54 protein-coding genes, 1 tRNA gene and 2 pseudogenes (2 of these 57 cut by a window edge) are annotated in these 56,740 nt (G+C 67.6%); 34 read left to right on the top strand and 23 right to left on the bottom strand.

The genetic code is table 11. The features are described 5' to 3' along the window. The 3 genes from PSR88_RS11935 to PSR88_RS11925 form a co-directional block, all read left to right on the top strand. Positions 1-265, top strand: the final stretch of a protein-coding gene (locus tag PSR88_RS11935) for a GntP family permease (RefSeq protein WP_016882628.1). It extends 1,130 nt beyond the left edge of the window; 265 of the gene's 1,395 nt are visible here — the last part of the coding sequence; its start codon lies off the left edge, out of view; its stop codon occupies positions 263-265. A gap of 34 nt (positions 266-299) precedes the next feature. Next, on the top strand, positions 300-851 hold the full coding sequence (locus PSR88_RS11930; protein ID WP_009475025.1) for a gluconokinase: 552 nt from the start codon (positions 300-302) through the stop codon (positions 849-851). Between the two features lie 172 nt (positions 852-1,023). After that, positions 1,024-1,995: an alpha/beta hydrolase gene (locus tag PSR88_RS11925; RefSeq protein ID WP_009475024.1), complete on the top strand. Its 972-nt coding sequence runs from the start codon at positions 1,024-1,026 to the stop codon at positions 1,993-1,995. A 56-nt stretch (positions 1,996-2,051) separates the two neighbouring features. Here the strand turns inward: PSR88_RS11925 and PSR88_RS11920 are convergent, their stop codons facing one another. Then, on the bottom strand, positions 2,052-3,548 hold the full coding sequence (locus PSR88_RS11920) for an MFS transporter (RefSeq protein ID WP_016882629.1): 1,497 nt from the start codon (positions 3,546-3,548) through the stop codon (positions 2,052-2,054). 64 nt (positions 3,549-3,612) lie between these two features. On the opposite strand from PSR88_RS11920, the gene PSR88_RS11915 reads away from it, so the two are divergent. Beyond that, entirely contained in the window at positions 3,613-3,993 is a 381-nt protein-coding gene (locus tag PSR88_RS11915; RefSeq protein ID WP_009475022.1) for a MarR family winged helix-turn-helix transcriptional regulator, read from the top strand. Between the two features lie 4 nt (positions 3,994-3,997). On the opposite strand, the gene PSR88_RS11910 is transcribed toward PSR88_RS11915, so the two are convergent. The 13 genes and pseudogenes from PSR88_RS11910 to PSR88_RS11850 all read right to left on the bottom strand — a co-directional run bounded on the left by PSR88_RS11910 (position 3,998) and on the right by PSR88_RS11850 (position 14,673). Then, entirely contained in the window at positions 3,998-4,801 is an 804-nt protein-coding gene (locus tag PSR88_RS11910; RefSeq protein WP_016882630.1) for a transglutaminase-like domain-containing protein, read from the bottom strand. 51 nt (positions 4,802-4,852) lie between these two features. Beyond that, positions 4,853-5,692 carry an alpha/beta hydrolase gene (locus PSR88_RS11905; RefSeq protein ID WP_009475020.1) on the bottom strand — a complete coding sequence of 280 codons (840 nt, stop codon included), beginning with the start codon at positions 5,690-5,692 and terminating at the stop codon, positions 4,853-4,855. A 162-nt stretch (positions 5,693-5,854) separates the two neighbouring features. Next, a pseudogene (locus PSR88_RS11900) lies at positions 5,855-6,934 on the bottom strand (phytoene desaturase family protein); the annotation flags it as partial. Positions 6,935-6,967: 33 nt separating this feature from the next. Continuing rightward, entirely contained in the window at positions 6,968-8,191 is a 1,224-nt protein-coding gene (locus PSR88_RS11895; RefSeq protein ID WP_011595113.1) for a cytochrome P450, read from the bottom strand. Between the two features lie 102 nt (positions 8,192-8,293). Beyond that, positions 8,294-8,370, bottom strand: a tRNA-Met gene (locus PSR88_RS11890). Positions 8,371-8,431: 61 nt separating this feature from the next. After that, complete coding sequence (locus PSR88_RS11885) at positions 8,432-9,070, bottom strand: LON peptidase substrate-binding domain-containing protein (protein WP_009475017.1); 639 nt, start codon at positions 9,068-9,070, stop codon at positions 8,432-8,434. Beyond that, positions 9,070-9,543 carry a DUF309 domain-containing protein gene (locus PSR88_RS11880; protein WP_007297214.1) on the bottom strand — a complete coding sequence of 158 codons (474 nt, stop codon included), beginning with the start codon at positions 9,541-9,543 and terminating at the stop codon, positions 9,070-9,072. The genes PSR88_RS11885 and PSR88_RS11880 overlap by 1 nt, the downstream gene beginning before the upstream one ends. A gap of 16 nt (positions 9,544-9,559) precedes the next feature. Further along, positions 9,560-10,309: an ESX secretion-associated protein EspG gene (locus tag PSR88_RS11875; RefSeq protein WP_016882631.1), complete on the bottom strand. Its 750-nt coding sequence runs from the start codon at positions 10,307-10,309 to the stop codon at positions 9,560-9,562. Further along, positions 10,306-11,646 carry a hypothetical protein gene (locus tag PSR88_RS11870; protein WP_016882632.1) on the bottom strand — a complete coding sequence of 447 codons (1,341 nt, stop codon included), beginning with the start codon at positions 11,644-11,646 and terminating at the stop codon, positions 10,306-10,308. Before PSR88_RS11870 ends, PSR88_RS11875 begins: the two co-directional genes overlap by 4 nt. Positions 11,647-11,649: 3 nt before the next feature. Continuing rightward, positions 11,650-12,219 carry a DUF3558 domain-containing protein gene (locus PSR88_RS11865; RefSeq protein ID WP_016882634.1) on the bottom strand — a complete coding sequence of 190 codons (570 nt, stop codon included), beginning with the start codon at positions 12,217-12,219 and terminating at the stop codon, positions 11,650-11,652. Next, the gene (locus PSR88_RS11860) at positions 12,216-12,557 is read right to left on the bottom strand and encodes a hypothetical protein (protein WP_037196998.1); all 342 of its coding nucleotides are present in this window, start codon (positions 12,555-12,557) and stop codon (positions 12,216-12,218) included. The genes PSR88_RS11865 and PSR88_RS11860 overlap by 4 nt, the downstream gene beginning before the upstream one ends. Positions 12,558-12,648: 91 nt before the next feature. Further along, positions 12,649-13,992, bottom strand: coding sequence for an HNH endonuclease (locus PSR88_RS11855; protein ID WP_016882637.1), 1,344 nt, complete (start codon positions 13,990-13,992; stop codon positions 12,649-12,651). An 81-nt stretch (positions 13,993-14,073) separates the two neighbouring features. Then, complete coding sequence (locus tag PSR88_RS11850) at positions 14,074-14,673, bottom strand: TetR/AcrR family transcriptional regulator (RefSeq protein ID WP_009475011.1); 600 nt, start codon at positions 14,671-14,673, stop codon at positions 14,074-14,076. 141 nt (positions 14,674-14,814) lie between these two features. Here PSR88_RS11850 and PSR88_RS11845 point away from each other — a divergent pair, with 141 nt between their 5' ends. From PSR88_RS11845 to PSR88_RS11815, 7 genes are all read left to right on the top strand, one after another. After that, the gene (locus PSR88_RS11845; RefSeq protein ID WP_005251441.1) at positions 14,815-15,960 is read left to right on the top strand and encodes an acyl-CoA dehydrogenase family protein; all 1,146 of its coding nucleotides are present in this window, start codon (positions 14,815-14,817) and stop codon (positions 15,958-15,960) included. Between the two features lie 40 nt (positions 15,961-16,000). Then, complete coding sequence (locus PSR88_RS11840; protein ID WP_016882638.1) at positions 16,001-16,762, top strand: SDR family NAD(P)-dependent oxidoreductase; 762 nt, start codon at positions 16,001-16,003, stop codon at positions 16,760-16,762. A gap of 44 nt (positions 16,763-16,806) precedes the next feature. After that, on the top strand, positions 16,807-17,502 hold the full coding sequence (locus PSR88_RS11835) for a TetR/AcrR family transcriptional regulator (protein WP_005569496.1): 696 nt from the start codon (positions 16,807-16,809) through the stop codon (positions 17,500-17,502). Positions 17,503-17,624: 122 nt separating this feature from the next. Then, positions 17,625-18,434 (top strand): SDR family oxidoreductase, encoded by an 810-nt coding sequence (locus PSR88_RS11830; protein WP_009475010.1) that lies wholly within the window; start codon positions 17,625-17,627, stop codon positions 18,432-18,434. A 22-nt stretch (positions 18,435-18,456) separates the two neighbouring features. After that, on the top strand, positions 18,457-19,698 hold the full coding sequence (locus PSR88_RS11825; RefSeq protein ID WP_011595105.1) for an acyl-CoA dehydrogenase family protein: 1,242 nt from the start codon (positions 18,457-18,459) through the stop codon (positions 19,696-19,698). Then, positions 19,695-20,453, top strand: coding sequence for a 3-oxoacyl-ACP reductase FabG (gene fabG, locus PSR88_RS11820; protein WP_009475008.1), 759 nt, complete (start codon positions 19,695-19,697; stop codon positions 20,451-20,453). The genes PSR88_RS11825 and fabG overlap by 4 nt, the downstream gene beginning before the upstream one ends. A gap of 3 nt (positions 20,454-20,456) precedes the next feature. Then, the gene (locus tag PSR88_RS11815; RefSeq protein WP_016882641.1) at positions 20,457-21,446 is read left to right on the top strand and encodes an NADPH:quinone oxidoreductase family protein; all 990 of its coding nucleotides are present in this window, start codon (positions 20,457-20,459) and stop codon (positions 21,444-21,446) included. Here the strand turns inward: PSR88_RS11815 and PSR88_RS11810 are convergent. Beyond that, on the bottom strand, positions 21,443-21,901 hold the full coding sequence (locus tag PSR88_RS11810; RefSeq protein ID WP_016882642.1) for an SRPBCC family protein: 459 nt from the start codon (positions 21,899-21,901) through the stop codon (positions 21,443-21,445). The two genes, PSR88_RS11815 and PSR88_RS11810, sit on opposite strands and share 4 nt — an antisense overlap. 119 nt (positions 21,902-22,020) lie before the next feature. Here PSR88_RS11810 and PSR88_RS11805 point away from each other — a divergent pair, with 119 nt between their 5' ends. The 4 genes from PSR88_RS11805 (at position 22,021) to PSR88_RS11790 (ending at position 25,708) form a co-directional block, all read left to right on the top strand. After that, positions 22,021-22,641, top strand: coding sequence for a TetR/AcrR family transcriptional regulator (locus PSR88_RS11805; protein ID WP_009475005.1), 621 nt, complete (start codon positions 22,021-22,023; stop codon positions 22,639-22,641). Between the two features lie 99 nt (positions 22,642-22,740). Continuing rightward, entirely contained in the window at positions 22,741-23,952 is a 1,212-nt protein-coding gene (locus tag PSR88_RS11800; RefSeq protein ID WP_011595103.1) for an acyl-CoA dehydrogenase family protein, read from the top strand. After that, the gene (locus PSR88_RS11795) at positions 23,949-24,974 is read left to right on the top strand and encodes a phosphotransferase family protein (protein ID WP_011595102.1); all 1,026 of its coding nucleotides are present in this window, start codon (positions 23,949-23,951) and stop codon (positions 24,972-24,974) included. Before PSR88_RS11800 ends, PSR88_RS11795 begins: the two co-directional genes overlap by 4 nt. Then, positions 24,971-25,708 (top strand): SDR family NAD(P)-dependent oxidoreductase, encoded by a 738-nt coding sequence (locus PSR88_RS11790; RefSeq protein ID WP_011595101.1) that lies wholly within the window; start codon positions 24,971-24,973, stop codon positions 25,706-25,708. Before PSR88_RS11795 ends, PSR88_RS11790 begins: the two co-directional genes overlap by 4 nt. Here PSR88_RS11790 and PSR88_RS11785 read toward each other — a convergent pair. Beyond that, positions 25,696-26,256 (bottom strand): hypothetical protein, encoded by a 561-nt coding sequence (locus PSR88_RS11785; RefSeq protein ID WP_016882643.1) that lies wholly within the window; start codon positions 26,254-26,256, stop codon positions 25,696-25,698. The genes PSR88_RS11790 and PSR88_RS11785 overlap by 13 nt on opposite strands. 94 nt (positions 26,257-26,350) lie before the next feature. Between PSR88_RS11785 and PSR88_RS11780 the strand changes: the two genes are divergently transcribed. From PSR88_RS11780 to PSR88_RS11755, 6 genes are read left to right on the top strand one after another with little or no spacing between them, the layout of a single operon-like run. Further along, positions 26,351-26,857 (top strand): methylated-DNA--[protein]-cysteine S-methyltransferase, encoded by a 507-nt coding sequence (locus PSR88_RS11780; protein ID WP_016882644.1) that lies wholly within the window; start codon positions 26,351-26,353, stop codon positions 26,855-26,857. Beyond that, positions 26,854-27,345: an RNA polymerase sigma factor gene (locus PSR88_RS11775; RefSeq protein ID WP_009474999.1), complete on the top strand. Its 492-nt coding sequence runs from the start codon at positions 26,854-26,856 to the stop codon at positions 27,343-27,345. Before PSR88_RS11780 ends, PSR88_RS11775 begins: the two co-directional genes overlap by 4 nt. Continuing rightward, the gene (locus PSR88_RS11770; protein ID WP_009474998.1) at positions 27,342-27,944 is read left to right on the top strand and encodes a methylated-DNA--[protein]-cysteine S-methyltransferase; all 603 of its coding nucleotides are present in this window, start codon (positions 27,342-27,344) and stop codon (positions 27,942-27,944) included. The genes PSR88_RS11775 and PSR88_RS11770 overlap by 4 nt, the downstream gene beginning before the upstream one ends. Further along, positions 27,941-28,651 carry a 2OG-Fe(II) oxygenase gene (locus PSR88_RS11765; protein WP_009474997.1) on the top strand — a complete coding sequence of 237 codons (711 nt, stop codon included), beginning with the start codon at positions 27,941-27,943 and terminating at the stop codon, positions 28,649-28,651. The genes PSR88_RS11770 and PSR88_RS11765 overlap by 4 nt, the downstream gene beginning before the upstream one ends. 5 nt (positions 28,652-28,656) lie before the next feature. Beyond that, on the top strand, positions 28,657-29,313 hold the full coding sequence (locus tag PSR88_RS11760; RefSeq protein ID WP_011595099.1) for an alpha-ketoglutarate-dependent dioxygenase AlkB family protein: 657 nt from the start codon (positions 28,657-28,659) through the stop codon (positions 29,311-29,313). Further along, on the top strand, positions 29,310-30,161 hold the full coding sequence (locus tag PSR88_RS11755; protein WP_016882645.1) for a DNA-3-methyladenine glycosylase family protein: 852 nt from the start codon (positions 29,310-29,312) through the stop codon (positions 30,159-30,161). Before PSR88_RS11760 ends, PSR88_RS11755 begins: the two co-directional genes overlap by 4 nt. On the opposite strand, the gene PSR88_RS11750 is transcribed toward PSR88_RS11755, so the two are convergent. Beyond that, positions 30,158-32,380, bottom strand: coding sequence for an MMPL family transporter (locus PSR88_RS11750; protein WP_016882646.1), 2,223 nt, complete (start codon positions 32,378-32,380; stop codon positions 30,158-30,160). The two genes, PSR88_RS11755 and PSR88_RS11750, sit on opposite strands and share 4 nt — an antisense overlap. 83 nt (positions 32,381-32,463) lie before the next feature. Continuing rightward, positions 32,464-33,999: a bifunctional 3'-5' exonuclease/DNA polymerase gene (locus tag PSR88_RS11745; protein ID WP_085990440.1), complete on the bottom strand. Its 1,536-nt coding sequence runs from the start codon at positions 33,997-33,999 to the stop codon at positions 32,464-32,466. Between the two features lie 122 nt (positions 34,000-34,121). On the opposite strand from PSR88_RS11745, the gene PSR88_RS11740 reads away from it, so the two are divergent. Further along, on the top strand, positions 34,122-34,331 hold the full coding sequence (locus PSR88_RS11740; RefSeq protein WP_011595096.1) for a hypothetical protein: 210 nt from the start codon (positions 34,122-34,124) through the stop codon (positions 34,329-34,331). Position 34,332: 1 nt separating this feature from the next. On the opposite strand, the gene PSR88_RS11735 is transcribed toward PSR88_RS11740, so the two are convergent. Next, positions 34,333-35,676, bottom strand: a complete 1,344-nt coding sequence (locus tag PSR88_RS11735) for a YhgE/Pip domain-containing protein (RefSeq protein WP_011595095.1) — start codon at positions 35,674-35,676, stop codon at positions 34,333-34,335. A 75-nt stretch (positions 35,677-35,751) separates the two neighbouring features. Then, a complete protein-coding gene (locus tag PSR88_RS11730; RefSeq protein ID WP_020476804.1) occupies positions 35,752-36,000 on the bottom strand; it encodes a phosphopantetheine-binding protein in 249 nt (82 codons plus the stop codon). A 146-nt stretch (positions 36,001-36,146) separates the two neighbouring features. On the opposite strand from PSR88_RS11730, the gene entS reads away from it, so the two are divergent. Then, the gene (entS, locus tag PSR88_RS11725) at positions 36,147-37,412 is read left to right on the top strand and encodes an enterobactin transporter EntS (protein WP_009474989.1); all 1,266 of its coding nucleotides are present in this window, start codon (positions 36,147-36,149) and stop codon (positions 37,410-37,412) included. A 16-nt stretch (positions 37,413-37,428) separates the two neighbouring features. On the opposite strand, the gene PSR88_RS11720 is transcribed toward entS, so the two are convergent. From PSR88_RS11720 to PSR88_RS11710, 3 genes are all read right to left on the bottom strand, one after another. Further along, positions 37,429-38,493 (bottom strand): ABC transporter substrate-binding protein, encoded by a 1,065-nt coding sequence (locus PSR88_RS11720; RefSeq protein WP_016882647.1) that lies wholly within the window; start codon positions 38,491-38,493, stop codon positions 37,429-37,431. Beyond that, on the bottom strand, positions 38,490-45,590 hold the full coding sequence (locus PSR88_RS11715) for an amino acid adenylation domain-containing protein (protein WP_016882648.1): 7,101 nt from the start codon (positions 45,588-45,590) through the stop codon (positions 38,490-38,492). Before PSR88_RS11715 ends, PSR88_RS11720 begins: the two co-directional genes overlap by 4 nt. Before the next feature lie 171 nt (positions 45,591-45,761). Beyond that, the gene (locus tag PSR88_RS11710; RefSeq protein WP_009474986.1) at positions 45,762-46,409 is read right to left on the bottom strand and encodes an isochorismatase family protein; all 648 of its coding nucleotides are present in this window, start codon (positions 46,407-46,409) and stop codon (positions 45,762-45,764) included. 223 nt (positions 46,410-46,632) lie between these two features. Here PSR88_RS11710 and PSR88_RS11705 point away from each other — a divergent pair, with 223 nt between their 5' ends. The 11 genes and pseudogenes from PSR88_RS11705 to PSR88_RS11655 all read left to right on the top strand — a co-directional run. Continuing rightward, positions 46,633-47,229 carry a DUF4178 domain-containing protein gene (locus PSR88_RS11705; protein WP_011595091.1) on the top strand — a complete coding sequence of 199 codons (597 nt, stop codon included), beginning with the start codon at positions 46,633-46,635 and terminating at the stop codon, positions 47,227-47,229. Beyond that, a complete protein-coding gene (locus PSR88_RS11700; RefSeq protein ID WP_011595090.1) occupies positions 47,226-47,729 on the top strand; it encodes a DUF2617 family protein in 504 nt (167 codons plus the stop codon). Before PSR88_RS11705 ends, PSR88_RS11700 begins: the two co-directional genes overlap by 4 nt. Further along, positions 47,717-48,139 carry a DUF4247 domain-containing protein gene (locus PSR88_RS11695; RefSeq protein WP_016882649.1) on the top strand — a complete coding sequence of 141 codons (423 nt, stop codon included), beginning with the start codon at positions 47,717-47,719 and terminating at the stop codon, positions 48,137-48,139. The genes PSR88_RS11700 and PSR88_RS11695 overlap by 13 nt, the downstream gene beginning before the upstream one ends. Positions 48,140-48,167: 28 nt before the next feature. After that, positions 48,168-48,638 carry a DUF350 domain-containing protein gene (locus PSR88_RS11690; protein ID WP_011595088.1) on the top strand — a complete coding sequence of 157 codons (471 nt, stop codon included), beginning with the start codon at positions 48,168-48,170 and terminating at the stop codon, positions 48,636-48,638. A 4-nt stretch (positions 48,639-48,642) separates the two neighbouring features. Further along, positions 48,643-50,214 carry a polyamine aminopropyltransferase gene (locus PSR88_RS11685; protein WP_016882650.1) on the top strand — a complete coding sequence of 524 codons (1,572 nt, stop codon included), beginning with the start codon at positions 48,643-48,645 and terminating at the stop codon, positions 50,212-50,214. Positions 50,215-50,342: 128 nt separating this feature from the next. Beyond that, positions 50,343-51,948 (top strand): annotated as a pseudogene (locus tag PSR88_RS11680) (transposase). A gap of 195 nt (positions 51,949-52,143) precedes the next feature. Further along, positions 52,144-52,698 carry a MarR family winged helix-turn-helix transcriptional regulator gene (locus PSR88_RS11675; protein ID WP_005261372.1) on the top strand — a complete coding sequence of 185 codons (555 nt, stop codon included), beginning with the start codon at positions 52,144-52,146 and terminating at the stop codon, positions 52,696-52,698. 98 nt (positions 52,699-52,796) lie between these two features. Further along, positions 52,797-53,996, top strand: a complete 1,200-nt coding sequence (locus PSR88_RS11670; RefSeq protein ID WP_009474979.1) for a homogentisate 1,2-dioxygenase — start codon at positions 52,797-52,799, stop codon at positions 53,994-53,996. Next, positions 53,993-54,850, top strand: coding sequence for a hypothetical protein (locus PSR88_RS11665; RefSeq protein WP_029539252.1), 858 nt, complete (start codon positions 53,993-53,995; stop codon positions 54,848-54,850). The genes PSR88_RS11670 and PSR88_RS11665 overlap by 4 nt, the downstream gene beginning before the upstream one ends. After that, positions 54,847-56,025 carry a fumarylacetoacetase gene (fahA, locus tag PSR88_RS11660; RefSeq protein WP_016882652.1) on the top strand — a complete coding sequence of 393 codons (1,179 nt, stop codon included), beginning with the start codon at positions 54,847-54,849 and terminating at the stop codon, positions 56,023-56,025. The genes PSR88_RS11665 and fahA overlap by 4 nt, the downstream gene beginning before the upstream one ends. Next, positions 56,018-56,740, top strand: the 5' portion of a protein-coding gene (locus PSR88_RS11655; protein ID WP_011595083.1) for an enoyl-CoA hydratase. Its footprint extends 60 nt past the window's final position; the window shows 723 of its 783 coding nt (coding positions 1-723); its start codon is at positions 56,018-56,020; its stop codon lies off the right edge, out of view. Before fahA ends, PSR88_RS11655 begins: the two co-directional genes overlap by 8 nt.

Raw genomic sequence — 56,740 nt, 5'->3', positions numbered from 1 at the left:
ATCGGCCACCGTCGCGACGGTCACCGCGTCCGGCATCCTCGCGCCCGTCGCCGCCGAACTGACCTCGACGCACGTGTCGCTGATGGTGCTGGCGATCGGCTCCGGCTCGCTGTTCCTGTCGCACGTCAACGACGCGGGATTCTGGCTGGTGAAGGAATACCTCGGCGTCACGGTGGTACAGAACCTGAAGACGTGGACGGTGATGGAATGCATCATCTCCGTCACCGGTCTCGCCGGGGTCCTCGCACTGAGCGTATTCATCTAAAGGGGGCTGAGAAATGTCGAGTGAGGTTGGTGAGATGCACGTGAGTACGCGCGAACCTGCAGGACGCACGCCGCAGACCGTAGACCCGGTCCTGGTGCTCATGGGGGTGTCGGGGTCCGGGAAGTCGACGGTCGCGGGAATCATCGCCGGCGCCATGGGCTGGGACCTGCAGGAGGGAGACGCCCTGCACCCACCCGCGAATGTCGCGAAGATGGCGTCGGGGCAGCCGTTGACCGACGAGGACCGCTGGCCGTGGCTCGATGTCGTCGCGGGGTGGATTCGGGAACACACCGAGAACGGTCTTCCCGGGGTCATCACCTGCTCGGCGCTGAAGCGCAGCTACCGCGACGTGTTGCGGGGCGACAACGTCGTCTTCGTGCATCTCGCCGGGTCGCGGGCGCAGATCGGGGAACGGCTGACCGCCCGGCTCGACCACTTCATGCCCCCGTCGTTGCTGGACACACAGATCTCGACGCTCGAACCGATCGAACCGGACGAGGATGCGATCGTGGTGGACGTGGGCGGATCGCCCACCCAGGTGGCGACCGAGATCATCGCTCGGCTGGAGCAGCGACTGGGTCGGTGAACCTCGGGCAATCGGACGAAATCGGTCGAAGTCGCTCGGCAACGGGCGACTTCGACTTACCGTGGCGGGGGGTCTCGGGGAGCGGACGTGAGGAGTTTCGGGTGCGTTTCTCTCCGGATCGCCCTAGGGTGTCCACTTGGCTGGACAAGCGTCCGATACAACGGAGGGCAGTATGCGAACGCGTGAATCGATCGTGTGGCACTGGGATGTCAGTCGCCGGGCGCGCATGACGTTCTGGTTTGCCAGGGCTTTCGTCAAACCGCTGTTCACGATATGGCCGACTACGGACCGCGGCATCGAACTGCTGGCGACCCTCGACGAGCTCATCGACCGGCTTCCCAAGCCGAAGGGCCTCGACATCGAGGCGATCTCGCTCGGCGGGGTGCCGTGCGAGAAGATCACCCATCCGCGCCCCACGATCATGTCGATGGACGGCGCCACCATCCTCTACTTCCACGGCGGCGGATTCGTGTTCTGCGGGCTCGCCACCCACCGGGCACTATGCGGACTGCTCGCCGCACGTTCGGGTGCGCCCGTCGTCTCGGTCGAGTACCGGCAACTTCCCAAGGGTGCGATCGGTGCGTCGCTGGTGGACGCCATGACCGCGTACACCGAGGTGCTGAAGGTCTGCGACGACCCCAGCAGGGTGATCGTCGCGGGGGACTCGGCGGGCGGATATCTCGCGATGAAGGTCGCGGAAGTGGCAGCGTTGCGGGGCCTCACCCGCCCGGCGGCCGTCATCGGGTACTCCCCGCTGCTCAACCTCGACCTCGAGGATCACGACCCCGATTTCATGAAACGCGACGCGTACCTGCCGATGTCGCAGGTGGCCAAGCTGAAGGATCGCTGGCTGGCCGGGCCCGATCAGATTCCGGGCGCCCAGTCTCCGGTGAACGCGGATCCGGCGCTGTTCCCGCCGGTCTTCCTCACCGCCGCCGAATACGAGATCATGCGGCCCGACGTCGAGATCATCACGGACAGGTTCGATCGGGAGGGGCGGCAGATCGAGACCCACATCTGGAGTGGGCAGATCCACGCGTTCCCGGTGATCGGCAAGGTGCTGCGGGAGAGTCGCACGATTATCGGACTCACCGTCGACTTCGCGTCCCGCGCGCTCACGGACTCGAAGCGGCACTCGGCCTGAACGACGTGAACGGCAGAACGGGTGGGCCTGTGCCCACCCGTTCTGCCGTTCGGGCCTCACGCGGGGTTGAGCACCCTGCGCAGCAGCGGTGACAGCGTGATCAGCAGTCCCAGCAATGCGACTCCCGTGACGAGTACGAGGCCGGAGTGGAACTGGTGGAACCCGGTGCCACTGATACCCGTGGCCGTGTGCGAGCCGGCGGTGACGAGTGCGGTGGTGAGTGCCAGCACGAGTGCGGCACCGACCTGCGCGGACGTCTGCACGAGGCCCGACGCCAACCCCTGCTCGGAGTCGTCGACGCCCGACGTGGCCTGGGCCATGATCGACGTGAAGCCCAGTGCGAAACCGACGCCCAGCAGCAGCACGCTCGGCAGGATCGCGACCGCGTAGTGGGGCTGGTCGCTCCCTGCGAAGAGGAACCACAGGTAGCCCAGGCTCAACGAGGTCAGTGCCGCGATGATCATGCGTGCCGTGCCGAACGCGTCGATCAGGCGCCCGACGAACGGCGATCCGAAGGCCACGATGATGCCGGCGGGCAGGAGGCCCAGCGCCATCTCCAGTGGCGACCATCCGAGCACCGACTGCAGGAAGATGGTCATCATGAACTGGAAGCTCAGGTAGGAGCCGAACAGTGCGACGATGCTGAGGTTCGCCCGCACGATCGAGCCGACGCGGAGGATGCTCAGACGCACCAACGGGTGCGCCACCCGGTTCTCCACGACGAAGAACGACGCCAGCAGGGCCGCGGCCAGTGCGAACGAGCCCAGCGTGAGCGGATCGGCCCAGCCGCGGGCCGGTGCCGACACCACGGTGTAGACGGCGAGCAGCATTCCCGACACCAGCGTGGCGGCGCCCACGATGTCGTGTCCGCCGTTGTCGGCGGCGCGGTCGCGGGGGATCAGGACGGCGCCCGCGACCAGGGCGAGGACCGCGAAAGGCACCGGCATCAGGAAGGTCCAGCGCCACCCGGCGCTGGTCAGCAGTCCGCCCAGGATCAGGCCGGACGAGTAGCCGCTGGCTCCGAAGACGGAGAAGATCGACAGCGCCCGGTTGCGGGCGGGCCCCTCCTTGAACGTGGTGGTGAGGATGGACATCGCGGTCGGTGCGGTGAACGCCGCGGCGAGTCCCTTCACGAAGCGGCTCGCGATCAGCAGCGTGCCGTTGTCGACGAGTCCGCCGACCAGGGACGCGATCGCGAACACGGTGAGTGCGATGAGGAAGACCCGGCGGCGGCCGAGGAGGTCGGCAGTGCGTCCGCCCAGCAGCAGCAGACCACCGAATCCGAGTACGTATCCGTTGATGATCCATTGGAGCGAGGTGGTGGACAGCCCCAGCTCGGTTCCGATGGAGGGCAACGCAACACCCACCATCGAGACGTCGAGACCGTCGAGGAACATGACGAGGCACAGCACGGCCAGGACGCCCCAGAGGCGGGGTGTCCAGGCCTGGTCGGTCGACGGGGTCGCGGTGGCGCCCGACGAGATGGCGAGGTCCGGGGTGGCGTCGCTGATAGTCACAGGGAGAATGTAGATGCACGTGCAATCAATGCGCAAGCACTAATTTCGTTTGCATTTAATTCGCTTGCACCTTTTGCGTACGCGCGCTAGGGTGCGGGACATGAGCTCTGAAGCAGACCTGCGCGGCACGTGGCGGCTGCTCGCGAGCAGATACAACTCCATCGCCTGCGAGTTGGATCGTGAGATGCAACACGCCCACGGCCTGAGCATGAGCGATTTCGAGACGCTCGATCGACTCATGGACGCCACCTGCGAGCGACCCCGGATGCAGGACCTCGCGGCCGAGATGTACCTCAGCCCCAGCGCCCTGTCCCGGAGCGTGGCCCGGCTGGAAAAGGCGGGTCTGGTCGCGAGGGCGCTGTGCGAGGCGGACCGGCGAGGCGTGTTCGTCGACGTCACCGACGCCGGCCGTGAGGTGCACGCCGACGCCAAGAAGATTCAGGTGGGCGTGCTCACCGAAAGGCTTTCGGACGCAACCTGACCCGTCAGGTCAGCGAGGTGGGTGTCGCATAGTCGTCATACGGGAATTCGCCGTCGACGACAGCGGTCACCACGGTGTTCTCGAGCGTGATCGCCCCTCCGTGATTGTCCAGGAACGCGGTGTCCGCGGCGTCGCGACCTGTCGCGATCCGCAGGAGTGCCGAACGCGGAGCCAGTCGGGTCGCGTCGACCACACGCCATTCGTCATCGACGAACGCCTCGACGACAGCATGGAAGTCCATCGGATCGCACCCCGGCGCATACACGGCCACCAGCCTCGCCGGAATGGTGACGGCCCGCAGAAGCGCCACCGTGAGGTGGGCGAAGTCACGGCACACGCCCGCCCCGGACAGCATCGTGTCGACGGCGCTGTCGGTGGATCTGCTCGAACCCGCCTGGTACAGCAGTCGCGATCCCACCCACGAGGTGATGTCCTGCTGTAGTTCCGGCTGCGGCTTGGACAGATTGAATTCGCCGCCGGTGAAACCGAAGAACTTGTCCGCCTCCGCATATCGGCTCGGGCGCAGATACTTCGACAGGTCGTAGTCGGTGACCGGAGGCGAATCGGCCTTACCCACAACCGAAGCCGAGTACTCGACGCGCAGCGAGCCGGGAGCACTGTCCAGGAGGTGGACACGAGTGCCGTGCTCCGCCAGCATCTCTCGTGCCTCGACACGGTTACCGTCGAGGGTGAACGTCAACGATTCCGACAACTCCGAACCCGGGGTCCGGGCCACCGCGATCTTGAATTCGAGACTGGTGGCGTCGGTGACCTCGATATCGAGAGTGGCGCTGACGTGACGTTTCATCAGCCCATCCTGGCATCCATCGTCCACGGGTGCAGAACACCCCCGACGAAGTCAGGCCTGCACGCGCGGCCGCAACCACTCGACGAGGTCGTCGAGTACCTCCTCGTTCTCCGGTTCGTTGAACACCTCGTGGAACAGGTTTTCGTAGATCTCCACCGTGAGATCCTCCGAACCGACGTACTCCGCGATCAGTTCCGTGCCGTGCACACTCGCGAGTCCGTCGTCCTGGCCGTGCTGGAGAAGCAGGGGAATCGTCAGCGACGGCAGACGTTCCGGCAACCGTTCGGCGGCGAGGATCATCCCGCGCGCAATCCCGGCAGGCACCTTCCCGTGGTGGACGAGGGGATCCTCCTCGTAGGCCGACACGACCGCAGGATCGCGGGAGACCAACTTCGCGTCGAGCGACTCGACGGGCACTCCGGGAAGGAAGCGACCCACCAGCTTGCCGATCTCCACCACGATGCGCGGCGTGCCGCTCGTCACGTCGACCGCAGGCCCGGACAGCATGAGTGCCTTCAGGTCCTGCTGGTGGTCGAGTGCGTAGGTCAGCGCGATGGAACCGCCCATGCTGTGCCCGAGGAGAAACCGGTCGGTGCCGGGCCAGTCCGTCGACGCGATGCCGAACAACTGGTGCAGGTCGTCGGTGAACTCGGTCCAGTCCTTCAGATGGACCCGTTTGCCGCCCGACCGCCCGTGCCCACGGTGGTCGGGCGCGTAGATCGCGAGGTCGAGTTCCCCGAGCCGTTCGATCACATGGTCGTACCGCCGGGCATGCTCGCCGAAGCCGTGGCACAGAACCAGCACGCCGCGCGGGCGCCGCTCGGGGAGCCACACGTCGTAGACGATGGGAATTCCGCCGACGCCGGCGAAGGATGATTCTCGATGCTGCATGATGCCCCTTCGTGGTCCGAATTCGACGACTCAGATCATTGCACGGTGAGGTACCCCGACACGCGACAAACTAGGGTATCGGTCCCGTCGACAACAGGTCGATCACGGCGCGCGACGTGCGCCACCGCAGCCACCCGCGCGGTCCGTCCTCGCCGAGCGCGGCGCGGTCTCCGAACGGGACGTGCCCGGCCCCGGGCGGAAGACCAGCTGCTGATGGAATTGCGCCGTCCCGCCGTTGACGGCGCCACCCACGAGATTCGCGTCGGCCGCCTCGAGATCCGACGGGCGCTGGACGACCCGTCCGACGACCCGCTCCGAGAAACCCGGTGCATGCGCCTCGAGGACCTTGTCGACTCGTGCGGCCAGCAGGTCGGCGGACGCGTCGTCGGTGATGTCGCGCGGTAGATGCGTATACGCCCAGGCGCTTTCGGTGCCCTCCGCCGACCTGGGGGATCCGCGGTCGTCATCTGTCCGAACAGCAGGAACGGGCTGGCCTGGACGGTGCCGGTGGTCAGGTCGGCCATCCAGCGGACGAGTCCGTTGTCGTCGGCACCCAGGTAGACGGTGCCCGCACCGCTCAGGCTGGGCGAACGCCACGGAATCTTCTGCGACAAGGCGTAATTGACCTTCAGGACGGGCGTGTCCCACTCGAAGTGCTCGAGGTCGGCCCGTACGCAGGCGGGGACGGCGTGGTCCGGAAGCAGCGACCCGTACAGTGCGGGCGCAGAGACGTCGGCGATCACCGCCCGACGTGCCGTGTAGCGGACACCCGACGCCGTCCGCACCCCCACGGCGCGACCCGATCGAACGTCGATCCCGGTCACGGCGTCGCCGAGTGGAAGTGCGCGCCCGCGTCCTCGGCGCGCCGACCACGCGGCACCGTCACCAGGTTGACGGCGTTCGAGGTCGGCGGCCGTGTCCGCGGGGTCGGGATGGATCACCGGCGCGTCCTCGCCGGCGGCCGAGCGGGCTTGCCCGAGCGCGCGGGGCGCGTGACTCCAGCGCAGTCCGTGCGACTCGAGATCGAGACCGCGGAGCGCCGGCGACACGGTGGACAGGGGATGGAACACGCTGAACAGGTCCGACGTGAATCCGGGGACGAGTTCCGCCGACCTCACCGCACCGCCGGGCGTCGGCTGCGCCTCCACTGACCGCCACATCCCAGCCCGCATCTGCCAGGGTCGCGGCCGCGACGAGTCCGTTGGGACCGGATCCGATGACCACTGCGTCGACGTTGTTCACCCGACCAGGCTGTCAGGAAAGGCGGCGCTCCGCTCAGAGGGACGAGGGCGTGAACGTCACCGGCATGTGCTTGAGCCCGTTGATGAAGTTGGAGCGCAGGCGCTGCGCCGGTGCGGTCTGTTCCATATCGGGCATGCGACGCAGAATCTCGCTCAGCATCACCTTCATCTCCGCGCGAGCAAGGTTGGCGCCGAGGCAGAAATGGTGACCGCCGCCGCCGAACGCAATGTGCTGGGAGTAGTGGCCGGTGGGCCGGTCGATGTCGAACGTGTAGGGGTCGTCGAACACCGCCTCGTCCCGGTTCCCCGACATGTGCCAGATGACCACCCGGTCGCCCTCGGAGATCTCGACGTCGTGCAGCACGGTGTCCGTGGTTGCTGTCCGGCGGAACTGCATGACCGGTGTGGCCCAGCGCAACCCCTCCTCGATCAGAGCGTCGAGCTTGGACGGATCTTCGAGCACCTTCCTGCGCTCCTCGGGATGCTCCATCAGCGCCAACTGGGTGTGTGAGATGGCGTTGCGGGTAGTCTCGTTACCCGCGACCGCGAGGAGCATGAAGAACATGTTGAAATCCAGTTCGCCCAGCTTCTCGCCGTGCACATCGGCCTGGATGAGAGCTGTCGCGATGTCGTCGCGGGGGTGTTTCTTGCGGTCCTCGAACATCTCCAGGCTGTACGCGAACATCTGGGCCGCCGCCGCGCGTTCCTGACCGTCCTCGAGATGGAATTCCGGATCGGACGAGCCGATCATCTGATTCGTCAGGTCGAAGATCAGCTTGCGATCCTCCTGAGGCACGCCCAGGAAATCGGCGATCGCCTGAAGCGGGAGTTCGGACGCGACATCGACGACGAAGTCGCACTCGCCGCGCTCGATCACCGCGTCGACGATGGTCGTGGCCCGCCGCGCGAGAATCTCGTGCAGTTGGCCGATGCGGCGGGGCGTGAAACCTTTGCTCACGATCTTCCGCAGCGCCGTGTGGTCCGGTGGGTCCATGTTCAGCATCATCAACTGCTGGCCCGCCAGGTCGTCCGGGCTCAGGTCGTCGATGTAGGTGGCGCCCCGCCACGACGAATACGTCTCGGCGTCCCGGTTCACCGTCACGATGTCGGCGTGCCGGGTAACGCACCAGAACGGGTCGCCGCGCTCGTCGAGGTGCCGGTAGACCGGGGCCTCCCGCCGCAACACGGCGAACATCTCGTGGGGCACGCCCTTCGCGAAGGTGTCCGGGTTGTAGAGATCGACGTCGGCGAGCTGCACTGTCCCTCCTGAGGCCTCACGTACGAGAATACGTTCTAGTCCTGGAGGATGTGGAACAACGAAAACGGCTCCGGAGAATTGAATCTCCGGAGCCGTTTCCAGTGGTAGCGGGGACAGGATTTGAACCTGCGACCTCTGGGTTATGAGCCCAGCGAGCTACCGAGCTGCTCCACCCCGCGTTGCATTGACAACACTACACCCTTCCCGGAGTGCTCTTGACCAACCCCGGGGAGGGCTGGGTCACATCAGCCGGAACTGGACCATTTCGATGGCGTTCTCGATCGCCTCGGACACCTCCCGCAGGCGTTCGTCCGCGCCCGCAGCCGCGAGGATCTGCAGGCGGTCGGCGTCCCCCATCGGAATGTAGGTGGCGATCTCGTAGAGCCTCGTGCCGAGCGACCCGCGGAAACCGCCGATGACGGGAACGTCGGGCGGAACGTTGCCGGTTTCCGTCGCGAGACGGCGGAGGAGGCCGTACAGGAATTCGAGTCTCTCGATGAGGGAGGGGAATTCGTAGTCCGCTGTCTGGGTGCCGGTGTTCTCGTCCGGCCACACATCGACCTCGGCGATCGGATACGGGTTGTCGGGCAACCACTTCGACACCTTGATCCGTTCCTCCGTGCGGCAGAACAGCTCGTACCGCCCCTCGCCGATCGACGCGTGCGACTCGATCCGCGCGATAGTGCCGACATCGTGGCGGATGTCGCCGCCGCCCACCTCGTTGCCGCGGGCAATGAGAACGACACCGAAGCGGGGACCGTCCGGTGCGTCCAGGCAGTCGCGGACCAGCTCCTGGTAGCGGGGTTCAAAGACGTGGAGGGGGAGCTGCTGACCGGGCAGCATCGTCGAGCCCAGCGGGAACATGGGAAGCAGAGTCATCAGGGGATTCTCAATCGGGGTACGGGCGTCGCCGGCAGCGGGTCGACGCGATCGATCTCGTCCGTGAGGTGTTCCGACCACGTCAGGAGGCCGGCGATGTCGAGGCCGTGCGGCGCCTCCACCTCGTAATGCCGGATCCGGTCGTGGCCTTGGCGCAGCAGTGACCGCGCGCCCGTCTTGTTGCCCCGCATCAGATGGGTGAGACCCACCGCGAGCTGGGCGAGCCCCTGCCACAGTTCCCGCTCGTCCTCGGGGGCGATCTTCCACGTACCCTCGAGGATCTCGTGTGCATGAAACGGCATGCCGTGGTCGAGGAGCCGCTGAGCCTCGGTGATCGCCTCGTCGGGCGGTAACCGCAGGTCGTCGGGGATACGCGGTACACCCTCGGCGTCGTGCGGCAGGGGTCGGCCGAGTTCATCGCGGGGGCGTGCGTTGAGGGGTTTCCCCGTCCCGTCCCTGTCCCGATCGGTCATGGGACAAGGGTAACGCTCAGTCGCGGGTCGGCGAAGGGTTGGCGAGGGCCGCCGACACGCGTTTCGACAGCTCGTCGCGAACCAACCGGACTGTCGCGGACCGCAGGTGAACACGGTCGCCCTGGTGATAGAGGTACCGGCCGTCCGCTTCGACGTCGATCCACGTCAGTTCACCCAGAACGGGCTCGTCGAGCCCGCTGCGAGCACCCCGGATGCAGATGTATCCGATTCCGGTCCGCGGTCGGCCCACGATCCTTCGCAGGAGAGTGCCGTCGGAGGCTCGGGCGTTCTGCAGGACGGAAGTACCGCTGCTTCGGTTCTCGAGGTCGTCGGGGTGCGCGGTCAGGGACGGGGTCCGTCCGGGCGCGCAGCCGGGCAGGTCTTTCAGGAGTTGGGTGGTCAGCCAGTCGACGCCCTCGGTACCTGCGTCGATCCGGATGTCGCCGCGGCCCGGTGCCCCGCGCAGCTGTTCGGCGACGACGGCGACCCGGCCACGGATGCTGCCCCTCCGGCGAAGCCCCGAGTCGAGTACGGGGGAGGGGGCGAACACCGTGACGGACAGGTGCGGGTCCCGGAGCGCCTGGATCGCGGCAATCAGTTTCGGTTCGTCGAGCGCAGTCCGCCACTGCTCCAGCTCGCGTTGCTGGACGGCATACTGGTCTTCCGTCGCGGCCGCGGACCGGTACTGCAGAGGGTACGGCATCCGGTCGAGATCGGTTGCCTCCCAAAGGCACATGAATTGGGCTGACGTCAGCCGCCAGTTCATGCGCCGATCACCGGGGGTGCGACGGGGTCGAGTGTGCCGATCAGTTCGTTGCCGTTGTCGACGGTGATCAGGTAGCTCGGCGTCTGATGCTCCGTGTCACCATCGCCGTTGCCGCTTGCTCGGCCGGGTGCACCCATCATCCCGGGTGCCATACCCATTCCTGGTCGACTCATGCTCGGTTTCACCGGAGTCGCCGCGGCAGCAGCGGCAGCCGCTCCGGCGCCGGCCGCGGCACCACCGGACAGGATCGGGCCACCCGGAACCACACCGCTCGAGGTGGACTCGAAATCGCGCTTGTCATTCTTCCGGCGCGCGCTCGATGCCGAGCCCCCGATGCCCGATCCGCCGGCACCGGACCGTGAACCTCCGACGAGTCCGCCGCCATAACCCGCGGCGCCCGCGCCCGTGCCGGACTGCGAACCCGCGCCGGCCGCATTCTGCGCATTCGCGGCGGCAGTCTGTGCGGCCGAGACGGATCCAGCCCCGGCGCCCTGATTGGCAGCGGCTTCGGCATTCGCCGCCGACGTGGCCGCGGCATCATCCACTGCGGAATCCCCGTCCGCGGGGTTCTCCCCGTCCGCCGACGAATCGCCCTCGCCCGACGCGGAGGAGATATCGCTGTCGGTTGTGCCCCAGGGGTTCGAACCGGGAGGTAACGTTCCATGAGCATTCAGGACACCGTCGGGCCCGGCACCGTCTCCAGAAGGGGCGTAAGGCTCCGGGAGTTGCGGAACGTTCGTGCCGACATCGCGGTAGTTCGGCACGTAGATCGCTTCCAACCTCCGAACCGCCTCGAGGCGTGCGGCTTCCCTCGAAGTCTCGGACGTTTCCGCCGCAAGCGGACTCAGCGGGAGTTGGGACAGGACGCCTTCGGAACTAGCTGGCTGAGGCACAGACGCTTTCACGTCCGCAGCCGCGCTGCTCAGGATATCGAGCTTCACCGCGATTGCCGCGATACTCGATGTGAGCTGACCGCTGGTTGCAGCGAGATTCTCGGTCGCTTGTGCCGCGGCATCCGCCGCGGCACCCTCCCAACGTTCAGAAATCGTATTGCGGAGGATCGCGAATCCGAAGGCGAGTGGGAGTGAGTTCGAGATGCTGTGGCAGGCCTGGGCGAGTTGACCGATGGCGTCGGGAACCATGGTCTGAACTTTTGCGTACATTTCTTCGTGCCCCATACCGTGGAAACTCTCCATGGTGCGGATGTACGGGTCATCTGTTTCTGCGCCCGCAGCGAGCCTGTCCGCCGAGCTCTGGAGGCCTGTGCGTCGTTGCTCGCCTGCGCCATTCGGACTCAGTGAGCCGAGGACCGCTGTCACAGGATCGTTGGGCGGCATGGCTCAGCCCTCCTTCGGAATGTAGCGCTCAAAGATGCGGGCGGTGTCTTCGAGGCCAGCGCACCATTCCGGGTGGGGTGCGGACCCAGCGTAATCGGGGAAGATGCTTCGAGTTAGTCCGAACATGCCGTAGGCGGTTTCCATGCTGAGATCGCACGCATTCCTTACCTCAGGGTTGAACTTCAGAAGTGCCCGGCGACCGTTAATTTCAATCTGCGTGGCGTGGTCCTTGGATTTTTCTTGCTCTTCGGCCCAAGTGATATTTCCGGACAACGCGTTCATCCCGTAGAGGTCGTCGGTGGAATCGTACGAACAGCCCAAGAAGGTGTAACTCCCCGCAGGGAAGTCCGCGTTCTCTTCACTACCCGGGTCGTACCCCGCTTCCAGCAGAGCTTCGTCGGGAATGTCGAGGCACGGATCGAAGGCAACCTGAGGGCGAGTCGATTCGTCTAGGTGGCGCGGAACTCGGGTGGATGAGGTTTGTGGATCCGACTCAGTCGTCGCGCTCGCCGTGCACCCCACCAGCGCTATGGCGGTCGACGCAATGCCGATCCATGAAAGAGAACGCCTCATGCTGGAATGTCCTCCTGGATGGCAGCGAGGGCTTGTCGGATTGCGCTGTCAGCGTTCCCGAAGGCTTCGCCTCCGGCCGCGAAGGTATCGCGCATCAGAATTATTGCGTCACGGAACTGACTAAGGCGTTGATGCACTGACCCAGCGTCACCGGTGAACTTCGATTGATATCCAGCCTGCAGCTCTTGCGCGGAGGTGAATCCTCCGAAGCCGGTGACCATGCGAAGGCTGTCTGCTTCCTTCATCGCATCACGCACCTGCTCCAGCATCGTGTTGCACACGCCGACGCATTTCTCGATTGCGTCATCTTCCAGACGCAGTGTTTTGCTCATCCCCATCCCCCCAGTACTCGACAGGACCCCCACGGCCGCGTGCGGAGATGCTACCGCACAGGTGTGTCACTCGGTCTAGTGCGCAGCGCCCCGATGTTCAGGCCGCGTGGAGGTATTCGATGAGGATGCGTTCCACTGGTGAGCTGATCTGAACCTCACGGAGCGGCAACGGTTTCGGTAGTGGTGGTTCGGTTGATCGGTACCGATGTCCGGTGGGGGTGCAGATCTCGATTTTGTGCAGTCCGCCGGGCAGTTGGTGGGGCTTGGCGTTCCATCCTGCGCCTTGTTTGGCGTAGTTGCAGGCCGCGCACAGGCCGGCGCCGTTGTGTGCGGTGGTCGGGCCCTCGTATTCGCGGGGTTGGATGTGGTCGTGATGCCGGATCGGCGCATCGCACCATGGTGTCCGGCACGTTCGATCGCGCAGATCGATCATCCTCGCCAACCCGGCGGGGAAGCGGCGGGCCTGGGACTCGGTTGCGGTCAGGGCTCCGGAGTGCGGGTTCGCGTACAGGCGGCGCAGAGTCACCCGTGCCTCGTTCCCGGTTTCCGGATCGATCGTGGCCTGGACTGCCTCATGTATCCAGTGCCCTGCCAGTGCCGCGGGGACGGGACCGTACCCCTGCACGTAGGCGGGTTCGGACCCTCGGTCGAGGAGCGCGCGGTCGGAGATCACGAGGTTGACGGTGATCGGAGGTGCCGTCGCGGTGTGGGGCGCGCCGGTCACTCGGGAGACGAGGAGGTCGGCCATGATCTGCGACCGCGTGCGCTCGTCACCGGCGGCGAGGATGGAATCGGCGTCACGGGTGAGAGTCGCGTGCACCGCGACCCCTTGTGCCACCGGCAGTAGGGCGCTGACGTACGCCATGGTGTCCGGTGCGGGACGGGAGGTGACCCTCCTGTCCGATACCGCTTTGCGGGCCCGTCGCACCATGGCCTCGGCGTCGACTTCGGCGGCGGCCGCGCGAACTTTCGCGCACACCGCCTGGTCGCCGAGCCCGTCCAATGTTGCCGGGTCGGCGCACAGCAGGTAATCGAGTGCGGTGCGGTCTTCTCGGGTGAGGCACGCGGTTTCGCGGACGAGGATCGTTGCCCGCCACTCGCTGAGGACCCCTCGTTCGAGCAGTGCCAAGGTGTGGGGCATCTCGTGGACAAGAGCGGTGGCCATGCCGAGATGACGGCCACCTCGAAACGGTGAGTCCCGTCGTGCCAACGCCACCTGGTTGGCGATACCGCGCCCTCGATGTGCGACCGGCACTTGGCGGTCTGCTCGTGCGGTGCGGATGGAGGCGTCGAGGTCTGCGGTCACCCGGGCTTGCACGCCCGCACAGGCGGCTTTCACCTCTTCGAGTGTGCGAAGTACGTCGATGCGCGTCGCATCGTCGATATCCAGGTCGAGTTTCGGTAATTCGGCCAGAAACGCGTTCACCGCTGCTGCATCCACCCCGACCCCCCGGCTGCCGTCGATTCCCCCGAATCGAACGTATGTTCTACATTAGCCGACCCCACGGGACCTTGGCAATACCTAGCCGGCACCCACCATGCGCATGGCGAGGTCGGCGTAGAGGTCTGCGACGGCCTCGGGCTCGGTGTAGGCGCCGGCCGGGAACCAGCGGCAGATGTCGACGCACAGAGACATGAGGGCGAGGGTGACGCCTTCGCCGTCGGGGACCGTGAATTCGCCGGATGCGGCCCCTGCGTCGACGACGGCGCGGACGATGTGGGTGATGTCGCGGCGCAGTTTGACCACGTCGCGGTAGTGCTCGGGCGTGAGGGCGTTGAGTTCGTACTGCACGACGCGAGCCTGTGCGTGGTGCGTGGCCTGCCAGCTCGCGAATGCGCCGATCAGCGCCTGCAGCCTGATGGAGGGCGCCTCGTCGGGGAGGTCTGCACTCACGACAACGTCGAGCGCTGCGGTGTGGCCTTCGTAACTGATCGCGAAGAGCAGCTCTTCCTTGGATCGGTAGTGCGGGTACATCGCGGCGGGGCTCATCTCGAGGCGGGCGGCGATCTCGCGGGTGGTGGTGCCCCCGTAACCGCTGGTCGCGAACGCGTCGACGGCTGCGGCGCGGATGCGGGCGGCAGCCTTGGAAGGGCTGATCACCTGGTTCGGTGATTCGCTCATGTCTTTCTCCATCCTCGGCTGCGCGGCTGTTGACAATACCGCGCCGCACCCTCAGTATAAGCAAGCGCTTAGAAAATAAGCACACGCTTACATGCTGGAAAGCGTGGACACAGTCAGCTGGATTTCGACAAAGGAGCGGTCATGCGACGCACCCTGTACGGCCCCGATCACGAGGCATTCCGCGAATCGGCCCGGGAGTTCGTGAACCGCAACCTCCTGCCGGTGGCCGACAAGCTCATCGAGCAACGCTTCATCGACCGCGAGATCTGGCTCGAAGCGGGCCGCAACGGATTCCTCGGCCTCGAGGTCCCCGAGGCATACGGCGGAAGCGAGGCCGGCGACTACCGGTTCAATGCGGTTCTCGCCGAGGAGCTTTCGCGGGCAAGTGCCGCCGTGTCGTCGAGCTTCGGCATTCACGCCGACGTCGTTGCGCCGTACCTCGTGCAGCTCACGACCGAGGAGCAGAAGCAGCGTTGGCTACCCAAGTTCTGCACCGGTGAACTGCTCACCGCGATCGGCATGACCGAGCCTTCCGGTGGTTCCGACCTCGCCTCGCTCAAGACCACTGCGGTCAAGGACGGCGACGACTGGATCATCAACGGTTCCAAGACGTTCATCACCAACGGCTACAACGCCGACCTGGTGATCGTCGCGGCGCGCACCAGTCCCGAGAAGAAGTCCAAGGGCATCACCCTGTTCGCCGTCGAGACGGGCATGGAGGGCTTCGAGCGCGGCCGCAAGCTCGACAAGGTCGGCCAGCACGAGTCGGACACCGCCGAGCTGTTCTTCGAGAACGTGCGTGTGCCGTCGACGAACATCATCGGTGAGATCGACCGCGGATTCATCCACATGATGGAGATGCTGCCGCAGGAGCGTGTCGGCGCCGCCGTCTCGAACATCGCGCACGCCGCGCCGATCCTCGAGGAGACGATCCAGTACGCCAAGGACCGCAAGGCATTCGGCCAGCCCATCGGCTCGCTCCAGTGGAACAAGTTCCTCCTCGCGGACCTTGTCACCCGTGTCGAGGTCACCCAGGCCTACGTCGACAACTGCGTCGCCGCACACGCCGACGGTGAGCTCACCGCAGTGGACGCCGCCAAGGCGAAGTGGTGGACTGCTCAGGTGCAGAACGAGGTCCTCGACCACTGCGTGCAGCTGCACGGTGGCTACGGATTCATGACCGAGTACCGTGCCGCCCGTGCATGGATGGACGCCCGTGTCACCAAGATCTGGGCCGGTTCCAACGAGATCATGAAGGAACTGATCGGTCGCGACCTCGGCCTCTGAACCCGTACCCCGTAGCCCGACGACAAAGGAGTCGCTTCGTATGTCCGTTCTCGACAAGTTCAGCTTGACCGATCGGGTGGTCGTCGTGACCGGTGCGTCGTCGGGTCTCGGGGTGGCGTTCGCGCAGGCCGCGGCGGAGGCCGGCGCCGATGTGGTGCTGGCGGCGCGCCGCACCGACCGTCTCGAGAAGACCGCCGAACTGGTGCGGGCCGCCGGACGTCAGGCGCTGTGCGTTGCGACGGATATCGCAGACCCGGCTCAGGCGCAGAACATGATCGACGCGGCCATGGAGAAGTTCGGCCGGGTGGACGTGCTCGTCAACAATGCCGGCGTCGGTACGGCAGTCCCCGCGACGCGGGAGACGCCGGAGCAGTTCCGGCAGGTCGTCGACATCAACCTGAACGGTTCCTACTGGGCCGCGCAGGCGGCGGGGAAGGTCATGAAGCCGGGCGGCGCGATCGTGAACATCGCGAGCGTGCTCGGTCTCACCACCGCGGGACTTCCGCAGGCCGCGTACGCCGCGAGCAAGGCCGGGGTCATCGGTCTCACCCGCGACCTGGCGCAGCAGTGGGGTGCCCGCAAGGGCATCCGGGTGAATGCGATCGCTCCCGGATTCTTCGAGACGGAGATGACGGACCAGTACCAGGACGGGTACCTCGAATCGATGAAATCGCGGCTCGTTCTCGGTCGCCTCGGTGACCCGGAGGAGCTCGCCGCGACCGTCGTCTGGCTCGCTTCGGACGCTGCCGCGTACGTCACCGGTCAGACGATCGCGGTGGACGGCGGCATCACCATCACCTGAGCGTCGGGTTGGGCGGGGCTGCGGTGCTGGCGTATAAGTAGGAAATGACCACGCGCACCGTCCATGAAGAGTGGGACGACCAGCCCGCCCCGTCGATGGCGGCCACCGATCTGTTGCGGGAGCCTCCGGCGACACCGCGTGGTGCACGCACGCGCGCGGCGTTGGTGGCGGCCGCGCGGACGGTGTTCGAGCGGTCCGGGTACCTCGATGCCCGGCTCACCGACATCACGAAGGAAGCCAACTGCTCGACGGGGTCGTTCTACACCTACTTCGACAATAAGGAGCAGGTGTTCGCCGCTGTGCTCGAGGTGGCGCAGGAAGACATGATGCACCCGGGCATGAAGCGGGTGCAGGACACCGACGACCCGTACGCCGTCCTGGAGGCGAGTAACCGCGCCTACCTGGAGGCCTACCGGCGTAACGCCAAGCTGATGGGGCTGCTCGAGCAGGTCGCGCACATCGACCCGGCGTTCGCGGACCTGCGGCGTCAGCGGGCCGACGCGTTCATCGCGCGGAACGCGCGGGGCATCGCGGAACTGCAGGCGCGGGGCATCGCCGACAAGGAACTCGACCCGATGCTGGCGTCGCGTGCGTTGTCGGGGATGGTCAGCCGGTTGGCCTACAACGTGTTCGTGGCCAGCGTGAACGGGACCGACGGCACTCCCGTCGACTTCGACGACGTCGTGTTCACCACGACGCGCATCTGGGCAAACGGGCTGAGGTTCCCCGAGCGGAGCTGAGCGCCACCCGACGGCGTGAGGGCGTGGGGCACCCAGGTCAACGAAACTGAATCCGACACCGGATTCAGGTGATTTCTGTGGAAGACTGGGATCACATCCGTGTCCCCTCGAGGAGGAATCTCGTGCAGGTTGCGCAGAAGGTCGCCATCGTCACCGGTGGCGGAGGTGGAATCGGCGGCGCACTCGCGGAGCGGCTCGCCGCCGAGGGGGCCAGGGTCGTCGTCACCGATCTCGATGCCGCATCGGCCCAGGCAGTGTCGGACCGGATCAACGCGACGCGTCCAGGGGCCTCGATCGCCCGCGGTGCCGACGCGTCCGACGACGCACAGATCGGCTCGGTCATCGACGCTGCGGAGAAGGCTTTCGGCGCCGTCGACCTCTACTTCGCCAATGCGGGCGTCGCGGCGGGGGAGGATCTCGAACCCGACGACGCGGTGTGGGACCTCGCCCTCGACGTGAACGTCCGAGCGCACATCCGGGCGGCACGCCGGCTGGTCCCCGGCTGGATCGAGCGCGGCGAGGGGTACTTCGTCAGCACGGCCTCGGCCGCCGGGCTACTCACCCAGATCGGTTCCGCCCCCTACTCGGTGACCAAACATGCGGCCGTCGGATTCGCCGAATGGCTGTCCGTCACGTACGGCGACAAGGGCGTCCGTGTCAGCTGCCTGTGCCCGATGGGCGTCAACACCAAGCTGCTCACCGACGACGCCGCCCTGTCGGCCACTGCCGCACGCGCCGTCACCACCGCGGGTACGGTTCTCGAAGCGTCCGAGGTGGCCGAATGTGTGCTCGCCGCAATGGAAGCCGAACAGTTCCTGATCCTTCCGCACCCCGAAGTGCTGGAGATGTACCGGCACAAGGGCGCCGACTACGACCGATGGATCCGGGGAATGCGCCGCTACCAGGCCTCGCTCCTCGCCCAGCCGTCCTGACCCGACCGCACGAGGAGCCCGCATGTCGCTGTTCGACCTATCCGATCGCGCCCAGCAGTTGCAGACCGATCTGCTGGAGTTCATGGATTCGCATGTGTATCCGGCGGAGGCGGTGTACGAGGAGCAGATGCGGGAGTCGGGGGATCCGCATTTCCAGCCGCCGGTGTTGGAGGAGTTGAAGGCGGAGGCGCGGCGGCGGGGGTTGTGGAATCTGTTTCATCCGCATCCGGGGACGGGTGCGGGGTTGACGAATCTCGAGTATGCGCCGTTGGCGGAGATCATGGGGCGCAGTCATATTGCGTCGGAGGCGTGCAATTGTAATGCGCCGGATACGGGCAATATGGAGGTGCTGGAGTTGTTCGGTACGGCCGAGCACAAGGAGAAGTATCTGACGCCGTTGCTGGAGGGGACGATGGCGTCGGCGTTCGCGATGACGGAGCCGGCGGTGGCGAGTTCGGATGCGACGAATGTGGAGTTGTCGATGGTCCGGGACGGTGACGAGTATGTGCTGAACGGGCGGAAGTGGTTTGCGTCGAATGCGTTGCATCGTAATTGCCGGGTGTTGATCGTGATGGGGAAGACGGATCCGTCGGCGGCGCCGCATCGGCAGCAGTCGATGATGGTGGTGCCGATCGATGCGCCGGGGGTGACGGTGATGCGGGGGTTGCCGGTGTTCGGGTATCAGGATCGTGAGGGGCATGCGGAGATCGATTTCGCGGATGTGCGGGTTCCGGTCGAGGATGTGCTGAAGGGGGAGGGGGAGGGTTTCGCGATTTCGCAGGCGCGCCTGGGTCCGGGTCGGATTCACCATTGCATGCGGGCGATCGGGATGGCGGAGCGGGCGTTGGAGTTGATGTGTCGTCGGGCGTCGTCGCGGGTGACGTTCGGTAAGCCGGTCAGTGAGAATGCGAATGTTCAGGATTGGATTGCGGAGGCGCGGATCGAGATCGAGATGATTCGGTTGTTGACGCTGAAGGCGGCGTATCTGATGGATACGGTGGGGAACAAGGAGGCGCGGACGGAGATCGCGGCGATCAAGGTGGCGGCTCCGAATATTGCGCTCGAGATTGTGGATCGGGCGATTCAGGTGCACGGTGGGGCCGGCGTGACCGACGACTTCCCCCTCGCCATGATGTACGCCCATCTGAGGGCATTGCGTCTCGCGGACGGACCGGACGAGGTCCACAAGATGTCCATCGCGAGAAGAGAACTGCGTAAATACCGCACGAAGACCGAGAACAACCAGCATGGAGGAAACAAGTGAGCCAGGAACGTAGAACCGCCATCGTCACCGGATCGGCCCGGGGAATCGGCGCCGCCGTCGCGAAGCGGCTGGCCGAGGACGGCTACGCGGTCGCCGTCCTCGACCTCGACGAGTCCGCATGTGCCGGCACCGTCGACGCGATCACGTCCGCCGGCGGAAAAGCGCTGGCCGTGGGCGCGAATGTCGCCGACGAGGAGTCGGTCGCTGCGGCAGTCGAGCGGGTGGCGACCGAACTGGGCGCCCCGACGATCCTGATCAACAACGCCGGGATCACCCGCGACAACCTGCTGTTCAAGATGACCGTCGACGACTGGGACGCCGTGATGAACGTGCACCTGCGTGGTGCGTTCCTGATGTCGCGGGCCGTGCAGAAGTACATGGTGGACGCCAAGTTCGGGCGCATCGTGAACCTTTCGAGCACCTCGGCGCTCGGTAACCGCGGGCAGGTCAACTACTCCGCCGCCAAGGCGGGCATGCAGGGCTTCACCAAGACGCTGGCATTCGAGCTCGGCAAGTTCGGTGTCACCGCGAACGCGATCGCGCCCGGCTTCATCGAGACCGAGATGACCGCCGCGACCGCCGAGCGGGTGGGTGTCGGATTCGAGGACTTCAAGAAGGCCGCGGCGTCGCAGATCCCCGTGAACCGCGTCGGGCAGCCCGAGGACATCGCGCACACCGCATCGTTCTTCGTGAGCGAGGGCGCCGGATTCGTGTCGGGTCAGGTCGTCTACGTCGCCGGTGGACCGAAGGACTGATCGATGAAGGCGTGGCGTGTACACGAATTGGGCCAGCCGCGGGACGTTCTGACGTTCGAGGACGTCCCCGACCTCGAACCGAAGCCCGGCGAGTTGCTGGTCAAGGTGCTCTCGGCGGCCGCCAACTTCCCGGATGTGCTGTTGTGCCGCGGCGAGTACCAGATCAAGCCGCCGCTTCCGTTCACTCCCGGTGTGGAGCTGTGCGGCGAGGTGGTGGGCCTGGGTGAGGGTGTCACCGAGTTCGCCGTCGGCGACCGGGTGATCGGCATGCCGAGCCTGCCGAACGGCGGGTTCGCCGAGCTGGCCGTCATGTCCTCGGCCACCGCGTTCCCCGCTCCGGAGGCCCTCGACGACGCCGAGGCGTCGGCGCTGTCGATCGGCTACCAGACGGGATGGTTTGCGCTGCACCGCAGGACGCAGATCCAGCCCGGCGAAACGCTGCTCGTGCATGCTGCGGCAGGTGGTGTGGGCAGCGCGGCCGTGCAGCTGGGTAAGGCGGCAGGCGCCAAGGTGATCGGCGTCGTCGGCGGACCCGAGAAGGCGGCGTATACGCGGGAACTCGGAGCCGACCTCGTGATCGACCGGCACAGCGAGGACTTCGTCCAGGCCGTGAAGGACTTCACGGACGGCCGCGGTGCCGACGTCGTGTTCGATCCGGTGGGCGGCGACTCCTACACGAAGTCGACCAAGTGCATCGCGTTCGAGGGTCGCATCATTGTGATCGGGTTCGCGAGTGGCACCATCCCGTCGCCCGGGCTGAACCATGCGCTGATCAAGAACTACTCGATCATCGGGCTGCACTGGGGGCTGTACAACGCCTACAACCCCGCTGCGATCCGGGAGTGCCACGACGAGCTGACGAGGATGGCCGCGGCAGGCGAGATCAAGCCGATGATCAGCGAGCGGCTCGGACTCACCGACGTCGCGGACGGCATCGCGAGACTCGGCGAGGGGACAACGGTCGGACGGCTGGCTTTCCTGCCCGGACGCTAGCGGTTGCGCTTCGCGTACAGCTCCTCGAGGTTGTGCCGCAAGGTCACCTCGGTGTTCTTCACGGCCGTTTCGACGAACGGTTCGACGATGAGGCCGAGGGCCTTGCCGGCGAGACCGCCGGGGAGTTTGTACGCGAAGTCCACGCTGATCTCGGTCTTGTCCTCACCGTGAGCGGTGAACTCCCAGGTAGAGGAGTTGGCGGCGCCGTCGAGCGACGCCAGGGTGATGACCCGGTCCTGTTCCCACTCGGTGACCTCTAACCGGGACCGCAGCGTGGTGGGGCCGATGTGGATCGCGGCGTCGAATGTCGACTCCATCCCCTGGTCGAATTCCCCGATCGGACGGAACTCCGAGACTCCGAACATCCAGTCGGGGACCGTCCGGTAATCGTCGATGTACGCGAACGCCACATGGATGGGCACGGCTGCGATCGCGGAGTGGCGGACGTGGATCATCAGGTGGTCCCTGGCTCTCTGTCGGAGAAGGCTGTCGATCTGGGCGACCTCGTTCGACTCTAGTCAACTCCCGCGACCGCAGCAGGGGAGCGGCGGGTGCCTGTTCTACCGTAGGACCCATGACGGTAGAGGGCACCCAGCGCGGCAGTTCCTGGCGTGAGTACACCGACCAGGGCTTGTCCAAGGTTCTGGCCGCGGCGCTGGCGGCGTTCGTCGAGAAGGGGTACGACGGCGCGTCGATCCGTGAGATCGCGTCCCGCGCCGGTCTGTCGGTCCCCGGTCTCTATCATCACTACCCCTCCAAGCAGGCGCTGCTGGTGGGGTTGACGAACGCGGTGATGCGCGAACTCCTCGATCGCAGCCACGCGGCGGTGGCCGAGGCGGGCCCGACACCGGGCGAGCGGTTCGACGCGGTCGTCGAGTCGTTGCTGCGGTTCCACATGTACCGGCGCGAGCAGGCGTTCGTCGCGTCCCGGGAGACGCGGAGCATGGAACCGGAGAGCCGGAAGGCGTACATCGCGCTGCGCGACGAGCAGCAGGAGATGCTGGACGACATCGTCCGCGAGGGGGTGGCGGCCGGGCTGTTCCGGACGCCGTTCCCGGAGGACGCGAGCCGCGCCGTCGTCACGATGTGTGTCGCGGTGTCCACCTGGTACCGGGAGGACGGGCCGCTGTCGCCCGACGAACTGGTCGAGCGGTACCTGGCGATCGCGAGGAGCACGGTCGGCGCGTCCGGCTGAGTCTTGACCGGCCTTCGAAGGTGTGGAATTGTCGGGGACGACTTCGACCGAGCGAGTGATCGGTCGGTACCGGAGTCGTCGTACTGACTGGAGGTAGTTGTGGCGATCGATCTGTCCTACGCACCCGAGGTGACCGCGCTCGTCGAGAAGACCGAGGCGTTCATCCGCGAAGTCGTGCTGCCCATCGAGGACGAGCACGGCGGCGACATCACAGCTGCCGGTGGCGACACCCTGCGCGTGGAGCTGCAGAAGGCAGCCAAGGACGCCGGAGTCTTCGCCCCGCACGCACCCGTCGAGTACGGCGGGCACGGCCTGAACATGACCGATCGCGCGCCCGTCTTCGAGGCTGCGGGCTATTCGCTGTTCGGTCCGACGGCCCTGAACATCGGGGCACCTGACGAAGGCAACGTCCACATGCTCGCGCACATCGCCAGCCCGGAGCAGAAGGAGCGGTTCCTCGCCCCGTTGGCGCACGGCGACATGCGGTCGGCGTTCGCCATGACCGAGCCGTCGCCCGGAGCCGGCTCCGACCCCTCGGCGCTGACCACGCGCGCCGAGAAGGTGCCGGGCGGGTGGAAGATCAACGGCCACAAGTACTTCATCACCGGCGCCGACGGCGCGGGATTCTTCATCATCTTCGCCCGCACCTCCGGCGTGCCCGGCGACCGCGGCGGCGCCACGATGTTCCTCACACCGGCCGACGCCGAGGGGCTGAGGGTGGGACGCCACATCGACACCCTCGACCGGGCGATGATCGGTGGGCACTGCGAGGTGTTCTTCGAGGATCTGTTCGTCCCCGACAGCGGGGTTCTCGGCGAGGTGGACCAGGGATTCGCCTACGCCCAGGTCCGGCTCGGGCCCGCCCGGATGACACACGTCATGCGCTGGCTCGGTGCGGCGCGCCGCGGCCACGACGTCGCCGTGGCACACGTCGCGCAACGTGACGGTTTCGGAGGCAAGCTGGGCGATCTGGGCATGGTCCAGAAGATGGTCGCGGACAACGAGATCGACATCGCCGCCAGCCGGGCGCTGTTGACGCGGGCATGCTGGGAACTCGATCAGGGCGGCCACGCGAGCAACTCCACGTCCATCGCCAAGACCTACGCATCGGAGGCCATCTTCCGGATCGTCGACCGCTCCATCCAGATGTGCGGCGGTCTCGGCGTGTCCGGCGACCTGCCCCTCGCCCGGCTGTCCCGCGAGGTGCGACCGTTCCGCGTCTACGACGGACCGTCCGAGGTGCACCGCTGGGCCATCGCCAAGCGTGTCGTGGGTGCCGCGAAGAAGGCCGCGCGGGAGGCGGGCGCATGAGCGAACATCGGGGGCTCGATCTCGTTGCGCTGCGCAAGTTCCTGTCCGAGTCGGGCGTTCCTCTCGACGGTGACTTGCGGGCCGACCTGATCGCCGGCGGCAAGTCCAACCTCACGTACGCCATCTTCGACGACTCCTCGCGGTGGGTGCTGCGAAGGCCGCCCACCGCGGGGCTCACACCGTCGGCGCACGACGTTGCCCGCGAGTTCCGCATCACGTCGGCGCTGCAGGGCACCGACGTCCCGGTGGCCGCCACCGTCGCACTGTGCGAGGACGACAGTGTGATGGGCGCGCCGTTCACGGTGGTGGAACATGTGACGGGTCAGGTGATCCGGACCAAGTCGGATCTCGAGGCGCTGTCCGGCGACGACATCGACTCGTGCACCGACGAACTGGTCCGTGTGCTCGGTGCGTTGCACAACGTCGACTACGACGCCGTCGGCCTGGGCGAGCTCGGCCGCCCGGACGGGTACGTGGCCCGGCAGGTCAAATTGTGGGCGAGTCAGTGGGGGCGGGTGAAGACGACGGACTCCGCGGACGTCGACCGCCTGCATGCCGCGCTGGTCGAATCGATTCCGCAGCAGTCGGAGTCGTCGATCGTGCACGGCGACTACCGCATCGACAACACCATCCTCGCGTCCGGCGACGTGAGCACCGTCGCGGCGGTCGTGGACTGGGAACTGTCGACCCTCGGCGACCCCCTCACCGATGTCGCCCTGATGTGCGTCTACCGGCATCCGGCTCTCGACCTGGTGCTCGGCGAACCGGCGGCCTGGACGAGCCCGCGACTGCCGTCGGCCGACGACCTCGCGCAGCGTTACACCGTGGCGTCGGGGCGCGAACTGGTCCACTGGAACTTCTACCTGGCGCTCGCGAACTTCAAACTCGCCGTCATCGCCGAGGGCATCAACCACCGCTACCGTGTCGGCGCCACCGTCGGTGAGGGGTTCGACAAGGCGGGCGACGCGGTGCCCGAATTCATCGCGGCCGGCCTGCGCGCCCTGAAAGGACAGACCGTATGAGTCGCACCGCACTGATCACCGGTGCCTCACGTGGTATCGGACTCGGCATCGCCACCCGTCTCGCCGAACAGGGGTACGGACTGACGATCACCGCCCGCGATCGTGATCGGCTCGAGTCCGTGGCCGCCGACCTGCGGACCGCAGGCGCGAAGGACGTCGTCGTGGTCGCCGGTGACCTCGCTGACGAGGAATCCGCGGGACGCGTCGTCGAGGCGCACGCCGACGCCTACGGTTCGCTGAACGCGCTGGTACTCAATGCCGGGGTCGGAACCGCGGGCCCCATCGGCGAGTTCCCACTGAGCCGATTCGACAAGAGCCTCGGAGTCAACCTGCGGGCGCCGTTCAGCCTGCTGCAGCAGTCGCTGCCGCTGCTCCGGACCGGTGCGGCGGAGAACCCGGGGCGCGGGTCCAAGGTCGTGGCCCTGGCATCGATCACCGGCGTGTACGCCGAGGCGGGGCTCGCCGTCTACGGGGCGACCAAGGCCGCGCTGATCTCCCTCACCGAGACGCTGAACGTGGAGGAGTCGGGCAACGGCGTCTCCGCGACCGCGCTCGCCCCGGCGTACGTCGACACCGACATGTCCGCGTGGATCCACGACACGATCCCGCCCGAGGCGATGATCGAGGTCGACGACATCGTCGAACTCGTCGACGCCCTGCTGCGGCTGTCGTCGCGCGCGGTGGTCCCGAAGATCGTCGTGGGACGCGCCGGAACGGACGGCTACCGCGCGTAGTCCTCGTCCTCCTGGGCCTCGCCGCGCCTGCGGAAGAACTTGAACCCGGGGACGCCCTGGATCGCCTGGCGCACGCCCTGGACCTCCTCGAGGAGTTGGTGGATCTCCGGCGACACGGTGTCGAGGGTGGCCAGGATCGGCAGCAGCCCCTCCATGCGGAGGGTCAGCTCGGGCAGGTGGTTCACCAACCCGATCGCGGCGTGAATCTCCTCCTCGGTGAGGTCGTCGACGAACCGCTGTGCCAGTGGGGCGGCCTTCGTCGCCAGCGGCTCGTACAGGCCGATGAGGGTCTGCGCCGACGCGGACGCGTGGTCGGCGGTGGAGACGACGGTCGCCGCCGATTCCGCCACCGCGTTCGCCCTCGACACGGCGATCTCGGCGCCGTCGCTGATCGCCTCGATGCGGGCAATCAGCACTTCGACCTGGTCCAGAAGGGTGCCGATCCGGCCGGGAAGGGAGACGACGAGTTCAGCGGTGTCCGCCGACCACCGGACGATCCCGGTGACGGTACGCACCAGGTCGCGGGTGCCGAGTTGTACGAGAGCCATCGGCCCATCCTGCCTGATGCTTTTCGCACCTCACGTTTCGGTCGTGGCAGACGTCTACCTTTCAGAGGCCCGTACACCTGGAAGGATTGGCACCGTGAATGCCGACCGAGCAGCACACACAGTCATCGATTCACCGATCGGCCCCCTGACGCTGGTGAGCGTCGACGGGGTGCTGAGCGGCATCTACATGGTCGAACACCGGCATCAGCCCAATCCCGCTACGTTCGGGGAACGCGACACCGCAGGTTTCGACGAGGCCATCACCCAGCTCACCGAATACTTCGACGGCAGGCGAACCGAGTTCACCGTCCCGCTCGCCGCGCGTGGCACCCTGTTCCAGCAACGAGTGTGGGACGCCCTGCGCACCATCCCGTACGGCGAGACGTGGACGTACGGTCAGCTGGCCGACTCCCTCGGCACCCCGACCGCGGTTCGTGCGGTGGCGGCGGCGAACGGCAGAAATCCGATCAGCATCATCGTTCCGTGCCACCGCGTCATCGGGAGCAACGGCAGCCTGACGGGGTACGCGGGCGGGCTCGACCGCAAACGGTTCCTGCTCGAACGCGAAGCGGAACGGGCGGGACTCCGGCTGAGCCGATGACCCTGAAACCGTTCGAAGACGTCGTGGCCGAGCACGGCCCGACGGTGCTGCGGGTCTGCCGGGCCGTGGTCGGTCCGGTGGACGCCGAGGACGCCTGGTCGGAGACGTTCATCGCCGCGATGCGGGCGTACCCCGACCTGCGTCCCGGGAGCAACGTCGAAGCATGGCTGGTGACGATCGCGCACCGGAAAGCGCTCGACCACATACGTGCGCGTGACCGGCGGCCCGTCCCCACCGACGAGCTTCCCGAGCAGACCACCGACCGCGGACTTCCCGGCGGTCACGACGCCGAGTTGTGGAACTCGGTCGGCGCCCTGCCGATGAAGCAGCGGGCTGCGGTGGCGTATCACTACCTGGCCGGGCTGCCGTACACCGAGATCGCGGTGATCCTCGGCAACTCCCCGGACGCGTCGCGGCGGGCGGCCGCCGACGGCATTGCGGCGCTACGCAAGACCCTCTCGATCTCTGTGAGTGGAGACATCACATGAACATCCCCGACATCGTCTACGCCCTGTCCACGTCGGACTCCGCGGTCGAGCAGAAACTGCGTGAGCGGCTCGCCGCCCTCGCCGCCGAGGCAGGTCTCCTCGACGTCGCGTACCGGACACTCGACACCCCCGTCGGTTCGCTCCTGCTCGCCGCCACCGATCGCGGGCTGGTGCGGGTCGCCTTCCCCAGCCAGGATCACGACGCCGTACTGCAGACCCTCGCCGAGCAGATCAGCCCCCGGATCCTGCGCGCACCCGCCCGACTCGACAGGGTGGCCCACGAGATCGACGAATACTTCCTCGGCGAGCGCACGAGTTTCGACATCCCGCTGGACTTCAGGCTGTCCAAGGGATTTCGGCTCGAGGTTCTCCACCATCTTCCCGAGATCGACTACGGGCACACCGCGAGTTACGCCGCGGTCGCGGCGGCCGCAGGCAGTCCGAAAGCTGTGCGCGCGGTCGGAACCGCCTGCGCGCTCAACCCGCTCCCCGTCGTGGTTCCCTGCCACCGGGTGGTCCGCAGTGACGGCAGCATGGGGCAGTACGCGGGTGGGCCGGAGGCCAAGTCGATCCTGCTGACATTGGAGGCAGCGGCATGACCATTTTGACGCAACGCGTGAACGACCTGGATTGGCAGGGTCTCCACGCCGAGACCGATGCCGCCGGATGCGCGCAATCGGAGCAGATCCTGACCGCCGCGGAATGCGGGCAGATCGCGGACATGTACGAGGAGGTCGAGCGTTTCCGGTCCACCGTCGACATGGCCCGGCACCGTTTCGGCTCGGGACAGTACCGGTACTTCGACTACCCGCTACCGGAGGTCGTGGCCGAACTCCGCGCCGCCTTCTACCCGAAACTGCTTCCCGTGGCACGGGACTGGGCCGCCAAGCTGAGGCATCCCTCGCCGTGGCCGGACACCCTCGGCGAATGGCTGGACATGTGCCACGACGCCGGCCAGAAACGAGCGACACCCATCCTGCTCAGCTACCGCGCGAACGACTGGAACGCGCTGCACCGCGACCTCTACGGTGACCTCGTGTTCCCGTTGCAGGTGGTGATCGGCCTCGACCGTCCGGGAGTGGACCACGAGGGCGGCGAGTTCATGCTCGTCGAGCAGCGGCCCCGCGCCCAGTCCCGGGGCACGGTGACGACGCTGCAGCAGGGGCACGCGCTGATCTTCACCACCAGGGACAGACCCGTGCGCTCGACCCGCGGTTGGTCGACGGGACCGGTACGGCACGGTGTCAGCACCGTTCGGCGCGGCACCCGCCGAACCCTCGGCCTGGTCCTGCACGACGCCGAGTGACCGTGATGTCCGCCTTGATACCCCGCCCCCGAACCGAGGTGGCGCCCGGCGCCGTCCACGTACCCGACTGGCTCACGCCGGCCGCGCAACGCCACCTGGTGGCCGAATGCCGGCGCTGGGCCACCGCACCGGTCCCGATGCGGGCCGCGCAACTGCCGACGGGGCATCGCATGTCGGTGCAGACCGTGTGCCTAGGCTGGCACTGGAAACCGTATTCCTACTCGCGCACCGCCGAGGACGCGGGCGGTGGCCGCGTCGCGCCGGTGCCCGGCTGGCTGGTCGAACTCGGCCGGCGGGCGGTGAGCGAGGCCTACGGGCAGCCCGCCGACGGGTACACACCCGACGCCGCGCTGATCAACTTCTACGACGACACCGCGAAGATGGGCATGCACCAGGACAAGGAGGAGCGGTCCGATGCGGCCGTCGTGTCGTTGAGCATCGGCGACACGTGCACATTCCGCTTCGGCAACACCACCACCCGCACCAAGCCGTACACCGACGTCGAGTTGCTGTCGGGCGACCTCTTCGTGTTCGGTGGTGAGTCCCGGTTCGCGTATCACGGAGTGCCGAAAGTGTTTCCCGGCACGAGTGATCCGGCCTGTGGGCTGACAACGGGCCGACTGAACATCACACTGCGGGTGACGGGACTCGAGGACGCATGAGAGTGCAACTGCCCTACCGGGGTCCGTTCACCCATGCGCCGCTGTGGCGCGCGCTCCGCGCCCACACCGTGTCCGGACTCGAGCGACACGACCCCGACGGAACACACACCCGGGTGGTGAACGGTCCGCACGGGCCCGCTCTGGTGTCCGTCGTCGTCCGTCCCGCCGACGGGTACGTCGAGGCGCACCTGACACCGGCGGATCCCGGAGACGTCGAGGCTGTGACAGCCGCGGTCCGGCGCTGGCTCGACCTCGACACGGATCCGCTGCCGATCGACGCCGCGTTGAGCCATCATCCGCAACTGGCTCCGCTGGTGGCGCTGCGTCCGGGTCTGCGGCGCCTGGGGAGCGTGGACGGGTTCGAGACGGCCGTTCTGACTGTTCTCGGACAACAGGTTTCGCTGGCAGCGGCCCGGACGTTCGGCAGCCGGCTCGTGCACGCATACGGCCGGCCGGTCCACGACGGATTCTTCGCGTTCCCCGAACCGGAGACGCTGGCAGCGCTCTCACCCGAACAGTTGCGCTCGACCCTCGGCCTCACCGGCGCCCGGGCCAGGACGGTGCTCGCGCTGGCCGAGGCGGCGTCCGACGGTCTGAGTCTCGGCGCGGACACCGACCCGGCCGAATTCCGGGCCGGTCTGCTCGCACTGCCCGGCATCGGTCCGTGGACGGCGGACTATCTGACGGTGCGGGTGCTGGCCGACCCGGATGCGTTCACACCCGACGACCTCGTCCTCAAGCGCGCGCTGGGGGTCAGGACCGGCAGGCAGGCAGCGGAACTGGCCGAGCCGTGGCGGCCGTGGCGGGCCTACGCGCTGTTCCACCTGTGGACGGACGAAGCGTATTAATCCTTTGCTTTCGCCAGCGCCGACGGCCACCAGATCTTCTTGCCGATGTCGTGCGAGAGCGCCGGGACGAGGATGCTGCGCACGATGATCGTGTCGAGCAGCACACCGAACGCGACCGCGAAACCGACCTCGGCGAGGAACACCAGGGGCAGCACACCCAGCACCGCGAACGTCGCGGCGAGCACGACACCGGCCGACGTGATGACGCCACCGGTCACTGCCAGCCCACGCAGCACACCGGATTTGGTGCCGTGTTCCTCGGTTTCCTCGCGGACCCGGGTCATCAGGAAGATGTTGTAGTCGATGCCGAGCGCCACGAGGAACACGAACGCGAACAGGGGGAACGCCGGATCTGCATTCGCGAAATGGAAGACGTGGGTGAAGAAGAGTCCGCACACCCCGAGGGTGGCTGCGAACGACAGGACCACGGTGGCGATGAGGATGATGGGCGTGAGCAGGGCCCGGAGCAGGAGGGCCAGCACGACGAAGATGACGACGAGAACGATCGGGATGATCAGGTTCCGGTCGTGCACCGACGCCGTCTGCACGTCGAGAGTGGTTGCCGTGCTGCCACCGACGAGCGAATCGGCACCGGGCACGGCGTGCGCTGCGTCGCGCAGTCGCTTCACCGTCTCGAGGGCTTCCGGGGAATCGTACGAGTCCGCGAGCGTCACGTTGACGACCATGCGGCCGTCGATCGGTGCGGCCGTGAGGAAGTCGGGTGCGCACCCCTGCCCGGCCGCCGACGCCACCGCGGCCGGATTGGACTTGACGAGTGCAGACAGCTTCTCGACATCGACCTGCGGGCACACCGCGCCGGGATCCGTCGACACCCCGTCCACACCGCTCACGGCCGCGATGACCGCGTCCGTCTGATCGGCATTGGTGACGATGACGGCAGGCGCGCCGGCACCAGGATCGAACTTGGAGTCGTACAACTCCTGACCGACGACGGCGTCGGGCCGGTTGGTGAAGTTCTCCGACGACGACAACCCGTCCGTCTTCAGACTGCCGATGCCGACCAGGAACAGCACGGCCAGCAGCACCGTCGTACCGATCCAGAGGGGGCGGTCCTTGCTCCCGACCTGGGCGGCGATCCTGCCCCACAGACCGTGCGTGGTGAGGTCTGCGGCCTCGTCCACCTTCGGTTTCCGCGGCCAGAACACCCACCGCCCCGCCGCGGACAGCGCCACGGGCAGGAACGTCATCATCACGAGGTACGTGCACGCGATGCCGATCGCGGCGACCGGCCCGAGACTCTTGTTGGAGTTCAGTTCGGAGAACGTCAGGCACAGCAGACCGAGGATGACGGTGACCGCCGACGCCGTGATGGCGGGGGCGGATTCCTTCCACGCCTTGATCATGGCGTCGAACCGGCTTGGATAGAAGTGCAGTTCTTCCCGATATCGGGAGATCAGGAGGAGCGCATAGTCGGTGCCCGCACCGATCACGAGGACGAACAGGATGCCCTGGCTCTGTCCGGTGAGTGTGAGCACCTCCGCCTTGGCGAGGAAGTAGATGACCATCGACGCCAGGCCGAGCGCGAGTAGCGCCGAGAAGAGCGGGAAGAACCACAGCACCGGGGAGCGGTAGACCACCAGCAGGATCAGGACGACCACGAGCAGCGCGGCGCCCAGCAGTGCACCGTCGAGTCCGGCGAACGCGTCGATGAACGCCACCAGGAGGCCACCGGGACCGGCAGGAAGCACCTCGAGCCCGGCGGCCGCGTTCTTCGCGGCGGTGAGGACGTTCTCCTCGGTGGCGGCGAGCACATCGCCGGCGACCGCCGTGCCGTCCTCCTTCGCGACGAGGGGAACGAAGATCGATGCCGTGGTGCCGTCCTGGGAGAACTGTGTCTGGGCCATGCCTTCGGCGTCGACCCCGTCGACTGCCGCGATGGCGTCACGCGCCTGGGCGATGGCGGCCTTGTCCTGCTCGGTGAGCGGGGAGTCGCTGTGGAACAGCACGAAACCGGGGATGGTTTCGACGGTGAGGAACTTGGACGATTCGTTGGTGACGATCGTCGATTCGGCGGAACTCGACAGGTAGGCGGCGTTGTCGTTCTTCTGGACCTCGGTGAGCTTTCCCTGGAAGGACCCCCCGAATCCGCCCGCGAAGAACGCGATGATCGCGATGGCCACGATGGTGAACGCAGGCCAGCGGAATCTGCGCGGCGTCTCGCCGCTGGTGCTCGAGTCCGTCGAATCCAACTTCGTCATGGGTTCTCCTTCGCCGCCCCCGCCAGCAGTGCGTCCCAGTACACCATGTCGAGCGCACCCGCGACACCGGAAATCCGCGCGCGTCAGGCCTCGTCGGAGGTTTCGGCGTAGCAGTCCCGCACCGCCACATCCATCGGGAACCGCACCCGCGTCTCGCCGAACAGCAACCGGGTGGCTACCTCGACCGCGCCCAGAACGTGCCGCGTCGCCGAGTCGGGGTCCCGGGTATGCACCATCACCTCGTCGTGCTGGAAGAAGACGAGTTCACTGTCCGGGTCGTCGGCCAGCCGGCGCCGCAGGTCCGCGAGCACGCACAGTGCCCACTCGGCTGCCGTGGCCTGTACCACGAAGTTTCGAGTGAACCGGCCGCGCGACCGGGCGTCGCCGTGCGACCAGAAATCGGGTGACGGCGGTGGGCACGCCCGGCCGAGCCACGAGTGCACGACCTCGCCACGTTCACCGGCACGGGCCGCCCTTTCCACATATTCGACGGCGACAGGAAAGCGGGTGCGCAGCAGGGTGAGCAGCGAACGGGCCTCGCCCGCGGTGGCGCCGTACAGAACACCGAGGATCGCGACCTTGGCCTTGCCACGATCGCCGTCGAACGTCTCCGCCGCCACCGGTGCATACAGGTCGTCGGCGCCCGCCGCGGCGACCATGCGGGCGTCACCCGACATGGCGGCCAGGATGCGGGGTTCGAGTTGGCCGGCGTCGGCGATGACGAACGTGTGACCCGGGTCGGCGATCACGCTCGACCGCAGCGGTTTCGGAATCTGCAGTGCGCCGCCGCCGCGGCTCGCCCAGCGGCCGGACACCACGCCGCCGGGGACGTAGACGGGCCGGAACCGGTCGTCGCGGACCCAACTGTCCAGCCACTGCCAGCCGTTCGTGCTGAACAGCTTGGACAGATCGCGGTGGCGCAGCAGCAGCGGCACGGCGGGATGATCGACCTCGCGCAGCAGGTGTTTGCGGGTCGACGCGAGTTCGATGCCCTCACGGCGAAATGCGTCGACGACCTCGACGTGGGACGCCGGGTTGATGCGACGGCCGAACGCCGACCCGATCTCCACGGTCACGTCCTGGATGCGCTGCGGCAGGTCGTACCCGGCCGGCCGCGGCCCGAGCGCCGCCTCGAGGAAGGCGCGATGGGTACGGGTGGAGAACGGCAGGCCGTCGACGCTCATCTCCGCCGCGGCCAGCGCACCCGCGGACTCGGCTGCCACCAGCAGGTCGAGCCGTGCATCGTCACCGATCGTCTTCCGCTGTTCCGCGAAGTCCGCCACCACCTGCGCCGGATCCGTGGTGGGTGCGGTCTCGAACAGTCCGGGGCGTTCGTCGACGGGTTCGTCCGGCGGCGGCGCGGGAACACCGTCGCGCATGCTGAGGATGGCGTGGGTGAGCGCGAGGTCCTGGCAGCGCCGCACGCGCACCCCGGTTCGCAGCAGCGCCGGATAGACGGCCGCGGTACTCGTCCAGACCCAGCGGGGGTGCTCGGTGGCCTCGATGTCACGGACCGCGGCCACGACGTCGGAGTGACGACGTGGCGACTCGACCGGAACGCCCGCGGGATCGGTGCGAACGGTCATCGCGCCACCGTCGGCGTCGGGAACCAGGACCATTCTCACGTGCCCAGTCTGCTCCGCGTCACCGACAGCTGTTAATCCGCCGTCGGGTGGGGGTGAACCCGCAGGTCGGCACTACACTGAACGCAGACGCTTCTCGCCGGAAGGAGGGGCATCCGATGGCAACCATCGAAGAGTTCGAGCAGACGGTGACCGACAAGGTGATCGCCGGACTGCACGACAAGTTCGCCGACTACGAGCGCCGCGGAGTCGGACTCGCGGAACTCGGCGACCCCGATCGGTTCGTCGAACGGATCCTGGCGGCGGTGCCCGCCCCGCATCCCTGGTACGAACAGTTCGGCACGGCCTGGTCGTCGACGCCCGCGTGACTCACGCCCCGGCCGCGTCCACCGGTTCGGGTTCGGTCTGCGCCTTGTGGCGGCGATGCAAACCCTTGCGGTCGTAGAACCGGGTGATGACGGCGCCGAAGACGAGGCCGATGAGAAGGCCGGCGAGGGTCATCCACACCGCGTGGATGAGCCCTGCGTCGCCCGCTGCGCCGAAGAACATGATCGCGCGCACCCCGATGTAGATCTGGTGCATCGGTTCGAACTCACCGAGCCAGGTGTACAGGCGCGGCGCCGCCTCGAGCGGGATCGTGCCGCCCGACGAGGGCAGCGCCAGGACGACGAACACCAGCAGGTTGATGAGCAGGCCCAGGTTGCCGAACGCGGCCATCACGGACATCGCCGTGATCCCGACCGCGGCGATCGCGAAGGCGCCGTACTCCCACAGGGCGAGCGGGTCGGTGATCGGCAGGCCGAGGGCGGAGCTGATCCAGAGGTACAGACCTGACACGATCATCGCCAGCACAACCATCACCGCCCACTTGATCAGCAGGGTGTTGAACCGTGAGATCGGGACCGCCTCGTTGTGGAGGTACAGCGGCCCGACCTCGGTCGGAGTGAATCCGAGCATGCCGTCGATGAGGGTGCTCGCGATGGTCGCACCGGTGAAACCGGCCAGGACGATCAGGAGCGCGTAGTAGAACGCCGCCAAGCCGAAACCGGTGCCGTCGGGCAGCGGGTTGTGGGCCACGACCCGCACGTCGATGGGGTCGTCGAGCACGAGCCGGCTGGCCCCCGACAGCTGGAGGTCGGGGGCTGTCGCCTGGAGTTGCTGCGTCACCTGGGTGGTGAGCTGCTGGCCCATCGTCTGATTGGCCTTGTCCAACGCCATCTCACCGATGTTCTGGACGAGGTTCGCACTGATCGTGCCTGCGCGGGGGTTCGTGTAGATCGTGATCACCGGACGCTCGACGTCGCCGGGAATCACGCCGGCCTGGGCGAGGATGAACGTGCGCTTCGTGAAGTCGCTCGGTATGACGATCGCGCCGTAGATTTCCCCGTTGTCCAGCGCGGACTGGGCCTGCGCGATCCCGATCTGCCGAAGTTCGACCTTGTCCGGATCGACACCCTCGACGAGCCCGGCGGCGATCTGGTCGCCGAAATTCTGCTGCTGCGGCGGGTTGGAATTGGGTGTGGTGTCGCCCTCGTCCTGATTGACGAGCGCGATGGGGAAGTGGTTGAGGTGCTTGGTGGGGTTGAGCATTCCACCCATGTACAGCGCGGCCAGCAGGGACATGACGACGGAGACGAGGAGCAGGGGAGCGATCCAGAACCGGGGTGTCCGGAGCACGCTCATCCTGCCTGTACCGCTGGTTTCGTGAGCCATGTCCCCTCGCATCCTCCCGTGTCCGGGCCGACCCTGGGATCGACCAGCGGGATCAAGAGTAGGCGGTGGGACCGCTCAGCGTGCTGCCGTCACCTCGAACCAGGCGTCGAGTGTCGGCTCGCCGACGAGGTCCACGAGATCCACCTGCACACCGTCCGCCCGCCATCGTTCGACCAGCGCCATCACGCGCACGGAGTCCATTCCCTCGTCGAGCAGGTTCGCGGAATCGTCGATCTCGGCGACCGGGACGTCGAGCACGTCGGCTACGTCGGCGCGGATTCGGTCGCGGGTCGGAACTGTGCTGGAAGCGGAACTCACTGTCATCCTCCGGTGCGGCGGTCGAACCACGGCCCGTTGAGCCGATTCGACGACATGGGGTAGGTTGCTGGGTTAGTGAAGCCTAAGCATAGTTGCTCTCCACGCGAACGGCGAAACGGAGAGCTGTTGCAACCGAATGTGAATGGATGACAATGGCCGGATTATCGCGATACGCAATCGACTTGACGCCTCTACGGACGAGTCGCGAGTTCCGATACATCTTCATTGCCCGCACGATCTCCATCTTCGGTCTGGGTCTGCTGCTGGTGGCAGTGCCGCTGCAGGTGTACGACATGACGAATTCCACACTGGCAGTGGGCGCGGCGAGCATCGTCGTGGGCTCCTCGGTGTTCATCGGCACCCTGTTCGGCGGCGTGATCGCCGACCGGTACGACCGCAGGCCGGTCATCTCCCTCGCCCGTGCCGCAGCGGGTCTGGCCTTCGCGATCCTCGCGGTCAACGCGTTCCTGCCCACACCCCAGTTGTGGATCATCTACCTCTGTGGCGTGATCGAGGGCCTCGCCGGCGGCATCTCCGCGACCGCGCTGATGGCGGTGATCCCGTCGCTGCTCCCCAAGGACAAGATGGCCGCCGCCGGTGCCCTGATGACCGTGATGGCCGACCTCGGCACGGTCGCGTCGCCTGCCATCGGCGGTGTGATCATCGCGGCGACATCCGTGGGCACCAACTACGTTCTGGCCGCGGTGTCCTCGGGAATCACCGCGTACTGCATCGCCCGGCTGCCCTCGCTGCCGCCGCCGGTCAAGAACACCGAGAGTCCGCTGCGGTCGATCGCCAGCGGCTTCACCTATGCCGCCAAGGACTCCGTCGTCGGCGGGACGCTGCTGGTCGGGTTCTGCGCCATGATGCTGACCGGCTGGAACGTGCTGCTGCCCGCCTACGCGAGCCAGGTCCTCCATGCCGGACCGGCGGCGACCGGACTGCTCTACAGCGCCCCCGCCGTCGGCGCCCTCACCGGATCACTCACGAGCGGCTGGACGGGAACTGCTCGTCGCGGTGGCCTGATCGTGTTCCTCGCGGCCATGATCGCGTCGGCCGGGCTGATCGGCGTCGGCGCCGTCCCGATGATCGCGGTCACGTTCCTCGGGCTCGCCGCACACGGATTCGGCCGCGTCCTCGGTGACATCCTCCGGTACGCCGTCATCCAGACCGAGACGCCCGAGGAATACCGCGGACGCGTCGCCGGTGTGTGGGGCGCCCAGATCTCCACGGGCTCGGCCGCCGGAGCGCTCGTCGCCGGCGCCGTCGGAGCCGCGGTGGGTCCGCGTGAGGCGTTCCTCCTCTACGGGGCGGGCGGCATCGTGGTGCTTGCGGTTCTCGCGCTGACCTTGAAGGGGTTGCGCACCTACAGCAGTGCCGCTGCCGAGGAGGACGACCTCTCGGCAGCGGCACAGTGACGCGCTCAGGTGGGAACTAGCTGGCCTGAGCGTTGTTCGCGGCCTGCGACAGCTGCGGGAGCAGCTTGTCCAGCAGCCACGGCACGCTGAGCACGTTCGGCGAGCTCGACGCGAACACCAGCGGCGGATCGGTCAGACCCACGTAGGCGTTGTCGCGCACGGCCTTCATCCCGGCGAACAGCGGGTTCGACTGGACCTCGTTCTGCAGCTCGGGCGACAGGTACCACGCGAGCAGCACGTCCGGGTTGTACGTCGGCAGCAGTTCCAGGCTGACGGGAGCCGCGAACTTGGTCTGGTCACTGCTCTCGCGCAACTGCTGGGCGAGCGGGTCGACCGTGAAACCGAGGCTGGCCAGCATCTTCAGGCGAGGATCGGTGTCGAAGTAGAAGTTGTACGATCCCGGCTCGGTGCCGCTACCGAATGCCACCGTCTTCCCGGCGAACTCGGGGTGCTGCGACTTCGCCTGCGCGAGGGTGTCCTGCGTCTGGGTCACCAGTGTCTCGGCCTGTGCGGACCGGCCGAGGGCCTTGCCGACGGTGGTGATCTGGTCTTCCCAGCTGGTGGCCCAGCGACGCTCCGGGTACGCCACGGTGGGGGCGATGGCCGAGAGCTTGTCGTACTGCTCCTGGTTCACGCCCGAGTGGACAGCCAGGATGACGTCGGGGTCGAGTGCCGCGATCTGCTCGTACGGCATCTCCTTGCTCGACGCCGTCAGCAACGTGGGTTCCGCGTTCGGGTCGAGCTCTTCGAGCTTCGCCCGCGACCACGGCAGCAGGCCGTCGTCGGTTCCCGTGTCCGACTTCATGTTCTGCACGGCGACGGGCACGACGCCGAGCGACAGTGCCGCGTCCTCGCTGCCCCAGCCGATCGTGACGACGCGTTCCGGTGCCTCCGTGATCTCGGCGGTACCGAGCGCCGACGGAATCGACACGGGGAAGGCCGACGCGTCGGCCTGTCCGGTGGCGGATCCCGCCGCGTCGGTCGAGTCGGAATTCGACTCGCTGCAGGCACCCGCGAACAGCGCGGTTGCCGCAATCATCACGATTCCGGCTCTACGCCAGTATCTTCCGGACGTTTTCATCGATCTCCCTGTTCTGTGTTGATGGGGTTCATGCGCGAGCCGAACGAGGCGAGGGCCTCGTTCACGACGGAGCCGACTTCGCCGATCCAACGGGGCTGGGTCATGTCCTTGTGCTCGCAGTCGAGGTCGTGGTTGACGATGGTGCCGGTCAGGTAGGGCCGCCACAGGTCGTACGTCGCCGCGGTCGCGGGATTCCTGGCCGCAGTGAAGAAGAGCATGTCGGAGTCCACGACGATCTGTGAGGGTTCGGATTCGAGGCGCACGGCGTTCGCGAAGTTGTCGATCATCGCGGCCGGGGTGTGCTCGTTGATCCCGGCGAGCGCACTGCCTTCGCCGCGCAGGATGTCGATCACCTGCTGCCGGTCCAGGCCGCCGCCGCGGTGCGGCTCGGTGTCGGAGGCGAGCAGCGGCTCGGGGTCGTAGCCGACCATGTAGAGCAGCGCGGCGAGCGCGTCCTGTTCCGTCGGCATCGAGGCCCACGCGTCCGACGGGAAGGAGTCGAGCATGACGAGCATGCCGAGTTCCTCACCCTGGTTCTGCAGCGCACCGGCGATGGCGTGCGCGACGACGCCGCCCAGCGACCATCCGAGGAGGTGGTAGGGGCCCTCGGGCTGCACGGTCCGCATGTGCTCGATGTACTCGGCCGCCATGTCCTCGAGCGTTTCCGGCGGCCGCTCGGACGTCGACAGGTTGGAGGCCTGCACGCCGTACAGCGGGTAGTCGTCGTCGATGTGCCGCAGCAACCCCGAGTAGCCCCAGCTGATTCCGCCTGCGGGGTGGAAGCAGAACACCGGTGGCTTGGACCCCTCGGTGCGGAACGGCAGCAGGACGGCCAGCGCGTCGGCGTCGTGATCGTCGTCGAGACGGCCTGCCAGCTGGGCCACGGTCGGCGCCGCGAAGAGCGAGGCCACGGTCGCGGTCACGGACAGCCGCTTCGAGATCGCGCTCATCAATCCGGCGGCCATCAGCGAGTGACCACCGAGGTCGAAGAAGCTGTCGTCGATGCCGACCCGCTCGATACCGAGAGCCTCGGCGAACAACTGGCACAGCACCTCTTCGCGCGCGGTGCGCGGCCCCCGCTCGGACACCTGCAGTGACAGGTGCGGAACGGGAAGCGACGACTGGTCGAGCTTGCCGTTGGGGAGGGTGGGGAACTCGTCGACGGCGATGAACGCGGCCGGAATCATGTAGTCCGGCAGCCTGCTGGCGGCACGACGGTGCAACTGGTCGGGGTCGATCCGGCCGCCCGGCACCGACGTCGCGTACGCGACCAGTCGCTGATCGCCCGGGCGGTCCTCGCGGACCACGACGACGATGTGCTCGACGTCCGGGTCACCGGACAGCACCGCCTCGATCTCGTTGAGTTCGATGCGGAATCCGCGCACCTTGACCTGCGAGTCGGCGCGGCCGGTGAAATAGATCTGACCGTCCCGGCCCCACCACACCACATCCGACGTCCGGTACATGCGACTGCCCGGCACCGCGAACGGGTCGGCGATGAAACGTTCCGCCGTCTTGGGACTCTGGTTGCGGTATCCCCGGGTGACGCTGTCGCCCGCGAGATACAGCTCGCCGGACACACCCGGAGGCACCGGCCGCAGCGCGTGGTCCAGGACGTAGGCGTGCTTGCCCGGATCGACGACGCCGATGGGGACCGGACCTTCGTGCCCCGGTTCCACGAGGGCAAGCGTGGCGTTGACCGTGCACTCGGTGGGACCGTACGCGTTGAACAGCCGGCGGCCGGGGGCGTACCGCTCGATCAGCTGGGGTGTGAGCTTCTCGGCGCCGAGCATCAGGTCGACGCCGTCCGGAATGGGATGCTCCGGCGGGAACGCGGCGGCGAAAGACGGTGGCACGCCGACGAAGTTCACGTCGTGTTCGTTGATGACCCGGGCGAGCGGCTCACCCGGGATGCGGTCGGCGTCCGTCGCGACCACCAGTGTTCCGCCCGAGAGCACACCCCACATGATCTGCCAGAACGCGAGGTCGAAGCTGATGGACGAGAAGTGGAGCGCCCGAGTGGTGTGGTCCATGCCGATCACGTCCGACTGCAGCGACAGCAGGTCCGCGATGCCCCGGTGGGGGACGACGACGCCCTTCGGCACCCCCGTCGATCCGGACGTGTAGATGAGATACGCGGCGTCGTCGAGTTTCAGCGGCCTGCTCCGGTCCGCGTCGGTGGGGGCCGTGACCGGCTGGGTGTCGAGCAGGGACTGCAGGCCCGGATCGTCCAGGTCGAGAATGGGCACGTCGGTGCCCAGCGGGGTGCGGTCGGGCACACCGACGGAAGACGTGAGGATCGCGACCGGTGCGCCGTCGGCGAGCATGTGCGCGATCCGGTCGGCCGGGTACGTGGGATCGACGGGAAGGTACGCGGCACCGCTTTTCAACACGGCGAGAACGCTGATGATCAGCTCGGCGGACCGGTCGAGTGCGAGCGCGACCACGTCACCGGGGCCCGCGCCACGCGAGATCAGCAGGTGGGCAATCCGGTTCGCCCGCTCGTCGAGCTGCCGGTACGTGAGGGAGACCGCGGGCCGCACGCTCGCGCCGACGGCGAGAGCCTCGGCGTCGGGTGTCTCCGCCACCTGCGCCGAGAAGTACTCGTCGAAGGTGCGGGCCGGAACGGAGTGCTCCGCATGGGACCATTCGCCGAGCACTCGGCCCCGCTCCTGCGGGGTCAGGATGTCGACCCGGGCGATCCGCTGCTCGTGGTTCGCGACGAGCCTCTCGATCACCACGGCGAGGCGGTCCGCGAAGGATTCGACGGTCGCGGCATCGAAGAGTTCGGTGGAGTACTCGAACGTCACGTCGACCCCGCCGCTGTCCGGGCGTTCCTGGAAGCGCAGCGCCAGATCGAATTTCGCGGACGTCGCGTCGAGCATCCGCACCGCGGCGGTCGTCCCGTCGAATCGCGCCGCCGCACCGTCCTGCTTCCAGTGCGACAACATCACCTGGAACAGCGGGTGGCGGGCCGACGACCGTGGGGGATTGACGAGTTCGACGATACGGTTGAAGGGCACGTCGGCGTGGTCGACGGCGTCGAGGTCGACGGCCCTGACCCGATCCAGCAGGTCGTCGAACGTCGGGTCACCCGAGACGTCGGTCCGCAGGACCACCGTGTTGATGAAGCAGCCCACCATGGCGTCGAGGTCGGGGTGACTGCGACCGGCGACGGGCACGCCGAGGGCGATGTCCTCGCCGGCGCCCAGCCTTTCGAGCAGCACGGCCACGGCGGCGTGCACGATCATGAAGAAGCTCGCACGCTGCTCGGCGGCGAGTGACTCGACGGCCGCGTGCAGCGATGGCGACAGCGTGCGGTGAACGCTTGCGCCACGGTTGGTGGGCAGGGCCGGTCGGGGTCGGTCGGTGCGCCAGCCCAGTTCGAGCGGCAGACCGGCGAGTTGCTCACGCCAGTAGTCGAGTTGGCCGGTCAGCAACGGGGTCGCGTCGTCGCCGGCGCCGATGCGTTCGCGTTGCCACACGGCGACGTCCGGGTACTGCAACGGCAGCGGCGTGAACTCCGGTGCCCGTCCGGCGCGGCGGGCGTTGTACGCGAAGGCGAGATCGTCCAGCAGTCTCGACTGCGACCACTCGTCGCCGATGATGTGGTGCAGCAACAGGACCAGCGTGTGCTGCGGTTCGTACAGCACCGCGCGCAGCGGCGGCTGGTCGGTGAGCCCGAGACCCACCGTCGTCATCGCCGCGATGTGCCCCTCGATGTTGCCGACGTTGTCGACACGTTCGAGCCGAACCTTCGCATCTCCGGCGGGAAGCACGACCTGGTGGGGTACCGAGTCGACGAGGGGGAACACCGTCCGCAACGACTGATGCCGGGTCACGACGTCCCCGAGCGCCGCGGACAGGACGTCGGGTTCGAGGCCTTCCCCGAAGTCGACGGCCAGTGCCAGCAGGTACGTTCCGCCGCCGGCGGCGCTGTCGAGGAACCACAGACGTTCCTGCGCGGGTGACAGCGGCACCGGCGTGCCCTCGGGGAGGTCCCGCGGGGACGGCCTGCTCGCCGCTACCCGCTCGCCGGCGTCCTCCAGTTGCGCGGCCACGGCGGCCACGGTGGGATTCTCGAAGACCGTGGCAACCCGCAGTGGCACGGCCAGTTCCGCGGTGATCGCGGACACGAGAGCGGCGGCGAGGAGGGAGTTCCCGCCGAGTGCGAAGAAGTCGTCGTGGACACCGACCTGCTCGGCGCCGAGCACCGAGGTGAACAGCGGGAGGATCCGGGCTTCGGTGTCGGTCCGCGGTGTGTCGCCGGCCTGTCCGAGCCAACGGGGGGCGGGCAGCGCGTCCTTGTCGACCTTGCCGTTGTGGGTCAACGGCAATCGGTCGAGCATCACCAGTGCGGACGGCGTCATGTACCCGGGAAGGGAGCGGACCAGGTGCGCCCGCACCTGCTCCTCGACGGCGTCGTGCTCGCCGCCCGGACGGGGAACGACGTACCCGACGATCCGCTGGTCGCCGCCGGCCTGCTCGTGCGCCGTGGCCACCGCCGCCTGCACGTCGGGCACCGCGGTCATCGCGGCACCGATCTCGCCGAGTTCGACACGGTAACCGCGCAATTGGATCTGGTCGTCGATCCGGCCGTGGTAGTGGAGCGTGCCGGTCGCGTCGTACCGTGCGAGGTCGCCGGTGCGGTACATGCGCGTGCCGCCGGGGGCGAACGGGTCGGCGACGAACCGTCCCGACGTCAGGTCGGGACGCCCGAGGTAGCCCGGGGACAGTCCGGGGCCGGACACGTAGATCTCGCCGGTCACGCCGGGCGGCACCGGACGCAGCCCCGGCCCGAGGACGTACGTGCGGAGGTCGCCGAGCGGAACCCCGATGTCCACCACGTCGGCTGCGGTGACTTTCGTGGCGGTGACGTGCACGGTGGTCTCGGTGATCCCGTACATGTTGACCAGTTCGGTTCCCTCATCCGAACCGGTCGCGGCGAACCAGGCGCGCAGGACGGCGGGATCGAGAGCCTCACCGCCGAACACGACGTACCGCAGTCGCAGCCGGTCGAACGAGTCCGCGCGGACGAGAGCGTCGACGAGATGCCCGAACGCAGAAGGCGTCTGGTTCAGCACCGTGACACCCTCGTCGACGAGGAGCCCGGCGAGGTCGGCCGGTGACGTCAGGGTGGCCTCGTCGACCGTGACGAGGCGGCCGCCGTGCAGCAGCGCACCCCAGATCTCCCAGACGGAGAAGTCGAACGCGTACGAGTGCAGCAGGGGCCAGCAGTCGTCCTCGGTGAACGTGAACCATTCGCGGGACACGTCGAACAACCGCATCACGTTACGGTGCGGAATCGGAATGCCCTTGGGGACACCGGTGGATCCGGACGTGTAGATGACGTACGCGATGTCGTCCGCCTGCACGGCGTTGTCGAGTTCGCCGGACGCGGACTGTGCCGAGTCCTCCTCGACTCGCGGGAGGTCGCCGAGCAGGTCGGCGGATCCGATTCCCAGCGACGGCTGCGCATCCCGCAGGATGAACCGCGCGCGTTCGGCCGGGGACGACGGATCGATCGGCAGGTACGTGGCGCCGCTGCGGAGAATCGCGAGGACGGCGACGATCAGGTCGGTGCCGCGGGGGAGGCTGACGGCCACGACCGTGCCGCGGCCGGCGCCGGCCGACCTCAGCTGCCGGGCCAGGGCGGCGCTGCGAGTCGAGAGTTCACGGTAGGACAGATCGTTCACGGCGACGCGGTCCGGGTGGGTGCGCGCCTGGGCGAGGAAGGCGGAGACGATGTTGTCCGGAAGGGTCGCTGCCGTGCCGGTGGTCCGGTCGAGGCCGGCCGCGGACCGCCACAGGTGCAGTTCGTCCGGAGCGCAGACGTCGACCACGGAGACGGGTTCTGCTGCCACGGAGATGGTTCGGAGGTAGTGCGCGAATCGGTGTGCGTGGTGCCGGATCTCGTCGTCCGTGTAGACGTCGGGATTTCCGGCCCATTCGAGCGTGAGCTCGTCGCCGGCGCCCGAGGCGGAGATGACCACGTCCTCCACCGGACCGGTCGCGAGTTGATGCACCGCGCCGAAGGTGGGACCGAAAGCGATTCTGCCGGCGAACGGTTTGACGTTCACCACCGCTCCGCCGGTGGCGCGTCTGCCTGCCTCCCGGACGCGCTGGAACGGACGCGTCTCGGACAATGCGGCGGCCACCCTGCCGATCACGTCGGCGAACGTCGACCGTGCGTCGAGCGGAATGCGGAGCGGCACAATGTTCGTGGCCGTCACGGGCGACGCCAGCTCGATCCCGTTGCGGGCGAGCACCGGAACCCGGAGCGTCACCTCCTCGGCTCCCGTGTGGGCGCCCAGGTATGTGGCAGCGGCCGCGTACACCGCTTCCGCCCACGTGGTCGCCTGCGCGGTGGCCGCCTCGCGCAGGCTCCTCGCGACGTCGGGGTCGATCGGGATCGTGTACCGACGGGGGTCGGGGACGGGCCGGCGCACCGTGTCGCTGAATCCGACCGGATGCGAAGCCGACTGCGGCGCGCTGTCCGGGGCCGCGGCATCGAATTCCCGTGCGGCCTGGACGTGCGTCCGCAACGGCGGGAACTTGGCCGGCCGGGGTTCGGTGCCCGCGAGCCGGGCCGCATACAGCGCCGCGACGCGGCGGGTGAGCAGCGAATACCCGTAGGCGTCGAGCAACGCGTGCGGGGCGCGGAGGTACCAGAGCACACCGGATTCGGTCGTGATCAGTGCCGTGCGGACGAGGGGAGCGGAGTCGAAGTCGAGCGGTCGGCGCACGTCCTCACGCATCCACTCCAGGGCGGCGGCCCGGTCGAGTTGGAGACGTTCGAGTTCGGGGGCGTGGCGACGATCGTGCACCTGGACGACGTCGGCCGAATCGGCACCGGGTTCGGCCTCGAAGCGGACCGAGAGAATCTCGGCCTCCTCGATCACCGTGCGTACCGCCGCCGCGAGAGCGTCGATGTCGACGGGGGCGGCGACCTCCACGTATTCGGCTGTGGTGAAGGCCGACCGGGTCGGGTCGAGCTGGTGCCCGGACCACAGCTCGCGCTGGGCGGCGGTCAAACAGACATCGGCCGTGTCCTCCCCGGTCTGCAGGGTGGACGGCGACGAAATCGAAAGGGACATCTAACAGGCACTCCTGATGCTTTCGGCTTTCGGGCTCGGGCTTTCGGGCTTTCAGCTACTCAGCGTGTCAGGTTAGCCTAACCACATGAGCTGTGGGGATCCGACTGCCGACGCACACCGACGCACGCCTCGGGACGAAGCGCTGCGCCGGAGTGGGGTCTTCGGATCGATTCAACCGACTTCGAGTGGAGACAGCGCCGAGACCAGCGCGTCCGTGGTGGTCACCGAACCGCAGCGCTTCGCCGCGTAGGTGAGGGCCATGAGGTGTTCGTCACGGCTGAAATCCGCAGTCGCGTCGGAGACCAGGAACGGCTGCACATCCGACATGAACGCCTCGGCGGCACTCAGCATGCAGCCCATGTGCGCGTAGACGCCCGTGACGATCAGCTGGTCGCGGCCGTGGTGGCCGAGCAACTGCCGGAGGTCGGTGCGCTGGAACGCCGAATACCGCCATTTGGTCACCTGGATGTCGCCCTCGCGGGGAGCGAGCGGCTCGACCACCTCGGTGTCGCGACCCGACGTCAGTCCAGGGCCCCAGAAGTCGGCGAGGATGCCGCGACGCGACGGGTGCTGGTCGCCCGGCTGCATCGTGTAGATCACGGGAATTCCTGCTTCCGAGCACAGTTCGCGGATCCGGACCATGTTCGCCATCGCAGTCGACATCGGCTCCGCACGCACGTCGTACGCGTCGATGAAGTAGTTCTGCATGTCGTGGACCAGCAGTGCGGAACGCCGGGGGTCGAGGCGCCAGGACACCTTCGATTCGGGGACCTCGTGGATCTCCGGGATCGTGTAGGTCGAAATGGGCGGGATGGCCATATGGTTCCTCACTCTCGGTCTTGTCGACGTCTGGGCGAATGCCGCGCGAATCTCGGTGAACGACAGCGCTCCGCTCCACCGCTCGCGCGTTCGGTTAGGCTAGCCTTTGCTACCAGGCTCTGCAATCGCTAGGTGTGTGGGTGCGCGGCGCACAGTAAGGTGACTGAGCGGTGGGGGCCGGGCGCCGGTCTCCCGTGCCGGAGCCGCTGACCAGGAGAGACTGTTGACCACGCTGCTGTTACTGCTGCTGATCGTCGTCGTGATCGTGGGCATCGTGCTGATCCTGCGGAATCGGGCCGGGAAGAAGTCCACTCCTGCTGCCCGGGTCGATCCACTCGCCGACTACCCGGAGGTCTACGACCCGTACAAGATCGGAGTCGGCGACATCATCACGTACGCCGGAATCGATCACGTCGTGCGCGGCACCATCACCCTCGACGAAGAGGGATACATCTGGCACGAACACCTCCTCGACGGGTCTACCGGTCAGCGATGGCTGACCGTCGAGAACGACGAGGGAAACCTCGACATGACGCTGTGGATGCGCCGCGAGGGCACGGGCCTCGAACCGGGTGGTGACGTGATCCTCGACGACAGGGTGCACCGGCAGATCGAGCGCGGCACCGCGTCGTTCACCGCGGAAGGCACCACCGGGACGGCGCCCCAGGGCATCGTCGACTACGCCGACTATGCGACGGCAGACAAGACCGGCCTGCTGTCGTTCGAGCGCTGGGCGCGGACGCAGTCGTGGGAGGTTTCCACGGGCCGCGCCGTCACGCGCGGTGAACTCACCGTGATCCATTCCGGTCCGCCGCAGTGACACTGCACGTCCTCGACATCGAGTCGCGCGATGTGACGGCCGAGGCGCTCGGTCTCGTCGTCAACGCCGAAACACCGTGCCCGCTCGCCGAACTCACCATCACCCACGGTGACGACCGAGTGACACTCGCGGTTCTCGGGGCGTCGCACGCGGTGACGGCGTCCGCGGCGGGCAGCCGGATCACCGAACAGGTGTCGTGCGACGCGGTCCGGGCAGGCGGCAGGCCGCTGCCGGTGTCCGACAGCGCGAGCGGGTACCGGTTCCACTCGACCACCGACACCGTCGACCGCACCCACCTCGAGCAGACCGCGGACTGGCTGCGGCGCCAGGCCACCGAGGTGGACGGGTGGATCTGCGGGGCGTTCCCCGGCGACCACACCGCGCTGACCGCGCTCACGGCGGCGAAAGATTCGGGCGGATGGGTCTGGCAGACCTGGCATCTGTACCCAGGCGACAAGGGCGGGGTGATCGTGAAGACTCGAAGCAGGTGGCAGCCGTGAGCCGGTTCAGTGCGCGCGTGCGGCTCGCCCCGATACTGCTCCTGGTGTTGGCCGCGACCGCGTGCGGCGGCGGCGTCCGCGACTACATCGCCGACACCTACGCCCTGCAGAACACCGCAGGCGACGCGAAGACGTACACGTCGAACGACCCCGTGGGGACGACCGTCTCGAACATCGTCGCCGAAGAAGAACCGGCGGCGCGGAAGGCCGACGGCGGCAGCGAATACCTGCGCTACGACGACGACATCGTGACGGTCAGCGCCGGGCCGGGGGGCGGCAGCCTCGTCCGCGTCGAAGACATCGACGGACGCTACCGAAGCGGTGGATTCGCCTATCTGGGGCCCGGTTTCAACCCCGGCTCGCCGGCAGGCGGCGCCAGCGGCAGCGGCGGATCCGGGAGCGCGAAATGACAGAGAACACTCGACTGGGGAGAAGCGCGTGAACACCACCTACACGGCGGCAGCAACGGAAATCGGCAGCGTCGACGTCGGACTGCTCGCCGTCGGCATGCTCGGCACCCTGGCGTACTTCGTCATCGGCATCGCCGTCCTCGGAGTCGGCTTCGCGGTACTCGACCTCGCCACCCCCGGCAATCTCCGGCACCAGGTGTACATCGACAAGAACCCCAACGCGGCAATCCTGCTGGCGTCGAACCATCTCGCCCTCGCCGTCGTCGTGGTCACAGCGATCCTCACCAGCTCCGACGGATTCGCGCAGGGACTCGCCGACTCCGCAGTCTACGGCCTCTTCGGTGTGCTGCTGCAGGTCATCGCGCTGCGCCTGATGAACCTGCTGCTGCCGGGGCAACTCGTCGGCCTGGTCGGGAACCCGCAGATGTGCGGTGCCGCATGGGCGGTCGGTGCGAGCCTCTTCGCCATCGGCCTCGTGAACGCCGCCGCACTCACCTGATCCCATGACGACCACCGCGGCAGAGCCGAATACCTCCACCACCCGCGCGCTCGGCGGGCGGGCCAGGGCGTTCCTGCTCGCCGCGGTGGCCGCCTGTGCGGCGTGCGGGCTGATCTACGAACTGGCCCTGCTGACACTGTCGGTCAGTCTGACCGGCGGCGGGATCACCCAGACGTCGCTGATCGTCGCGGGTTTCGTGGCCGCACTCGGAGTGGGTGCCCTCGCCGCCAAGCCGCTGCTCTCCACCGCGGCCGCGTCGTTCGTGGTCGTCGAGATCGTCCTCGGACTCGTCGGCGGGTTCAGCGCGGTGACGCTGTACGTGACGTTCACGTTCTTCGGTTCCAGCGCAATCGTTCTGGTGCTCGCCACCGCACTGATCGGTGTGCTGGTGGGCGCCGAGGTGCCCCTGCTGATGACGCTGCTGCAGTCGGGCCGCAACGACACCGACGCCGAGAGCACCGGAAAGGTGCTGGCAAACCTCAACGCAGCCGACTACGCAGGCGCCCTGGTCGGTGGCCTGCTCTGGCCGTTCGTCCTGTTGCCGATCGCCGGAATGATCCGCGGCGCCGCCATCACCGGCATCATCAATCTCGTTGCCGCCGCGGTGGTGGCGCTGATCCTGCTGCGGTGGCAGCTGAGTCTGCGCACCCGCCTGTTCGCCGTCGTGGCGCTGCTGGTCGCCGCCGCGTGCATCGCGGTGCTGCTGGTGCGCGCCGACGGCATCGAGACCACGTCGCGGCAACGTCTCTACACCGATCCGGTGGTCGCCGCGGAAAGGTCGCAATACCAGGAGATCGTCGTCACCGAGCGCGGGGGAGACGTGCGGCTCTTCCTCGACGGCGACCTCCAGTTCTCCAGCATCGACGAACATCGGTACACCGAATCGCTGGTGTACCCCGCGATGGCGGACGACCCGAAACGGGTGCTGATCCTCGGCGGGGGCGACGGCCTCGCCGCCCGAGAGGTCCTGCGACTGCCCGGGGTCGAGGAGATCGTGCAGGTGGAACTCGATCCGGCGGTCATCGAACTCGCGAACACCCGGCTGTCCGGGCTGAATCAGGGAGCATTGCAGGACACGCGCGTGCACGTCGTTCTCGACGACGCATTCCGGTGGCTACGCGACGCACCCGATTCGGGTTTCGACGCCGTCATCGTGGACCTCCCCGACCCCGACACCCCGGCGCTCGGGCGCCTGTACTCCACCGAGTTCTACGGTCTCGCTGCCGCCGCCCTGAACCCTGGTGGACTGATGGTGGTGCAGTCGGGAAGCCCCTATTCGACGCCGGACGCGTACTGGCGCACCACGTCGACGGTCGCGTCCGCGGGTCTGGCCGTCACGCCGTACCACGTGCTGGTGCCGAGCTTCGGGGATTGGGGATACGTCCTCGCCCGGCGCGGACCCGAACCGCCGGCCCTGCGCCTGCCCCGCGACGTCCCCGAATTGCGCTTCCTCGACGAGCCGACCCTCGCCGCGTCCGCGATCTTCCCGCGCGACCGTCCCCGCCGCGAACTCGAGCCCTCCACCCTCGACCGCCCGCGTATCGTCGACGACATGCGGAAGGGCTACGAGCGCTGACGCGCCCGTGAGTACTTATTAACGTCCGGGGGGCTGTTTCAAATTTCCGGGTCGGGGTGTCCGCGTGCCGCGGCGCCCCGACCTGATGTTTCTTGGATAATGTGTTGGTGGCCAAGGGGTATCGACCGGTGAATCGTGATCAGCAGTTTTTGTTGCCGCCGGACATGCGGGAGTGGGTGCCGCCCACGCATCCGGTGTGGACGGTGATCGAGATCGTCGACACCCATCTCGACACCAGCGCCTTTCACGGCTCTCGCCGCACCGGGGGTGCCGGGCGCGCCGGGTACGACCCGGACATGCTGGTGACCCTGCTGATCTGGGCGTGGTCGCGGGGGGGTGCGGTCGTCGCGGCAGATCGAGCGGGCCTGCTCGGAGGTGGTGTCCTACCGGGTGATCTGCGCCGGCGACACCCCCGATCACGTGACGATCTCACGGTTCCGCAAGGACAACCACACCGCCTGCGAGGCCCTGTTCACGCAGGTCCTGATCCTGGCCGCACGGTTGGGTCTGGGCCGACTCGAGACGATCGCGTTGGACGGGGTGAAGATCGCCTCGAACGCATCGAAGGACGCCAACCGCACCGAGGACGGGCTGCGCCGGGCAGCCGAGGCCGAGGCCGCGCGGATCGCCGCCGCCGCGGTGGCCGCGCACGCCGCCACCGATGACGCCGAGGACGACCTCTACGGCGAGGACGATTCGGGCCCGGGACAGGTGCCGGCGGAGTTGGCCGATCCCAGCACCCGCTCGGCCCGGATCGCCGAGGCATTGGCCCAGCTCGACGCGGAGAAGGACGCCGAACAGTGCGAGCGGGAGGGGAAAGCACAGGACTATCTGGCCCGGCTCGACGCGGGCCAGACGGTGATGGGCCGGGTGCCGGTCGGGGCCGAGGTCGCCGCCGCCGAGCGGCGTCTGGCCGAGGCGGTCGCCGCCCAGCAGGCGGTGATCGAGCGGTTCCAGGGTGGCACCGCGGCCGGGGGCGGGGGCACCCGGTTCGCACCGAAGCCGGTCGACGAGCACCACCTGGTCCGGCGCCGGCGCACCGAACTCGACACCGCCCTCCGCAAACAGGGTGAGCGCGCCGCCGCCGCCGGGCAGCGGCGCCGCAACACCACCGACCCCGACTCGCGGTTGCAGCCGCTGCGCGGCGGCGGCTGGGTGCAGGGCTACAACTGCCAGGCCTTCACCAGCGAGGACGGGTTGATCCTGGCCACCGGGGTCGGGACCGGCCCGGCGGACTACGACTATTTCCCCGAGATGGTCGACAAGGCCGGGGCGGCCGCGCACCTGATCGACGCCACCCGACGTGGGAAGGAACCGACCGGCACGAGCCCGGAGGAGCTGATCGGGGTGATGCTCTTCGACGCCGGCTACTGCTCCCGCGAGAACCTCACCGCGCCGGGCCCGGACCGGTTGATCGCCACCGGCAAATCCCGTCACCTCGAGGCCGCCGCCACCGCTGATCCGGTCACCGGACCGCCACCGCCGCAAGCGGATCCGATCCAGGCCATGACCCACCGGCTGCGCACCGAGGCCGGTATCGCCACCTACCGCAAACGCTCACCCATCGCCGAAACCGTGTTCGGGCACGCCAAACACAACCTCGGATTCCGCCGCTTCACCAGCCGCGGCCTCGACCGCGCCCGCAGCGAATGGGCGTTCCACGCCACCGTGCACAACCTCGGCAAGATCCTCACCCACCTGACCGGAGGCACCCCGCTCCCGGCCACCCCCTGACCCGGCGGGGGCCACCCCGCACCGGCACCCACCGCGGCACGAGACACCCGCACCCGGACCGCCCTCACTCAATTCCGCAACAGCCCCCCGGGCGTTAACAAGTACTCACGGGCCGAAGGCATATAGTTCACAGATATACTAAAAGCGGAAGTGGTGGGCGCTGGGCCCGCCACCGGCTCGCGATAGGGTTCCCCCATGACCGATGACGCAGCGCCGGTGCCCGTCGAGGTACCGGACGGCCTCGACTTCTGGTCGTTCATCGAACTGGCGAACCGGCGCCTGAGCACGGAATACGGCTCGACGCACGAACTCGCCACCCAAGTCCTCCTGACGTTGAACCGCGCGTCGAACGTGGTGACGTACGACCTGGAGTCGTCGATCCACCGCCCGCGCGGCCTGTCGTGGTCGGCGTTCCGGCTGATGTTCGTGACGTGGCTGGCCGGACCCGTCGAGTCGAAGACGGCGGCCAAGCTCACCGGCATGAGCAGGGCGGCCGTCTCGAATCTGACGAAGACGCTGGTCGGTGGTGGTCTGATGGAGCGGACCCCGGACGAGCGGGACGGCCGGTCCGTCCAGTTGTCGCTCACCGAGAAGGGCCGGAGCGAGATCGGTGAGATCTACCGTGAGCAGAACGAGCGGGAACATGCCTGGGCGAGTGTTCTCACCGAGCCGGAGCAGCGCATTCTCGTCATGCTGCTGGACAAGCTGATCACCAACCGCAGCCAGTTCGACGTCCGCGGGCGTAACTGACCCTGCTGTGCCTCCCTCGAAATCTGTGCTTGCCATCACGCCCGTAATTTAGTTAATGTGTTTACTACTAAGGACACGCACTTCTAGGGAGGCCGGTCATGGCGTTCTATCGGCACGTGGGCAACATCCCGCCCAAGCGGCACACCCAGCACCGTGACGACAACGGTCAGCTCTACTTCGAGGAATTGATGGGAGAAGAGGGCTTCTCCTCCGACTCCTCACTGCTCTACCACCGCCACATCCCGTCGGCGATCGTCGATGCCACCGTGTGGGAGCTGCCCGACCAGAGCACGACTCCCAATCATCCGCTCAAGCCGCGCCACCTGAAGTTGCACGACCTGTTCCCGGACACGGTCTGGGCCGACACCGACGTGGTCACCGGACGCCGGCTGATTCTCGGCAACGCGGACGTCCGCATCTCCTACGTGGTCGCCGCCAAGGAGTCGCCGCTGTACCGCAACGCGATCGGCGACGAGATGGTCTACGTCGAATCCGGTGCCGCCACCGTCGAAACCGTGTTCGGCGCGCTCGAGGCGAAACAGGGCGACTACGTCCTCATTCCGATGTCGACCACCCACCGTTGGATCCCGCAGGGACCGGAACCGTTGCGCGCCTATGCGATGGAGGCCAACAGTCACATCGTCCCGCCGAAGCGCTACCTGTCCCGGTTCGGTCAGCTGCTCGAGAACGCACCCTACTGCGAGCGCGACCTGCACGGGCCGTCCGACACGCTGCAGGTCGAGGGCACCGACGTGGAGGTGCTCGTCAAGCACCGGACGTCGCACGGAATCGTCGGCACGCGAATGGTGTACCCGCACCACCCCTTCGACGTCGTGGGCTGGGACGGGTGCCTCTACCCCTACACGTTCAACATCTCCGACTACGAACCCATCACCGGGCGAGTGCACCAGCCGCCGCCGGCCCATCAAGCGTTCGAGGGCAACAACTTCGTCATCTGCAACTTCGTGCCCCGCAAGGTCGACTACCACCCGCTGTCGATTCCGGTGCCGTACTACCACTCGAACGTCGACTCCGACGAGATCATGTTCTACGTCGGCGGAGACTACGAGGCGCGCAAGGGGTCCGGCATCGGCCAGGGTTCGATCTCGATTCACCCCGGCGGCCATGCGCACGGTCCGCAGCCGGGTGCGTACGAACGCAGCATCGGGGCGGAGTTCTTCGACGAGCTCGCCGTCATGGTCGACACGTTCCGCCCGCTCGAACTCGGCGAGGGCGCCGTGGCGTGCGAGGACTCGGGCTACGCGTGGACGTGGGCAGGGCGGGGGCCGACGCAGTGATCTCCGCCCTCTTCGCCGGCCTCTGCGACGACGCCGCCCTCTTCCCACCCGGAAACGCGCCCCTGCCCGACGCCCTGCCCGCGCACGCCAGACACCGGTCGGCGCCGTACGCGGATCTGGTCGGTCCCTTCGTCTTTCCGGTCGCCCGACTGGGCGAATTGACTCCCGGTGCGCTCGAACTGAGCCTGACGCTGCCCGGCGGCCCGGCCACGCTCGAACCCGCACTCGACCGCCTCGCGCAGATCGACGGTGCCACCGCGGTGGCACTCGAGATCGCGGTGCCCGCAGACCAGACGGCCGCGGAGTTCTTCGCCGCGATGGACGCCGTCGAGGCGCTGACCGCCGGCCTGGACGTGTTCGTGGAGATTCCGCGCGGCGAGCGCCGACCCGACTTCCTCGCCGCACTGACCGGTGGCCCGTTCGCGGCGAAGTTCCGCACGGGTGGCGTTGTCGCCGAGGCCTACCCGGACGAGGACGAACTCGCCGCTGCGCTGCACGCCGTCATCGCGTCGGGAGTCCCGTTCAAGGCCACGGCCGGGCTGCACCACGCCGTCCGCAACACCGATCCGCACACGGGATTCGAACAGCACGGATTCCTCAACGTGCTGCTCGCTACCCGTCACGCACTCGGCGGCGCCGACGTCGACCAGGTCGTCGCCACCCTCGCCGAACGTGACGGCGCACTGCTCGCCGGCGAACTGCGCGACCTCCCGGTCGACGTCGTCGACGGCGTTCGCACCGCCTTCCGATCCTTCGGCACGTGCAGCATCCTCGAACCCCTGGAAGATCTCATCGCACTGCACCTCGTGCCGTCTTCCGCCCTCGCCTCCGCAGATCAAGGAGCCCACACATGACCGTCCTCGACATCCCCGCAGATTCCCTCTTCGGAATCGAGAACCTGCCGTACGGCGTGTTCTCGACGGCCGACTCGGCCCCACGGGTCGGAGTGCGGGTGGGAGATTCCGTCGTGGATCTCGCCGCCGCACTGGGTGACGACGTTTTCGCGCAGCCCACCCTCAACGCCTTCATGGCGCAGGGCCGGGCCCGCTGGACCGAGGTCCGCAGGCAGATCACCGAACTCGTGCAGGGCGATGTCGCCGACACCGCGGTGTTCGCGGTCGACGACGTCACGATGCATTTGCCGGTGGCCGTCGCCGACTACGTCGACTTCTACGCCTCCGAGAATCACGCCGCCAACCTCGGACGACTGTTCCGCCCCGACTCCGAGCCGCTGATGCCCAACTGGAAGCACCTGCCGGTCGGATACCACGGTCGGTCGAGCACCGTCATCGTGTCGGGCACCGACGTGATCCGGCCCTGCGGGCAGCGCAAGACCCCGGACCAGGACGCCCCCGACTTCGGGCCGTCCCGCCGCCTCGACATCGAGGCCGAGATGGGCTTCCTCGTCGGCGTCCCGACGAAGCTGGGGGAGACCATCACCCCGGATCAGTTCGCGGAGCACGTGTTCGGTGCGGTCGTCGTGAACGACTGGTCCGCCCGCGACATCCAGGCCTGGGAGTACGTGCCGCTCGGTCCGTTCCTCGGGAAGAGCTTCGCGACGTCCATCTCGCCGTGGGTGGTTCCCCTCGACGCGCTCGAGGCGGCCCGCATCGACACCCCGGCGCAGGATCCGCAGCCGTTGCCGTACCTGCGCGGCGAGGAGAAGTGGGGCCTCGACATCGACCTGGCCGTCGAGTGGAACGGACACGTCGTGTCGCGTCCGCCGTACGCGCAGATGTACTGGTCGCCGGCGCAGATGCTCGCGCACACCACGGTCAACGGCGCCGCCGCCAGCACGGGCGACCTGTTCGCGTCGGGCACCATCTCCGGACCCGAGAAGGACCAGCGCGGTGCGTTCATCGAGTTGACCTGGGGTGGACAGGAACCCGTTGTCGTGGGGGACGAGAAGCGCACGTTCCTCGAGGACGGCGACGAGATCGCCATCTCCGCCACCGCACCGGGCCCGAACGGCACCCGCATCGGCTTCGGTGAGGTGCGGGCCCGGGTGGTAGGCAGTAGTCATGACTGAGAACTTCGTCGAGACCACTGCCGAGCCGGACACCGGCGTCGCGTTCCTCACCCTGAACCGCCCCGAGCAGCGCAATCCGCTGTCGTCCGAGGCCATGCGGGACGTCACCGCGGCGCTGCGGAAGCTGGGCGACGACGACACCACCCGCGTCGTCGTCATCAGGGCTGCAGGACCGGTGTTCTCCGCGGGCCACGACCTGAAGGAGATGATCGGCCGCACACTCGAGGACGAGCAGGCCATCTTCGACACCTGTGTGGAGATGATGCAGACCGTGCAGGACATTCCCCAACCGGTCATCGCGTCCGTCCAGGGTGCGGCCGTCGCGGCGGGCTGTCAGCTCGCGGCGTCCTGCGACCTCGTCGTCGCGTCGTCGAACGCCGTGTTCGGGACGCCGGGGGTGAAGATCGGACTGTTCTGCTCCACCCCGATGGTGGCCCTCAGCCGCGCGATCGGGCGTAAGCGCGCCCTGCAGATGCTGCTCACCGGGGAGACGATCGGGGCGGAGACGGCCGCGGACTGGGGGCTGGTGAACCTGGTCGTCGCACCCGAGGAGCTCGATGCGCAGACCCGGGCTCTCGCCGCGAAGATCACGAAGGCCAGCCCGCTCACGGTGAAGATCGGCAAGCAGGCGTTCTACCGGCAGATCGAGCTCCCTCAGGACGAGGCCTACGCGGCGATGGCGGAGACGATGGCCACCAACGCGATCACGTGCGAC

The sequence above is a fragment of the Rhodococcus sp. DK176 genome (assembly GCF_038447315.2).
GTDB classification, from domain to species: domain Bacteria; phylum Actinomycetota; class Actinomycetes; order Mycobacteriales; family Mycobacteriaceae; genus Rhodococcus_F; species Rhodococcus_F jostii_A.
The sequence above is the reverse complement of the archived record's forward strand: the minus strand, read 5'-3'. Positions and strand labels throughout refer to the sequence as shown.

Excerpts from the sequence above, each read along its gene's own strand:
- PSR88_RS11930 (WP_009475025.1), top strand. The coding sequence starts at position 300 with ATGCACGTGAGTACGCGCGAACCTGCAGGACGCACGCCGCAGACCGTA.
- PSR88_RS11925 (WP_009475024.1), top strand. The coding sequence starts at position 1,024 with ATGCGAACGCGTGAATCGATCGTGTGGCACTGGGATGTCAGTCGCCGG.
- PSR88_RS11915 (WP_009475022.1), top strand. The coding sequence starts at position 3,613 with ATGAGCTCTGAAGCAGACCTGCGCGGCACGTGGCGGCTGCTCGCGAGC.
- PSR88_RS11910 (WP_016882630.1), bottom strand. The coding sequence starts at position 4,801 with ATGAAACGTCACGTCAGCGCCACTCTCGATATCGAGGTCACCGACGCC.
- PSR88_RS11905 (WP_009475020.1), bottom strand. The coding sequence starts at position 5,692 with ATGCAGCATCGAGAATCATCCTTCGCCGGCGTCGGCGGAATTCCCATC.
- PSR88_RS11885 (WP_009475017.1), bottom strand. The coding sequence starts at position 9,070 with ATGACTCTGCTTCCCATGTTCCCGCTGGGCTCGACGATGCTGCCCGGT.
- PSR88_RS11880 (WP_007297214.1), bottom strand. The coding sequence starts at position 9,543 with ATGACCGATCGGGACAGGGACGGGACGGGGAAACCCCTCAACGCACGC.
- PSR88_RS11875 (WP_016882631.1), bottom strand. The coding sequence starts at position 10,309 with ATGAACTGGCGGCTGACGTCAGCCCAATTCATGTGCCTTTGGGAGGCA.
- PSR88_RS11870 (WP_016882632.1), bottom strand. The coding sequence starts at position 11,646 with ATGCCGCCCAACGATCCTGTGACAGCGGTCCTCGGCTCACTGAGTCCG.
- PSR88_RS11865 (WP_016882634.1), bottom strand. The coding sequence starts at position 12,219 with ATGAGGCGTTCTCTTTCATGGATCGGCATTGCGTCGACCGCCATAGCG.
- PSR88_RS11860 (WP_037196998.1), bottom strand. The coding sequence starts at position 12,557 with ATGGGGATGAGCAAAACACTGCGTCTGGAAGATGACGCAATCGAGAAA.
- PSR88_RS11850 (WP_009475011.1), bottom strand. The coding sequence starts at position 14,673 with ATGAGCGAATCACCGAACCAGGTGATCAGCCCTTCCAAGGCTGCCGCC.
- PSR88_RS11845 (WP_005251441.1), top strand. The coding sequence starts at position 14,815 with ATGCGACGCACCCTGTACGGCCCCGATCACGAGGCATTCCGCGAATCG.
- PSR88_RS11840 (WP_016882638.1), top strand. The coding sequence starts at position 16,001 with ATGTCCGTTCTCGACAAGTTCAGCTTGACCGATCGGGTGGTCGTCGTG.
- PSR88_RS11835 (WP_005569496.1), top strand. The coding sequence starts at position 16,807 with ATGACCACGCGCACCGTCCATGAAGAGTGGGACGACCAGCCCGCCCCG.
- PSR88_RS11825 (WP_011595105.1), top strand. The coding sequence starts at position 18,457 with ATGTCGCTGTTCGACCTATCCGATCGCGCCCAGCAGTTGCAGACCGAT.
- PSR88_RS11815 (WP_016882641.1), top strand. The coding sequence starts at position 20,457 with ATGAAGGCGTGGCGTGTACACGAATTGGGCCAGCCGCGGGACGTTCTG.
- PSR88_RS11810 (WP_016882642.1), bottom strand. The coding sequence starts at position 21,901 with ATGATCCACGTCCGCCACTCCGCGATCGCAGCCGTGCCCATCCATGTG.
- PSR88_RS11805 (WP_009475005.1), top strand. The coding sequence starts at position 22,021 with ATGACGGTAGAGGGCACCCAGCGCGGCAGTTCCTGGCGTGAGTACACC.
- PSR88_RS11795 (WP_011595102.1), top strand. The coding sequence starts at position 23,949 with ATGAGCGAACATCGGGGGCTCGATCTCGTTGCGCTGCGCAAGTTCCTG.
- PSR88_RS11790 (WP_011595101.1), top strand. The coding sequence starts at position 24,971 with ATGAGTCGCACCGCACTGATCACCGGTGCCTCACGTGGTATCGGACTC.
- PSR88_RS11785 (WP_016882643.1), bottom strand. The coding sequence starts at position 26,256 with ATGGCTCTCGTACAACTCGGCACCCGCGACCTGGTGCGTACCGTCACC.
- PSR88_RS11775 (WP_009474999.1), top strand. The coding sequence starts at position 26,854 with ATGACCCTGAAACCGTTCGAAGACGTCGTGGCCGAGCACGGCCCGACG.
- PSR88_RS11770 (WP_009474998.1), top strand. The coding sequence starts at position 27,342 with ATGAACATCCCCGACATCGTCTACGCCCTGTCCACGTCGGACTCCGCG.
- PSR88_RS11765 (WP_009474997.1), top strand. The coding sequence starts at position 27,941 with ATGACCATTTTGACGCAACGCGTGAACGACCTGGATTGGCAGGGTCTC.
- PSR88_RS11760 (WP_011595099.1), top strand. The coding sequence starts at position 28,657 with ATGTCCGCCTTGATACCCCGCCCCCGAACCGAGGTGGCGCCCGGCGCC.
- PSR88_RS11755 (WP_016882645.1), top strand. The coding sequence starts at position 29,310 with ATGAGAGTGCAACTGCCCTACCGGGGTCCGTTCACCCATGCGCCGCTG.
- PSR88_RS11750 (WP_016882646.1), bottom strand. The coding sequence starts at position 32,380 with ATGACGAAGTTGGATTCGACGGACTCGAGCACCAGCGGCGAGACGCCG.
- PSR88_RS11745 (WP_085990440.1), bottom strand. The coding sequence starts at position 33,999 with ATGGTCCTGGTTCCCGACGCCGACGGTGGCGCGATGACCGTTCGCACC.
- PSR88_RS11740 (WP_011595096.1), top strand. The coding sequence starts at position 34,122 with ATGGCAACCATCGAAGAGTTCGAGCAGACGGTGACCGACAAGGTGATC.
- PSR88_RS11735 (WP_011595095.1), bottom strand. The coding sequence starts at position 35,676 with ATGGCTCACGAAACCAGCGGTACAGGCAGGATGAGCGTGCTCCGGACA.
- PSR88_RS11730 (WP_020476804.1), bottom strand. The coding sequence starts at position 36,000 with ATGACAGTGAGTTCCGCTTCCAGCACAGTTCCGACCCGCGACCGAATC.
- entS (WP_009474989.1), top strand. The coding sequence starts at position 36,147 with ATGGCCGGATTATCGCGATACGCAATCGACTTGACGCCTCTACGGACG.
- PSR88_RS11720 (WP_016882647.1), bottom strand. The coding sequence starts at position 38,493 with ATGAAAACGTCCGGAAGATACTGGCGTAGAGCCGGAATCGTGATGATT.
- PSR88_RS11715 (WP_016882648.1), bottom strand. The coding sequence starts at position 45,590 with ATGTCCCTTTCGATTTCGTCGCCGTCCACCCTGCAGACCGGGGAGGAC.
- PSR88_RS11710 (WP_009474986.1), bottom strand. The coding sequence starts at position 46,409 with ATGGCCATCCCGCCCATTTCGACCTACACGATCCCGGAGATCCACGAG.
- PSR88_RS11685 (WP_016882650.1), top strand. The coding sequence starts at position 48,643 with ATGACGACCACCGCGGCAGAGCCGAATACCTCCACCACCCGCGCGCTC.
- PSR88_RS11675 (WP_005261372.1), top strand. The coding sequence starts at position 52,144 with ATGACCGATGACGCAGCGCCGGTGCCCGTCGAGGTACCGGACGGCCTC.
- PSR88_RS11670 (WP_009474979.1), top strand. The coding sequence starts at position 52,797 with ATGGCGTTCTATCGGCACGTGGGCAACATCCCGCCCAAGCGGCACACC.
- fahA (WP_016882652.1), top strand. The coding sequence starts at position 54,847 with ATGACCGTCCTCGACATCCCCGCAGATTCCCTCTTCGGAATCGAGAAC.